This is a genomic window from Mycobacterium sp. NGS66 (genome assembly GCF_059812225.1).
The window spans coordinates 172,252-229,390 of record NZ_JCALCG010000008.1; the positions used below are offsets into that span (position 1 = coordinate 172,252).

The following is a 57,139-nucleotide window of genomic DNA, read 5'->3' on the forward strand; positions in this document are numbered from 1 at the left end:
TCCCCGGCCAATTCCGGCCGCAGTGCGGCGATCTGACGATCCGATAGCCCGCTGTACTTGGCCCGTCGGAGCATGTCCCCATCGAGGACGGGTGCCTCGACCAGCTCGGCACGCAACACCACCAGCTCGCCGATCTGTGCGACGAACCACGGGTCGACACCGGTGACCTCGGCGACCTGCTCGATCGAGGCGCCCAGCCGCAGCGCCAGTTCGATGTCATAGAGCCGGCCTTCGGTCGGGGTCTGCAACCGGGTCAGCACCTCGTCCAGGTCGCCGGCGGGGTCCGGCTTGGTCCAGAATCCGGTACGCGGCGTTTCCAGCGACCGCATCACCTTGCCGAGAGCTTCGATGAAGTTGCGGCCCAACGACATTGCCTCGCCGACGGACTTCATCGTTGTGGTCAGGGTGGGATCGGCGCCGGGGAATTTCTCGAAAGCGAACCGCGGCGCCTTGACCACGACGTAGTCCAGCGTGGGCTCGAAGCAGGCCGGGGTTTCCTTGGTGATGTCGTTGACGATCTCGTCGAGGGTGTAGCCGATGGCCAGTTTGGCCGCGATTTTGGCGATCGGGAAGCCGGTGGCCTTGGACGCCAGCGCGCTGGACCGCGAGACCCGCGGGTTCATCTCGACCACGATCAGCCGCCCGTCGCGGGGGTTGACCGCGAACTGGATGTTGCAGCCGCCGGTATCCACGCCGACCTCACGCAGGATCGCGATACCGAGGTCACGCATCCGCTGGTACTCGCGGTCGGTCAGGGTCATGGCCGGTGCGACGGTGACCGAGTCGCCGGTGTGCACGCCCATCGGGTCGACGTTCTCGATCGAGCACACCACCACCACGTTGTCGTGGCCGTCGCGCATCAACTCGAGTTCGAATTCCTTCCAGCCGTAGATGGATTCCTCGATCAGCACGTTGGCGCTGGGCGAGGCTGCGAGGCCGGCGCCGGCCATCCGGTCGACCTCCTCGAGGGAGCGCGCCATGCCGGAGCCCAGGCCGCCCATGGTGAAGCTGGGCCGCACCACCACCGGCAGGCCCACTTCTTCGACCGTCTCGCGGACTTCGTCCATGGTGAAACACACTCGGCTGCGCGCGGATTCACCGCCGACCTTGGCGACGATGTCCTTGAACCGCTGGCGGTCTTCACCCCGCTGGATGGCGTCGAAGTCGGCTCCGATGAGCTCAACTCCGTAGCGGTCCAGCACCCCGTTCTCGTACAGCGCCACCGCCGTGTTGAGCGCCGTCTGTCCGCCCAGCGTGGCGAGCAGCGCGTCAATCTTGTTGCCGCGCTGGGCCTGTTGGGCGATCACCCGCTCGACGAAGGTCGGGGTGATGGGTTCGACGTAGGTGAAGTCGGCGTACTCGGGGTCGGTCATGATGGTGGCCGGGTTGGAGTTGACCAGGCTGACGGTGAGCCCCTCGGCGCGCAACACCCGGCATGCCTGGGTGCCGGAATAGTCGAACTCACAGGCCTGTCCGATGACGATCGGACCCGACCCGATCACCAGGACGTGGTTGAGGTCGCTCCGCCGCGGCACTAGCGGCCCCCTTTCCCGTCGCGGGCGTGCGCAGATGTGCAGGAAATACGGCGTGTCGGTGTACAACCACGCACGCTCGCGGGCAAGAAAGCGGTCATCGATGGCCTGCCATCAGGTCGACGAATTGGTCGAACAAATACTCCGCGTCGTGCGGGCCGGCCGCGGCCTCGGGATGGTATTGCACCGAAAACGCCCGTCCGTCAAGAAGTTTGACACCTTCCACCACGCCGTCGTTGGCGCAGGTGTGGCTGACCACTGCCGGGCCGAACGGGGTGTCGAAGGACTGGCCCACCTCCCCTTCGAGCGCGAACCCGTGGTTCTGCGCGGTCACCGCGACGCGCCGGGTGGCGTGGTCGATGACCGGGATGTTGATGCCGCGATGGCCGAACACCATCTTGTAGGTGGACAGCCCCAGCGCCCGGCCCAGGATCTGGTTGCCGAAACAGATGCCGAACAACGGGATTCCGGCGCCCAGCACTTCGCGGGTGAGCTCGACGACGTGGTCGGCGGTGGCCGGGTCGCCGGGGCCGTTCGACAGGAAGACGCCGTCGGGCTTGAGTTCGGCGATCTGTTCGAAGCTGGCCGACGCCGGCACCACATGGCTGCGGATGCCTCGCCGGGCGAAGTTGCGCGGTGTGTTGGTCTTGATGCCCAGGTCCAGCGCGGCGACGGTAAACCGTTGCTGTCCTTCGGGTTCGACGACATAGGTCTGCGGAGTGCTGACCTCGCCGGCGAGGTCGGCACCCAGCATGGGTTCTTGGGCGCGCACCCGCTCGATCAGCTCACTGGTGTCGGCGTGCGCGGTGCCGGAGAATATTCCGGCTTTCATCGAGCCGCGGCTGCGCAGATGGCGCACCACAGCGCGGGTGTCGATACCGGCGATACCGACGATGTGCTGACGGACGAGCTCGTCCTCCAGGCTTCCGCTGGCCCGCCAGTTGGAGGGGCGCGGTGACGGGTCGCGCACCGCGTAGCCGGCGACCCAGATCTTGTCGCCGCGGCTCTCGGCGTCCTCACCGTTCCAGCCGGTGTTGCCGATCTGTGGCGCGGTGGCCACGACGATCTGACGGTGATAGCTGGGGTCGGTCAGGGTCTCCTGATAGCCGGACATGCCGGTGCTGAAGACGGCTTCGCCCAGCGCTTGGCCGATGTCGCCGAACGGCCGCCCGGTGAAGACACGGCCGTCCTCGAGTACCAGTACTGCACCACTCACAAGCGCCGCTCCTCTTCATCACTTCGTTCTGCATCGTCGCCGCCGCGACTCACAAGCGCCGCTCCTCCTGTCGGCCGTCGATCCACGCGGCGTACTCGTCGCGGGTTCGCGCGCGAAAGCCAGTGTCCATTTCCACTCCCGACGGCAGCCGCCAGCGAATCGCCAGTATCCCGGCGCGGGTACCGACCTTGCCGGCGATGCCGCGTTCGGTGCGAATCGCCGAAATCGACTCGCGGGGAATCCAAATCGGGCGCGCGCGGATGCGTTCGATCAGGATGCCCTCGGGGTGGCGGCTCATCACCGCCTTGGTCCGATACCCCAGATCGCCGACCGCGACTCGGTCATTCCAGTGGGGCGCCAGCGTGCAGCCGCAGTAGTGGCCGCGCGTGATGATCGTCGCCGAGCTGACGTGGTCGGGCAGCTCTGGCAGTGCTCCGATCAACTCCGCCTGGCGTTGTGCGCGATTGCGCCATCCACGCATCATCAGCTGAATCACGAAGGCGATCGCCACCACCAGCACCGCAGCGAAGATCAGCGACCCGACCAAGGTGCCGGAGTTCATGCGGGGCACTTCCCATCGCGTGCCGTGACCTTCCCTCGCAGCAGGGTCGCGGTGACGGTCGCGGGCAATGTCATCGACTCATACGGCGTGTTGGCCGACCGGCTGGCCAGTTCCGCCCCGGTGATCGTCCAGATGGCATCGGGGTCGACGACGGTGAGGTTGGCCGGCTCCCCCACCTCTAGGGGTCGGCCTTGATCCGGCAACCCGACGATGCGAGCGGGATTCTCACTCATCACCCGCGCGACGTCGCGCCACGTCAGCAGGCCGGGCTGCACCATCGTCTGCACCACCACCGACAGCGCGGTCTGCAACCCCAGCATGCCGGGACGCGCGGCGGAGAACTCGACGCATTTCTCATGCTCGGCGTGCGGGGCGTGGTCGGTGGCCACGCAGTCGATTGTCCCGTCGGCCAGCGCCTGCCGCAGCGCTGCTGCGTCGGCCGCCTCGCGCAGCGGCGGGTTGACGCGATTCACGCCGTCGTAGCTGGCGAGCCTGCCGTCGTCGAGCAGCAGGTGGTGCGGCGTCACCTCGGCGGTGATCGAAATGCCTTGCTGCTTAGCCCATTTCAGGATCTCGACGGTGCCCGCGGTGGAGGCATGGCAGATGTGCACCCGGGCACCGGCGTCGCGAGCCAGCAGCGCGTCGCGCGCGACGATCGCTTCTTCCGCGGCACGCGGCCATCCGGAGAGCCCCAGCCTGGCGGCGGTCGGCCCCTCGTGCGCGACGGCGCCGACCGTCAACCTGGGCTCCTCGGCATGCTGGGCGATCAGCACCCCGAGGCCCGTTGCGTATTCCAGGGCACGACGCATCACCAGCGGGTCGTGCACGCAGTTGCCGTCGTCGGAGAACATCCGCACCTGGGCGGCGCCGGCGGCCATCATCCCCATCTCGGTGAGCACCGTGCCGGCAAGCCCGACGGTGACCGCCCCGACGGGGTGCACGTCGACCAGGCCCACCTGCTGGCCGCGGTGCCAGACATGGTCGGTGACCACCGGGCTGTCTGCGACGGGGTGGGTGTTGGCCATCGCGAACACCGCGGTGTAGCCGCCGAGAGCCGCTGCGGCCGAACCGGTTTCGATGTCTTCGGCGTATTCGCGGCCGGGCTCGCGCAGGTGGGTGTGCAGGTCGACGAATCCGGGCAGGAGTACCTGATCCGTGGCGTCGATGACGTCTAGATCTTCCTCAAGGGATCCGGACTTCGGCAGTCCCGCGCCGATGTCTGCGATCTGGCCTTCGTAGCCGGGAGCGCCGATGAGCACGTCGACCCGCTCGCCTTCGCCGTACAACCGGACACCGCGTAGCAGGACAGTCATGCGGCACCCTCCTTTGCGTCCGGTTCGGTCCCGACCAGCACGTGGAACAGCACCGCCATCCGTATGTGCACGCCGTTGGAAACCTGTTGCAGCACAGCTGATTGCGACGAATCAGCCACCGAGGATGAGATCTCCATGCCGCGCACCATCGGCCCCGGGTGCAGCACCACGGCATGATCGGCCAGCATCGCTTGGCGCTGGGCGGAAAGCCCGTACCGCACCGAATACTCGCGCACCGACGGGAAGAAGCCGCCGTTCATCCGCTCGGCCTGCACCCGCAGCATCAGTACCGCGTCGGCCGCCGGCAGCTCCGCGTCGAAGTCGAAGGAAACGGTCACCGGCCAGCCGTCCACCCCGACCGGCAGCAAGGTCGGCGGAGCCACCAGCACCACCTCCGCGCCCAGTGTGTGCAGCAGCATGACGTTGGAGCGGGCGACCCGGCTGTGCAGAATGTCCCCGACGATCACGACTCGCCGTCCTTCGATGCCGCCGAGCCGCTGCCGGATGGTCAACGCGTCCAGCAGCGCCTGGGTCGGATGCTCGTGGGTGCCGTCACCGGCGTTGATCACCGACGGGCCGGAGCCGTCGGAAGTCGTTGCCGCCGAAGTCCATTCGGCCAGCAGATGCGCCGCACCGGATGCCGGATGCCGGATGATCAACGCGTCCGCTCCGGCCGCGCGCAGGGTCAGCGCGGTATCACGCAGCGACTCGCCCTTGCCCACCGACGACCCGGCCGCGCTGACGTTGATCACGTCGGCGCTCATCCACTTGCCGGCCACCTCGAACGACACCCGGGTGCGCGTCGAGTTCTCGTAGAACATCGTCACCACCGTCCGCCCCCGCAGCGTCGGCAGCTTCTTGATCTCGCGGCCGACCAGCGCCTGCGCGAAACGGTCGGCGTCGTCGAGGATCGCCGTGGCGTCGTCGCGGCTCAGGTCGGAGGCGGCCAGCAGGTGGCGGCTCATCGGGCCCTCATAAGGAGGGGTCCCGGGAGATCACCACGCCGTCCCGGCCATCGTGTTCGCTGAGCAGCACGTGCACGCTCTCGCTGCGCGACGTCGGCACGTTCTTGCCCACATAGTCGGCGCGCACCGGCAATTCGCGATGGCCGCGGTCCACCAGCACGGCCAATTGCACGATTCGCGGGCGCCCGACATCGCGCAACGCGTCCAGGGCCGAACGCACCGAGCGTCCGGAATACAGCACGTCGTCGACGAAGATCACCAGCGCGTCGTCGACACCACCGGCCGGGATCGACGTGGCCTCCAGCGGCCGCGGCGGCTTGGTCATCAGATCGTCGCGGTACAGGGTGATATCCAGCGCGCCATGGCCGACGTCGACGCCGCTGAATTCGCGGATGAGGGTCGCCAGGCGCCTGGCCAGGATGACGCCGCGGGTCGGGATGCCCAGCAGCACCACGCGTGGCGCGTTGGGACCGTCGAGCGCGGTCTTTTCGATGATCTGATGGGCGATACGGGCGATCGTTCGACCGACGTCGGCCGGGGACATCAATTCCCGGTCGGTGGCAGCACCCATACGAGACATGGTTGTTCGGGGGACCTCCTTCTCCGCCTCTCCGGACGGATCGTTAAAGGATGTCGACTGCCGGGCAGCCTAGCATCGCGAGCACCGCCGGCGAAAATGACAGGCGCGAGTTGCGCTTCAAAATCAACTCGTTTGCCGGTTGTCGATTTCGTCGCCCACTGCCGCGGCGAGAGCGCGGCCGAAGGCTAGCCGGTCTCGGGCGCGCTTTTGTGGCCCAACAATAATCCGCGGCGCGTCAACCGCCGGCGAACGTGCGCTCGAGCAGCGCCCCGATTGCCGGTGTCAGTTCACGGCAGTATTCGGACGTCAGGTGACTCGCGTCAAAGTAGACCAGGGTGTTGCCCACGATGACCGGGCAGCGGTCGGCGGTACAGAACAGCTCGGTCAGGTCGGCGTATTGTCCGCCGCCGGCTTTCGTGGCGGCGGACTCGGCTGCGATGCCGCGGTCGTTCACCGCCGCCGATCTGGCCGGCGAGCAGGCTGTCACGTCATCGAGGTGCCCGGACAGACAGATCGGCACCACTGAGCGCGGAGGCGGGGCCGGCCCGAGCACCAGCACCTGCGCACCGGTGCTGCGCAGCTGCTCCACCAGGCGGGTCAGGCTGTCGGTCCACGCCGAGTCATATGGCGTCATACCCGACAGCCAAGTCTGGCCGGACGCATACCCTCGCGACATGGTCACCACGACCAGCCGCGGGTGCTCGGCGCGTAACCGGGCGATGACCCGACCTCTCCACTGCTCGCAGTCGGTGGACAGCAGGCGACGGAATGGATTCGTTGCCGAGAGGTTAAGCAACGGGCAGTCCAATTTGGCCAGGGTTTCCAGTCGCCACCGCTGCTGCTCCGCGACCTGCTGGAACGCCGGACGCCACATCGCGGCATGTGAGTCGCCAACCAGGGCCACCGTCGTCGTCGAGGCGGTATCGCCCGTCGCGCACTCGGGCTGTCCACTTTGGAAATGCTGGCGCAGGCAGCCATTGACGAGGAGGCCGTTCAATTCTGCCGCCGCGTCGGCGAGCGGCGGCTGGAGGTTCGACGGTACGGCTTTCAGGTCGACGGCTGCCGCGACCGCTGCCTGCACCTGATCGAACGCGTGGTGCACCGCCGCGTCGTACGCGTCTATGTCGTGGCCGGTGGGGGTAGGCGCCGGGGTGACGGTCATCGCCGCAGTCGGCGCACCTCGGCCGACCGGGGCGGGGACCGATTGCAGCAGCGCCACGCACACGCAGACCGCTACCGCGGTGGCGACGCCGCCGAGCGCGAGACTGGCGCCGGGAGACCGGCGCACGGGTGCGGCGAATCGCAACGGATTTTCGATGAGATGCAGGGTGAGCACCGCCAACCCGCCGGAAACGAGGACCGCTGCCAGCCTGCCGGCCAGCCCGAGTGGGTGGCCCAGCAAGGGCGGGGCGAGCAGCAGGACCGGCCAGTGCCACAGATACCACGAGTACGACACCCGCCCGATCGCGCGCATCGGCGACAGTGTCAGGACACGGGCGCATCCCTGAGCAGGTGCGGCACAGCCGGCGCCGATCACCAGAGCGGTGCCGACCACGGGCAACAGCGCGGCGGTCCCCGGATAGAGCGTGGCCGTGCTCAACAGGGTGCAGGCCACCAGGATGAGGGCTAGGCCCGTCCATCCCGCGATCGCCGCGGGTAGTGGCGGTAATCGGCGCCATTGGCCGGCGGTGAGGGCCACCAGGCCGCCGGCCGCCAACTGCCACGCCCGCGTGGGCAGGGAAAAGAATGCCACATACGGCACCACCTCGGTGACCGCCACCGACAGCACGAACGACATTGCCGCGACCAGCGCCAAGACCACCAGATACGGGCGTTTCGACGAGAAGGCTTGGGCCTCATCGTCTTTGGGGGCCTTGCTACGCCGGCGCGCACGTCGGATGAGCCAGGCCGTACCGATGATCAAGGCCGGCCACACGAGGTAGAACTGCTCCTCTACGCCCAAAGACCAGTAGTGCTGGTACGGCGATCGCGGCATGAATGCGCCGAAGTAGTCGACGCCTTCGAGAATGAAGAGGTAATTGCCGACATATAACGCGCTGCAGATGCCGTCCACCAAGACGATGGGAACGTGCAACGGGGGTAATAGCAGAGCCGAGCCGATGGCGGTAACGACGCCTACCGCCGCCGACGCCGGCAGCAGCCGGCGCGCCCGCGCCCCATAGAAGCGGCGCAGCCGCACGGTACCGGTGGTGCTCACCTCACGCCAGAGCAGCCCGGTGATGAGGAAGCCCGAGATGACGAAGAACACGTCCACGCCGACATACCCGCCACCCACACCAGGCAGGTCCGCGTGAAACAGGACAACGGCCAACACCGCGACGGCGCGCAGGCCCTCGATATCCGGTCGAAATCCCTTCTTTTCCGCGGGCCCACCCTGCACACCTTCGACGGGGCCGAGCGGTGCGTGCCTAATGCCTGCCATGTCGATAAATCGACTTTCCAACAGGAGGGATTGTCACGCGTGGATTCTTACATATCGCACGACGTGTAATTTTGTGATTCGCCGCGGCAATTTAGGCAATTTACTAGAGAATTTGTCTTTAATTGACACCTGCCCGATAAGCGGCCGAAGTCGAGATGGCCTTCTGGTACGCCGCGGGTTCCCGCCGCTCATCCGGGATCGTGACCACTGCGACCGTCGTGCGCCCAAGCCAATAAGTCCGGGGCCGCAAGTTGGCCGACGCGGTGGTTGTAGCGCCGAAACACGTGTTCGGTGAAAAATTCCCGCCATTCGCCGCGGCCGCCCGCGCGGAAAAACCGCTCATTGCTGTGCCAGACGCCGTCGGCGGCATCTGGGGCCAACTCGGCCGCGCGATCCCGCATCGCTGTCAGCGTCGCATGCGTCGCCAGCTCCTCGGCCCGGTCCCGCCCGAGGTGATATCCCAGCGCCCGGCCCAGGCGGAGGAATTCGCCCACTAGGTCTCGCTGATAGTCGGCGTAGTGGAAGAGCGCCACGTTGGGCAACTGACGCCGGTCCCACAGCGAGCCGAAGTGGTGCAGGATGCTGGCCAGCGAGCCCATCCCCTGCACGGGCGGCTTAGGACCCATTCCCCTCGGCGGCGGCCCAAGTCCATCGGGCGGCGCGAACCCCATGCCCTTGGGGGGCGGGTTTCCGATCGCTTCGGGGGGCATGATCGGACCTTCCATCCAGTCCCGGAAAGCCTGCGCGGGGCCTGGGGCTTCGGCGCCCGGCGGAGGCGGTGGGGCGCCCGGTGAGCCACGTTGGAGCCGACGCAGCCGCTCGACGTTCATGTTGTCCCACTGGCGCAGCTCCGACATCGCGGCGTCGCGCGGATCGCGGCCGACGCCGAGGTAGGTGACGCGGTCGTCGAGCACCAATCCGTCCAGCGGCGTGTGGGTCTTGAGGAACCGTCGGTGCCGCTGGGCGTCCAGCGCGGCGACCACCTCTTCGATCGGCCGGATATTCAGATCGACCCACGGCGACACCGTCGACAGCGGCCCCGGCAAGTCCGGTCCGTCGAAGACGAGCAGCGACACCAGCCGTTGGGTCCAGGTCACGCCGCACTTCGACGGCGCGGAGATGACGATGTCGCCCTCGCGCAACTCCAGCGCGTCCCAACGCAGGTTGTCGCTCAACCACGAGCGGTACAGCACCCGGTCCGGCATCAGCGGCGGACGATGTCGAACAGCATTCCCTCGACGGTGACACCGGGCGCGAACGCCAACGCCACCCCGGTCGAGATCTCCTCGGCCGACTCTGCCTGTCGCACCATCGTTTCCAGCACGAAGATCAGTGACACACTCAGCATGTTGCCGAACCCGGCCAGCACATCCCAGCTGGCCGCCGCCCGCTCCGGCGGGATGGCCAGCGAGCGCACCGACTCCTCGATGATCCTGGGACCACCCGGATGAATCGCCCACAGGTCGATGTCAGACTTCCGTAATCCGTTGTCCGCCAACATTTCTGCCACCACCGGAGCAACACCGGCGTAGATGTAGTCGGGCAGGCTTTCGGACAGCTCGCAAGTGATGCCGTTGTGGTTGACTCCGAGCACGATGCCGTCGGCCGCGCCGTCGAGCAGCCGGCTGAAGCTGGCGCGGATCACCACCTTGCCCGGCTCGAGCTTCTCCTGCACCTGGCCGGCGCCGATCACCACCGCCGCGCACCCGTCGCCGAACAGGCTGTGCGTCACGACGTCGTTGACGTCGTCGCCGAAAACCGCGTTGACCGAAGATAATTCGACGCATACCACCAGGGCCTTCATATCCGGGTGGGCGCGGACGTAACTCGTGGCGATGCGAATCGCGTTCATCGCGGCAGCGCAGCCCATGAAGTTCACCACGACCCGCGAAACCGACCGGGACAGGCCGAGTTCCCGCAGGATCGCGACGTCGACTCCCGGAGCGATGAATCCGGTACTGGTCACCAACACCAGCAGTCCGACCTCGTCGACCGCATACGGCAAGCCCGCCAGCGCCCGCCCAGCCACCTCGGCAGCCAGCGGAACCGCGTGCCGGTAGAACAGGTCCATCCGGTCGCGAATCGTCGCGGGATTCCGGCGGAACGGCTCGAACTCGCCATCGAGCGGATCAACCGCCATCCGGCGGGTGGCGACCTTGGTCTTGGCGTAGACGCGCAGGATTCGCTCACGCTGTGTGCGGTCGGCGAACAGCCCGGCGACCCGCCCAGCCACCTCGGCCTGGTTCACCACCCGCCGCGGTGCGCCGGTCGCGATGCTTTCGATGACCGCGACGGCGGTGGGCGGGGCCGGTGGCAACTGGGCCAGGCTCTGGCTTTGCTGCTCAAAGCTTTCCGGTTGGCGGGCGCCGCCCGCGGAGATGGTCATACCGAACCGATTCCGACAAAGCCCGCAATGACGTAGTCCGCGCTGGCTTTCCAGGCTGCCGGCGAACAGTGCTCGCGCACAACGCCCCAATTGCGCTGCCGGGCCTGCCGTGACGGCGACAGCAGGTACGTCCGGCACAGCTTCGGGAGCCGATCGGTGACAAAGCTTTTCGCGGGAACCCACTCGATGCCGAATTTGGCCGCCTCTTCGGCCAGCACGTCCTCGGTGACAATGTTGGCGAACCCGCTGCGCTGAAACGGCAATACGTGATGCACCCGGTGCGAACTCAAGCCGGCCGACAAGAAGCAGTCGACGTAGCGATTCCCCACCACCTTGAGATCGTCGGCATGCTCGAGTTGATCTTGCCCCCAATCCTGCGCGCGGTTGACGACAGCCTCGTCGAACTCGTGGCTGGCGACCACCAGGAAGGTGCTGACCCACAGCGTCGCCACGAATTGCAAAGCCCAGGCCCAGAAGTCGCCGGCCGCAAGGAACACCACGAATTCGCCGACGAGCAGCAGGCGCACCCCGCAAGAGCCGAGGAAGTGCGGGAGCGCACGGCCCCAGCTTCCGTAGGAGTCCTGTACGCCGACTTGAGCGGTGACGCGCCACACGTCGGCGATCCGGATCGCCATGCCGGTCAGCAGGTGCCCGAACTTGTGGATGGTGTGCACCGGCATCCGATACAGCCGGGGCAGCCGCATCATCATCGTGAACACGTTCTTTTTGATGTCGACCCCGCTCTGGGTGTACGGGTGGTGCAGCAAGGTGTGCCCATCGGCGGTGACCAGCGACAATGCCACGTAGTTCAGGTCGAAGGCGTTCGCCAAGACCCGGTTTGCGCCCCGCTGCGCGCGATGCAGCGCGTAGTGCCCGAACCCGGCCAACGAACTTCGCAGCACCACCATCGCAATCACGAAGAGCGGCAACGGCATCCAGCGCGATTCACCCAGCCGCAGCACCTGAACCGCGCAATAGGCGACGGCCAGCAGTACCGCGACGACGTTGAAATAGGCGTCCATGCGCTTGATGCGGGCGGCCAGGGCGGGCTCGCGCAGTCGGGCCTTGACCCGGTGCAGCAGGTCGTCGTGGTCGTCGAACCGGTAGGCGGGGGTGTCTCGCCAGCTGTTGAAGTCGTCGTCGAAAAGGAAGGCCGGCGCATTGTGCTTCGGGTGGATGTCCTGCGGGGTCGCATCGCGGCCTAATGCGTACCGCCGCTGCAGGATTCGTTCGACCTTTGCCGGATCGCGATGGTAGGACGCGACGACGGCGGTGATGTCGCGGTTCTTGGTTCGCCCGATGAAGAAGGCGCCGCCGGGATGCTTGGTGATCCAGTCGCTCAGGTCGTAGGCACGCCCGTGGTAAACCCACACGTCTGACAGCCTTGGCCCATCGGGAGGAGCAGCGGCGCTTGGTGATTCGCCGCGCTCCCGCACTTCCGGCAGGTCGTTGGTCATTCGCATTCCTCCAGCTCTGGTGTCGGTGGAGGGGTATCGGGGTTAGTTGGGGGGAAACCGGCCCACGAATTCGGGCCGGCTCCCAATCCGGGGTTCACGCGCTGGCGCCGGCTACCCCGTGGGGTTGGGGATGTTGACCGGCTGACCCCACGCCGACAGGGTGATGCTGACGTTGCCTTGGCCCTTGTCGACCACCATCCGAACCAGATTCGCGGCGGTTCCCGGCGTCGCCTTCACGTCGGTGATGTACAGCGTGATCGGCAGGGGGCCGGTCGTGTCCTTGGCGATCTGCGGAATTATCGGGTCGATCACCGCCGGGTCGATGGTGCCCGTCACCTTGACGGTGGCCACGCCGTTGATGTTTTCATTGCCGGCGATCTGCGGGTTCTGGACCTTGCCGATGGCGGCGCCCAGACCTTTGTCCTTGTCCAGGACGATGCCCGGGTCGTAGATCTTCTCCGCCGGTCCTACCGAGGTGTACTTTCCGGTCTCATTCTTGGTGTACATGGTCTTGTTGGTGACCAGAAAGTCCTTGCCGACGGCCGGTGCCTGCGGTTGCAGCCGGATATTCGCGTGGCCGACCGCCCGACCGCTGCCCTGCGGCTGGTTGGTGACGTCGGCGTCGACGCTCTCCATCGGCAGCGTCGTGAGGTTCGTCGTCGCCAGGATGATATGCACCGAACGCAGCGCGGTGGTCGCCTTGGAGGCGTCCTGCACCAGTTGCGCGGCCTGCGGCGACGGCGCTGCAGACGTTCCTGCCGACGGCGAGGCCGCAGCGGATGTTCCACTGGACGTCCCGGAGGAACCGGAGGTTTGGGACGTCTGTGACGACTTATCCCCGCAGCCCGCCAGAACCGTGACAACCAGTGCCACCGCGGCCACTACGGGGAGAGGTCTCCGGCGAGAAGATCGGTGGACGACTCGTTGGGACGAAGTTTGCGCTTGGTCGGTCAAGCCCATCATTTGCCAGCCTTTGCTGAGTTATCTGATCGGTGGGAATGAGCAGCGATTCGCCACGCTCGCATGCGGTTCCGGGTCTTGGTGACTGCATACCCGCACCCTGGCTCACCGGCAGCGCCAACGCCTTGAAAAGACATGCGCCGCCCTCCCATGTTCACCAGATCACATCGGCCGGAGAGCAGCGAGATTAGCATGCGGCCGGGTCCGCGAGGAGCGGTTTTGGCAAGACGCTCTACCCTCGACCGGGTGAATCTCGATGCCAATCAGACCGCCATCCGCGAGGTCTGCGAAGCCGGGCTGCTCGCCGGTGCGGTCACGGTGGTCTGGCATCGCGGAGAAGTGCTGCAGGTCAACGAGATCGGCTACCGCGACGTGGACGCCGGCCTGCCGATGCAGCGGGACACGCTGTTTCGGATCGCGTCGATGACCAAGCCGGTCACGGTGGCAGCGGCAATGAGCCTGGTAGACGAGGGCAAGCTGGCCCTGGACGAGCCGATCGCGCGCTGGACGCCGGAGCTCGCCGACGTTCGCGTGCTGGACGATCCGAGGGGTCCGCTGGACCGGACACATCCCGCGCGACGGCCCATCCTGCTCGCCGATCTGCTCACCCACACCAGCGGCCTGGCCTACAGCTTTTCGGTGTCCGGACCGCTCTCCCAGGCCTATATGCGGTTGCCGTTCGACCAGGGTTCGGATACCTGGCTGGCCGAGCTCGCAGCGCTGCCGCTGGTTCATCAGCCCGGTGAGCGAGTGACCTACAGCCACGCCATCGATGTGCTGGGCGTGATCGTTGCCCGTGTCGAAGACAAGCCGTTCTACCGGGTGCTCGACGAGCGGATCCTGGGTCCGGCCGGCATGACCGACACCGGTTTCTTTGTGTCGACGGCAGCACGACGGCGTGCTGCAACCATGTACCGCCTGGACAACCAGGGCCAGTTGCACCATGACGTGATGGGCCCGCCGCACGTCAAGCCGCCGTCGTTCTGCAACGCCGGCGGCGGGCTGTGGTCGAGCGCCGGCGACTACCTGCGGTTCGTGCGGATGCTGCTCGGCGACGGTTCGGTCGACGGTGTCCAGGTGCTTTCGCCGGAGTCGGTGCGCCTGATGCGCACCGACCGGCTCACCGACGAGCAGAAGCGGCACAACTTCCTGGGCGCGCCGTACTGGGTGGGGCGCGGGTTCGGGCTGAACCTGTCGGTGGTCACCGACCCGGCGAAGGCCGCGCCGCTATTCGGGCCCGGCGGCCTGGGCACGTTCAGCTGGCCGGGCGCGTACGGGACCTGGTGGCAGGCCGATCCCTCTGCGGACCTGATCCTGCTGTACCTAATCCAGAATTGCCCCGACATGTCCGTCGACGCGGCCACCGCCGTGGCCGGCAACACCTCGCTGGCCAGGCTGCGGACGGTGCAACCGAGGTTCGTCCGCGAAACGTATCGCGCGCTGGGTCTGCAGCGGGATCGCGCCGATGGCCGACTACCCGCCTGACCGCATCGCCGGCCCGCGGCTGCTGCTGCGACTGCCGGTGCCCGACGACGCCGGCGCCTTGTTCCAGAGAGTCGCCCGCGATCCCGAGGTGACCAGGTATCTGTTGTGGAGCCCGCACCCCGACGTGGCCGCGACGCGGCGGGTGATCACCGAGAAACTCAATATCGGCGACGACGAGCGGACCTGGGCCATCGCGCTACGGCATAGCGACGACGTGATCGGCCTGATCAGCTGCCGGCGCCCGGTACGACACTCCGTCGAAATCGGTTACTGCCTCGGCCGGCGTTGGTGGGGCAAGGGTGTGATGTCAGAGGCACTCGCAATGCTGATCGCCGCGCTGGAGGCCGACCCGGACGTGTATCGCGTGTGGGCCACCTGCAATGTGGACAACGATCGGTCGTCGCAGTTGCTCGAGCGCGCCGGGTTCGTGCTGGAGGGCCGGCTGGCGCGCCATGCCGTCTACCCGACCATCGGGCCCGAACCCTGCGACAGCCTGCTCTACGCCAAGGCTCTGCGGTGACGCTTCCAGCACCGCCGAGCCTGCGGTGAGGGCGCGCTTCCCGCGAAAAACTCAGCCCTGGGCGCAGTTTCGGCGCCGCTAGCGCAGACTCGACGCCGTCGGGCGCCGGATTAGCCGGCGCCGCGCTCCAATGCCCGACGGGCGTACGCCCGCACATCGGCGTCGCTGTCCTTGAGGGCGATGCGCAGTGCGTCGACGGCCGAGGGTTCGCCGGCCCATCGCGTCAGGCTGAGCACGGCTGCCTTGCGCACGTCGAGATGGGCATCGGCGAGCGCCTGGGCCAGCCGCGGTATCGCCTGGTCGGGCGCAGCACCCGCCATCGCGCGCGCCGCGCCCTCGCGCACCTGCCACGCCGGAGCCTGCAGCGCCCGGTCTACGACAGCGAAATCATCTGGACCGCAGCCTAATTCACCCAGCGCGGCCAGCGCTGCGGCGCGTACCAGCGGGTCGGGGTCGGCGACCAGCGCCCGGACGGTCTCGACGCCGGAGCGCAGCGTGGCAAGACCGCCTGCAGCCGCAATGCGGACCTCCCGGTTCTCGTCGCCGCCGGCGGACTCCACGCCGGCCACGTCGTCGACCGAAACCAGTGCCCGCACCGCCTCGATACGCACCCGATGGTCGGGATCCTGCAGACCCCGGCGGAATTCGTCGGCATCGCCGCAGCGCCGCGCGGCGAGCACATAGACGGCCGCCGCGCGCACGACCATGTCGCCAGAGTGCAGACATTTGCGAGCGGTGGCCGGATCCGGTAGTACCTCGACCAGTTCGCGGATGCCGTCGGCTGCGGTGCGGCGAACCGTGGCGTCGGGGTCGTCCAATGCTGCGAACAGGACGGGTGCATATCCGTCCGGGGTGTGCTCGGTCAGCGTGGCCACCGCGGTCCGGCGCACCACCGCATCGGCGTCGGACAGATATGGGAGCAGATCGGCGACGGTAGGCTCCTCGAGGGCAAGGACCTCCGCGATGCGCGGCGACGGCGGTTGGAATGCCGTTGCGGCCGAGGCGATCCGGGTCCGGGTTGTGGCGGGGGCCTGGCCGCCGATCAGCGGCGGTTGCTCCACCTCGTACACCGTCTGGTCGGCCGGCGGCAGGCCGTCCAACTCCGGCACCGGCACGAAATACGGGGCCACGGGCCGTTTCAGGAAGACCATGTCGCCGTCGGAGCCTTTGCGCAGGTTCAGGTGATAACCCCATTGGCTGTCGTCGCGGCCGGGCAGGTCGGCCCGGTCGTGGTAGAGGCCCCAGCGCGATTCGGTTCGGGTGAGTGATGACCGGGCGGCCATCTCGGCACAGTCCCGGATGAACGACACCTCGACGGCGCGCATCAGCTCATGCGGGGTGCGGGCACCCATACTGCAGATTTCGCCGCGCATCCGGTCGAAGGTCCGCACCGCGATGGACAGCTTGGCCGCGCTCTTCGGCGGTGCCACATAGTCGTTGACAAACCGTCGCAGTTTGTATTCGACCTGCGGTTGCGGCGGCCCGTCGGGATGCCGCAGCGGACGGTAGATCAGCTCGTGCGCCTCATGCAGTTGGTCTTCCGGAAGTCCTTGCGGGGCAGCAACTTCAGCCAGGGTCGAGGCGGCGTGGGTGCCGGCGAGGTCGCCGAAGACGAACGCCCCGATCATGTAGTTGTGCGGCACGCAGGCCAGGTCACCGGCCGCATAGAGTCCGGGCACCGTGGTGCGGGCATGCTCGTCAACCCACACGCCTGAGGCGGAATGTCCACTGCACAAACCGATTTCGGAGATGTGCATCTCGATGTCGTGGGTGCGGTAGTCGTGACCGCGGTTGGCGTGGAAGGTGCCGCGGGTGGGTCGCTCGGTGGTGTGCAGGATGTTCTCCAGCGCGGTCAGCGTCTCGTCGGGCAGGTGCGACACCTTCAGATAAATCGGACCGCGGGCCGAGTCGATTTCGTTCTTGACTTCGGCCATCATCTGCCCCGACCAGTAGTCGGAGTCGACGAATCGCTCGCCGTTCGCGTTGACCTGGTAGCCGCCGAACGGGTTGGCGACGTAGGCGCATGCCGGGCCGTTGTAGTCCTTGATCAGCGGATTGACCTGAAAGCATTCGATGCCGGAGAGCTCCGCGCCGGCGTGGTAGGCCATCGAGTAGCCGTCGCCGGCGTTGGTCGGGTTCTCGTAGGTGCCGTACAAGTACCCCGAGGCCGGCAAGCCGAGACGCCCGCAGGCCCCGGTGGCCAGGATTACCGCCTTGGCGCCGACGGCGACGAATTCCCCGGTGCGCGTGTGCAATGCCGCGGCGCCGACGGCCCGGCCCGCATCGGTCAATACCCGCACCGGCATCAGCCGGTTCTCGATGCGGATCTTCTCCCGCATCGATCGTTGCCGCAGCACCCGGTACAGCGCCTTCTTGACGTCCTTGCCTTCCGGCATGGGCAGCACATACGAGCCCGACCGGTGCACCCTGCGCACCGCGTACTCGCCGTGTTCGTCCTTCTCGAACTTCACCCCGTAGCGCTCCAGCCGCTGCACCATTGCGAATCCGCGGGTGGCGGTCTGATAGACGGTGCGCTGGTTGACGATTCCGTCGTTGGCGCGGGTGATTTCGGCGACGTAGTCTTCCGGTTCGGCCTTGCCGGGGATGACGGCGTTGTTGACCCCGTCCATTCCCATCGCCAGCGCCCCGGAGTGCCGCACATGGGCCTTCTCCAGGAGCAATACCTGCGCGCCGTGCTCGGCGGCGGACAGGGCCGCCAATGTGCCCGCGGTACCGCCGCCGATGACCAGCACGTCGCAGTCCAGGCGGAGCGGCACCCGATCCGGTATCTGCATCACGCTGCCTCCGAATGATCCAGTGCGGCAATGATTTCTGCGCGCAACTCGGGCCGCGGCTGAGCTCGCCGCGGCTCGGGGACGTCGAGCAGCGCGCGCAGCGGCTGACCGGCGCGGCCCAGCACCGCGATGCGGTCACCGAGCAGCAGAGCCTCGTCGACGTCATGGGTGACGAACACGATCGTCGTCGGATGCGCCCGCCAGGTGTCGATCAGCAGCCGCTGCATGGCGGCCCGGGTTTGGGTGTCCAGGGCACCGAACGGCTCGTCCATCATCACCGCGCGCGGCGCCCCGGCCAGTCCCCGGGCCAGCTGGACGCGCTGGCGCATGCCGCCGGACAGGCTCTTGGGCAGGTAGTCGCCGAAGCCGGCCAACCCGACTTCGGCTATCCAGCGCTCGGCCTGCGCGCGCCGGGTGCCGCGCGGTTCACCGCGCAACCGCAGCGCCAGTTCGATGTTGGACCGCACGCTGCGCCACGGCAGCAGCGCGTTGTCCTGAAACACCATCCCCCGGTCCCCCGACGTCGCGGTGACTTCGACGCCGTCGGCCAGCACCCGGCCGCCGTCGGGCGGCAGCAGACCCGCCAGGGCGCGCAGCACCGTCGACTTGCCGCAGCCCGACGGTCCGGTCAGCACCAGAATCTCCTCCGGGCGCACCGTCAGGCTCAGCCCGTCGATCACCGCAATGCCGGTGTAGGACAACCGAACCCGATCCAGCGCCAGGCTCATTCCCTTGCTTGCGGCGGTCATCGCAGGTTCTCCTGCGCGCGCGGCAGCCAGCGGGTGACGCGGCGGCCCACCAGTTCGACCGCCGCCGACGTCGCGAATCCCAGCACGCCGATGGTGAGAATCCCGACGAACACCTGCGGATAGGCCAGCACGGTGTAGTCCTGCCAGGTGCGGTAACCCACACCCAGGCGGCCCGAGATCATTTCCGCGGAGATCACGCAGATCCACGCCACGCCCATGCCGACCGACAGTCCGCCGAACACCCCGGGCAGGATGCCCGGCAGCACCACCTGGCTCAAAACCGCCCACCGGCCGCCGCCCAATGTGCGCACGGAGTCCTCCCACAACGTGGGCAGTGCCCGCACCGCATGCCGGGTGCTGACCATGATCGGGAAATAGGCCGCCAGGAAGGTGATGAACACGATGCCGGCCTCGTCGGTGGGGAACAGCAGGATCGCCACCGGCACCATGGCGATGGCCGGGACAGGCCGGGCCAATTCGGCCAGCGGACCGAACAGGTCGGCGAACAGCCGGGACCGGCCGAGCAGCACGCCCGTCGCGACGCCGATGACGGCGGCCAGTCCGAAGCCGGTGAGGATGCGCAGCAATGACTGCGCCAAATCCAGCCAGTAGTCGAACCTGCCCAGCCGCTGGGTCAGGGCATGCACGATCTCGGTCACCGTCGGCAGCGTGTCGAATCGCAGCCACCACCGCACCTTGCCGGCGGTGAGCAACTGCCACAGCCCGATCGCGGCGGCCACCGATGCCAGCCGCAGCAGCCTGGAGCGCCACGGCGAAGCCGGTCGGCGCGGCGGGTCCAGCGCGGGTGCCGAGACCGCGTCGAGGAGCTGGCCCGCCACTACTTGGGCTGTCATAGCGAACCTCCCAGTGCCTGTTGGTAATCCACGGCGACGTTGCCTGGATGTGCGGTGATGTACCGGCGCGCGCCGGCCGGTGTGCCGAACGGGTGATAGGTCTGGCCGTCACGCACCCACACCGCTTTGTCGGCGAACCACCGGGTGCCCAACTCGGTGTCGGGAACATAGGCCGCGCGAATCCGGGCACCACGGGCGGTGGTGTCCCGGATCGCCTGCAGCAGTGCGGTGGGTGTGGCGAGCGTCTGGGTTACGTCGGATCCGTCCAGCCACAGTTCGCTGGCCTGGGCGGCGTCGCCACGCAGCAGCGACGGGTTGGCGGTGGCGGCTCGGGCCGTGTTGTAGTCGCGGCCGCGGGCACTGAACACGGCGCGCAGCGGTTCGTCCTGGACGAACCGGGCTACGTCCAGGTCGGCGAACTGTCCGATCGACTTCAGGTAGGGCACATCGCTTTTCAGCGCCGCTACCAGTGCCGGCTTGAGCGTGGTGTCGAACGAGGTACCGCCCGGGCCGTTGTAGAGGTACACCACCTCCTGCGGCAACCCGCTTGCTTGCGCGACGATACGGGCTGCCTCGAGTGGTTTGTCGTTCAGGAAGTCGGTGGCGTCGAGTTGGGCCTGCAGGAAGGCCGCCAGCACTTCGGGGTGTTTGGCCGCATATGCGCGCCGTACCACCACGCCGTGCAGGGTGGGCAGGTTCAGCTCGGCCCCGTCGTACAGCAGTTTGGCCTTGCCCTGGAAAACCAACAGGCCGGGCCACGCGACGAACTGCGAAAGTCCTTGCACCTGGCCGGATTCCAGCGCAGAAGCACCGATCTGGGGCTGCTGGTTGAGCACCTCGACACCAGCGGGATCGATGCCCGCCCGATCCAGGGCACGCACCAGCGTGCCGTGGCCCGCGGAGCCGACGCTGGCCGACACCTTCTTGCCGGCCAGGTCGGTCAAGACGGTTGCCGACGAATTCGGCGTGACCACAACCATGTTCAGTGCGCCTTTGGGGTTGTAGCCGGTGACCGACACCATTTCGGTGCGAGCTCGCGGGTTGGCCTGCGTTTTGGAGCCGTTGATCAGCATGGGGTAATCCCCCATCGAGCCGATGTCGATCTTCTCGGCCAGCATCTGCGCGGTGATCGGGGCGCCGGTGTCGTAATCCTGCCAGCGGACCGCGTATTTGGTGCCGGTGCGCGCGGTGATGTCGGCCAGCCGGCGCTCCAGATAACCCTGTGCGCGCAGTAAGGTACCCGCGGTCACCGTGTTGATGGTTTTGGACTGATAGCCGACGACGACATTGACCACACCGGAGGACTGCGCCAGAGATTCCAGCGAGCAGCCGGAAGCGATCACGGCGACCGCGCATCCGACGGACAACAGCCGCGCTATGCGTCGTTTCATGGAATGTCCTGGGCCGGAGGGTAGTTCAGCGTAGGAGGTAGGGCATGTTCACCGTGACGGCGCCGGTCGGGCAGCGGGCCGCGCACGGGCCGCAGTACCAGCATTCGTCGACGTGCATGTACGCCTTGCCGGTTTCCGGGTTGATGGCAAGGGCATCGAGTGGACAAACTTCGACGCACAGGGTGCAGCCGTCGATGCACAACGACTCGTCGATGGTGACCGGCACGTCGGCCCGGTTGTTTACCAGCGTCATGAGTTGCTCCTAATCAAGCTGCCGCGCATGGTGATTCGATCGCCCCGCATCCGGATGTACTCGAGGTCGACGGGTGTGCCGTCGTCGAGGCTGGTGAGCCGTTCCAGCATGAGCAGCGCCGCCCCGTCGGGCACCTGCAGTGTGGCCGCCGAGTGCGCGTCGGCGGGAATGGCTTCCAGGGCCAGCGACGCTGAACCCAACCGGTGTCCGCTGACGCGCTCGATGAGCGCGAACAGGTCGTTACTTTCCAGCGGGAAGTCCAGGATTTGGGTTCCGATGACCGGGGTGAGGTAGGTCAGGTCCAGGCTGAGCGGTAGGTCGCCGAGAAAACGCAGCCTCTCGATGAAGACGGCTGGCTCGCCGCGTTTCAGCTGCAGCCGGGCGGCCACCGCGGGCGGCGCGGTCACCGGCATGGCGGCGCGCACCTCGTTGCGGACCTCGCCCAGATCCTTGAAGGTTTCCTTCAGACCGAGCAGTGCATCGAGGCCGTGCTGGAATTTGCGCTGTGCGACGTGGGTGCCGACTTTGGGTCCGCGCTCGATCAGGCCTTCGTTCTTCAGGAGGGTCAGCGCTTCGCGAATGGTGTTGCGCGAGACGAAGAATTCTGCCGCCAGTTCGCTTTCGGCGGGAAGCCCCTCGGCGAAGGCGCCCGCATGGATTTGCTGGCGCAGCACATCGGCGGTCTGGCGGGCGCGGTCGGCCCGGGGCCGGTTGATCGGCGCTGACGACTCAGCTGTTGCCACGCCGTCACGCTAGTGCAGGTCAGCGGCATGTTTCGGGTGGCCGATGACCGCCCGTCTCGGTCGCTCTACCTATTGCGCCGGTGGCAATTCCGCCGCGACCAGTCAAAACAGCGGGTTAGTGGGCTATTGCGCCACCTGCGACGAGCCGAAGAGGTTTCGATCGCGGTGAGCGCAACCGGCATTCACCGTTTGCCCCAGTGCCATTGCGGTGTCGTCAGCAGACCCTGGCCCTTGACCCGTGTCTCGCCCCAGTCCTTGAACAGCTCTATCTCGACGGCGTCGTTGCCGGTCGCGACGGTGTCCAGGCAGTCCAGCAGCAAGCGCGAGTGAGTGACCACCACGACCTGGGTTCCCGACGCGGCGGTGCGGATCAACGACGCGAGCGGTCCCACCAGGCTCGGATGCAGTGATGTTTCCGGTTCGTTGAGCACCATGAGCGACGGCGCCTGCGGGCTCAACAGCGCGGCGGCCCACAGCAGAAACCGCAAAGTACCGTCCGACAATTCGGCCGCCCGCAACGGACGCAGCATGCCGCGCTGCCGCAGCTGAAGGTCGAACAGCCCGTCGTGGACGGCCACCGAGATGGTGGCGCCGTCGAAGGCATCGGCCACGACGCGGTCCAGGTCGCCGAGGCCCGCTTCGATGATGGTCTGGATGGCGGCCGCAAGATCACTGCCGTCGTCGCAAAGCACCGGGGTACGGGTACCGACCTGCGGATGTCGCGCGGGCGCCCCCGCGTCGACCCGGAATCCGTCGTAGAACCGCCAGCCGCGCAGCCGCTCCCGTACCGCCGCCAGCTCGGGAACCGCATGCGGGTGGGCATACTCGGCCAGCACGCTGCGGTATGTCGGCAATGCGCGGGTCAGCTCTTCGAATCCGTCGGCAGCACTGACCTCGGCGAAATCCCGTACCCGCCGCACCAGCGTCGACGCGGGCCGCAGCACCGGGCCGGCGAACACCATTTCGCGTTTGATCTCCGGGTCGCGGCCAAAGGCCGAGCCAGGCCCCGCGGACTGCGGAATGCCGAGGTCGACGAGATAGCCGAAGTCGTCTGCGGCAAAGCCCAATTCGAGGGAGAGGGGACGAGTGCGTGTGGTGCCTTCGGCTTTTCCGGTTCGTCGTGCTCCGCCGGTTTGCTCCGGGCCAGCCCACAGCACCGACTCCAGTCCGCCCTCGCGGGCCAGCGAACCGATCACCTCGCCGCGTCCGCAGTCGGCCAGTAGCCGCAAGGCGCGGTACAGCGACGACTTGCCCGAGCCGTTGGGACCCGTGACAACGGTCAGCCGGCCCAGCGGCAATATCACCTCGCGCAGCGAGCGGTATCCGCGGATGGCGACCGTCTGCAGCACGGCCCCGACACTACTGTCGTCCGCTGACAGCGCAGCGCCGAGCAGACGCAAACTCCCCCACTTCGTGCCAGATTAGGGGGATTTTGCGTCTGCTCGCGCCACCGCGCCCTCGCCGTTGAGCCCCGAGGCATCAGCCGGGATCTCGAACGCCGACGCCGCGTCGCCCACCGCAGCCATAGCCGCATTCCGTTGCGCCTCAAGGCGTTTCAGCGCGGTCTGGGTGAACACCGACAACCCGAGTTCGTGGTTGTATCCGTGGATCTCCTTGACGTCGAGTTGGGCGAGGAACCAGATGATCTCCTTGGAGACCACCTGCCCCGGAACCAGGACCGGGAAGCCCGGCGGGTAGGGCACCACGAACGTCGTCGACACCAGCGTCTTTCCCTCGGCAAGGCGCCGTCCGGCCGCACCGATCAGCACGTACTCGCGGTCCGACTCTTCGTAACCGGCATAGAAAGCCGAGCGGGTGTCGCCGAACCTGCACGCGTCGTTGGGCCGGAACGCACCGTGGAACTCGCTGAAGTCCGGCAAGTGCGGCAGATCCTGCGTGATCTCCTCGACGCGGCGTTGGTGTAGGGCCCAGTCGGCCGCGCTGGCCGCCTCTTTGGCCCGGTCGAAGTCGGACGCCACCCGGCGCAGCACGTCGAGCAGATGGTGCACGCTCGACCAGGTGACACCGATGGTGAAGATCAACAGCACGCTGTTGATCGACGTCTTGTTGATCTGGATGCCGAACCGTTCCATCAGGATCTTCTCGCGAAAGTCGTAGCCGTTCATCCCGGTATTGCCGAGAAACAGCGTGACCCGCGTCGGGTCCAGCACGAACTGGTCGGAGCGCCACGCCTCGTTCCACTCGTCCAGGGCACCCTGTCGGACTTCGCGGTACGAGCTGACGTGGGAGGCCCGGAACTCCTCCGGCACCAGGTCGGACTCGTCGAGGATGCGGAACCACTTGCTGATCAACCGGTCCTTGCGCACCCGGTGACGGAACACCAACGCCATGTCGTAGGTCTGCCGGACGAGTTGGAATCCCTCGATGTCGACCTGACGGCGCGCCAGGTCGAGCGACGCGAGCAGCTGCTGGTTCGGTGAGGTCGACGTGTGCGTCAAGAACGCCTCACCGAACGCGTCGCGGGCCCGCGCGTTGAAATCCTGGTCGCGCACGTGGATCATCGACGCCTGCCGGAACGCCGACAGCGACTTGTGCGTCGAGTGCGTCGCGTAGACCCGCACCCGCGCGGTTGCCGGGTCGGGCAGCAGCCGGTGCTCCGCCCACTCCGACCGGGGGATGCCCGCCATGGACGCTCGCCATTGCCGGTACTCCTCGGCGTACTCCCGAGACGACAACATCTGTTCGAGACGTTCAGCGGCCACCATCGCGGTGCGCTGCCGGGCCCACGGCACGGCGGTGGCAAACGCATACCACGCTTCGTCCCACAGGAAGCAGATGTCCGGCTTGATCGCCAGCACCTCCTCCATCACCCGACGAGGGTTGTAGACGACGCCGTCGAAGATGCAGTTGGTGAGCAACAGCATGCGCACCTTGTCCAGTTGCCCGGCCGCCTCGAGGTCCAGCAGCTCCTGCTTGATGGTGCGCAGCGGTACCGCACCGTAGATGGCGAACTGCGGCAGCGCATAGGACTCCAGGTAGAGCGGATAGGCGCCGGCCAGCACCAGACCATAGTGATGTGACTTGTGACAGTTGCGGTCGATGAGCACAATGTCGCCCGGCCGGGTCAGCGACTGCACGACGATCTTGTTCGCGGTGGACGTCCCATTGGTGACGAAGTAGGTATGGTTCGCGTTCCAGGTGACCGCGGCCTTGTCCATAGCCTTCTTGATGTTGCCGTGCGGGTCCAGCAGCGAGTCCAGCCCACCGGAGGTGGTCGAGGTCTCGGCCATGAAGATGTTGCGGCCGTAGAACTCCCCCATGTCTTCCAGCGACTTGGAGTTGAAGATGCTGGCGCCGCGCGCGACGGGAAGCGCGTGGAACTGGCCCACCGGAGCCGCCGCGTAGGCCCGCAACGCATCGAAAAACGGTGTGGAGAAACGGTTTCGCAAGCCCGCGATCACGGTGCTGTGCAGGTCGGTGACGTCGTTGAGCCGATAGAAGGTGCGGTCGTAGACGTCCGGGTCGTCGTCGGATCCCGCCGCGATCGACTCGTCGGTGAGCAGATACAGGTCGATGTGGGGCCGCAGCTCTCTGATCCACTCGCCGCACTCGACCCAGTCGTGCGCCCGATCAGACACCGGCACGTCGTCGTTGGCGCCAAGCAAGGTGTTCATCAGCGGCACCCGGTCGCGCGAACGCAGCGGCAGGTCATGGCGGATGATCGCGGCCTGTATTTCGCCGTTCAGCGCCACCGCGGTGATGGCGTCCTCGACACTGGGGGCCACCAGGATCTCGAACTGGATATCGTCGGACGGGTTGCGCAGCATGCGCAGGCACTCAACGAGACTCTCCGGTGCCGTGGGCGGCGCGTCATCGGCCAGCAAGACGGTGTAGAACTGCTGTTGTTTGGCCTTGGCCACCAGCTCTTGCTCGGCCAGCGGCGCGGAGGTGTCGAAAAGCGCTGTGCGATCGCCATATTCGGACAGCAAGCGCACGGCCAGCGATACTTCCTGGGTGAGTCGAACCGTGGAAAGACTCGCCAGGTGCTCCCGGAAGGTCGCCAGGTTCTCCGCACCCGGATACAGCCAGTACCGTTCGTAGGCGCCGATGCGGTCCATCAGGCGCTTCACCTTGGCCACGTCGTGGGTGATGTCCAGTCCGGCGAGGTCGACCTCGGCCAAGTGCCGGCAGGCGTCGTCCAGCTGGTTCCAGGTGTCGATCCGCGTGTACGACGGGTTGGCCACCGCTGCCAGGGCCAACACCCGAAGTCGTCGCTGCGGCGCACTGTCTCGAGTCATATCGTCACCTGTCTTCTGGTGCGGGCTGCCCCCAACGGTCCCAGCCAGTGCAGATCACAATTATGGCGCGCGACACTCAAATAGTGGCCAAAACCGCCATCCCCGGATCCCGTCGTGGAACTTCCGCCGCGTGGGCACCGGTGGCTGCACATGCCCCGAGGTTACGACTTCGCGGTCCTCAGCGACCATCCTTTCCGTACACGACGGCCGCCGCAAGGCCCAGCACAGCCAGCAACAAAAACAGCATCGACACGGGGTCGATCAGGTCGAACATCATGCGGTCGCCTCCGCACGAATTGCCGCGCGCGCCGTAACCGGCTGTGCTGCTGCGTCTTTGGGGTCGATCATGCCGTGACTCGCGATTGGTAGGGCACCGCCTCGAGCAGCGTCACCCGGTGCTCGGGTCCCTGCGGCATCGAATAACTGCGCTGCTCACCTACCGTCGCTCCGGCGATCGCATGGCCCAGCGGCGACAGCGTCGAATACACCTTGACTCCGGCGCCTCGCCCGGCGCGTCGGCCCAGCAGAAAAGTCTCCGTCTCGCCGGTCTCGTAGCGGATGGTGAGCACCATGCCGGCTTTCGCGACCGGCATGCCTTGGCGGTCTACTGTGTTGTGGCCATCGGGTAGGGACTTATTAATGCGTGGTCGCTCAATCACTTTCGGTGTTTCCTTTCGGTGCAGAGGGTTGTCGCCAGGGGCGGGCCTGGGCTGAGCAGCCGCCCCTGACGACTCGGCACCCTCGGGGGGAAGGTTCAGGCGGGTGGAAAATCCGCGGTTGACTCCATCGTGGTGCGGGTAGATGCGGCGACGCTTGCGGCAGCGGGACAACCCGGCGGCGGGCGGTTGTCCGGACCCGACAATGCTGGTGATTACCGGTGCCCGAGCAGAGCGTCGACGTCCCGTTGCCATGCCGCCTGGCGGCCCCGGTCCAGAGCCATCCGCCCGAGCACGTACACCGCAACCGCGGACAAGCTCGCACCAAGCCAGAGCGCCAACGCGGACGCCACCGCCTCGTCAACGGCAGTGGTACTCGGCTTGGCTACCGGCAACCCCTCGTCGTTCAGCCAGACCTCGACCGTGTCGCCCACCTTGGCCGTGCGCGGCGCGACGACGTCGCCGCGGTGTTCCGTCCCTGAGACAACCCATCGGGCGGGCACCGTGATGGTCGGACGCTCGATATTTTGGCGCGGATTCCCTTGGCCGACGACCGTCGCGATGACCGTGCGGTATTTTTCGGCCTGTTCGGCGTAGACCCTGCTGCGCGACTCGTGTACCGCGGTGCCCACAGCGACAGCGACAGGCACGGCGATGAGCGACACCGCAACCGCGAACGCCAAGAGCAGCGCTTGCAACCGGTCGCTGACGCGGGTCAGCGGGTTATCGCTGAAGAGTCCCAGCGACATCGTTCGTGGCAGGCGCACGCGCCCGGCAAGCGGTCGGTGATCGGGCGGTGAGGTGCTCATCGGATATTCCTGTCCGGGGGCTTTCCCACCACCATGACGGCGACGACGCCGGCCGGCGTTGCCCCAGCGATACAAATCCAGAGCTCTGCGTTGTCCCACCCGAACAGCGCGCGGCATCACTCGAGGTCGGTGGCCGCCAGCTCGATCGTCATGGCCAGCCGCTTTTTCGGGTCTTCCAGCGGCAGGTTGGTGATCTCAGCCATCTTGCGCAACCGATACCGCACGGTGTTCTCGTGCACGCCCAATCGCTCGCCGGCCCGCGCCGGGTCGCCCTGCTCCTCCAGCCAGGCCCGCAGCGTGGCGACATACTCTGTCGCGTTGTCGCGGTCGTGACGGCGCAGCTCGGCGACCGGTCCGCGGTCCGGAGTCCGCCCGGATCGCGCCGCCCGGCGCAACCGCTGCAGCAAGATGGCATCCCACGACTCGTCGTAGGCGGGTGTGGTGCTCGGCGATGCATCACCGAGTGCCAAGCACTCGTCGGCTTCCTGCCGCGCCGTCGGGAGGTCGGCCAACTCGGCCGCGGCACTGATCCCCACCACCACCCTGACTTGCGCGGGCAGAGCGGCGCGCAGACCGCTCACCCAGCGTCGTGCCGTGGCCGGTTCCGCGCTGGGCAGCAGGGTGTAGACGGTGTTGCCCGCCAGGGCGCTGCGACCCGCCCGTGACCAGCCGAATCCGGTCGTTGCCCGGTCGAAGACCAACAACAGGGCGGCATCGCGTTCGTCACCGATGGATGCCTGCAGCGCGATCACGCGCAGCGCTGCCCGCGGCAGGCCCAGCCTGCTGGCCACTGTGGCGGCATCGAGGGTGCCCTCGAGCAGCTGAATCACCAGCTCGGATTCCACCTGGCGTTCCAGGTCCGCGCTGGCGCGGGACCGGAGCAGATGGAGTGCCACCGTGTGCGCACCCGCCGTCAGCGCATCGCGCTCGGCGCCATGCAACGGCGCCTCGCAGGCCACCCACACCGAGCCGATCACCTCTCGTCCCGTACGCACCGCGACGACCATGCGACCGGTCAGGCCGTGTCCCTCGTCGGCAGCGACGAACAACGGGTCGTCCGACGCAGCCAAGTGCGCGAAAACCCCGCGCGACTCGAACAGCTCCCGCAGTTCCTCGGGCGTTTGGCGGCCCAGAATGGTCGCCACCCGCGCCGGATCGGCGTGTTGCTGCAGCCGCGAATAGGCCAGCACCCGCGACAGCTGGTCTTCGATCGTCACCGCCCCGCCGGTCGACTCGGCGAGGCTGTCCGCCAGAGCGAACAAATCCGTTGGGCCACGGCCGGATTCGGTTTCGCGTCCCTCCAGCACCAGCCCGTAGATGACCGCGGCGATCTCGCTCCACGACACCGACGCGTCGAGCGTCATCACGGCGCCGTCCGCGCCCTGCTCGAACGGCTCGGCGTCAGCGTCACGCGTCAACACCACTACGGCGCGGGCCGCCGCCGCCCACTGCGCCGCTTCGTGCAGGGATCCGGCACCGACGGCCAGCAACACGTCACCCGTCGCCGCGCGCTGCTGGTCTGGTTCGTGGATCACCACGCTGCGCAACTCGGTCGATCTGGGCACCGACGACCAGCGCAACCGGACGCCGTAACCACCCAGCACGTTGATCAAGCGGTCGAAAGTGATCAAGCACCACTCCTGCGGTCAGCGATCGGGCTCGTCGTCGCTTTCGTCGCTCTCGATGATCCGCTGATTGCGACGACTGCCCCACGGGTTTTCCAACCACCGCAGCATCGGCAGCTCCAGGCCACGGGCCGGCAATTCGGTGACGTCGCTCAGCGACCGCACCACCGCCTGGGACAAGCCCATGATGGCGGCCATCACCGGCAGCAGCGGCTGCAGTGGCTTGGCGGCCTGGCGAACCGTGCTGATCCGGCGCGCCACCAGCAGTCGCTCGATCGAGTGATACAACCAAGCGCCGACCCCGAGCGCGTAAATAGACAGCACCGACGCCACGACGGCCTGCCCGAACGCGGCGCATACCACGGCGCCCAATACCACCGTCGCCGCCAGGAAACCGGCGGCGACGACACGCAGCTCCAGCCGGTTCATGAGCTCGGGTTCTCCGTTCCCAGCGCAGCCGCCCGGACCGCCGCGGCGGCCGCCCGGATCTGCGGCGTCACCAGCATGACCTGGCCCAGGACGCCGTTGACGAAGCCCGGCGAGTCGTCGGTGGACAGCTCCTTGGCCAGCTCGACCGCCTCGTCGACGGCCACCGGCTCGGGCACGTCGTCGGCATGCAGCAGCTCCCACACCGCCACCCGCAGGATGGCGCGATCCACCGCAGGCAGCCGGTCCAGCGTCCAGCCCTGCAGATGCGCGGTGATCAGGTCGTCGATGTGGGCAAGGTGCTCGCCGACGCCGCGGGCCACCGCGACGGTGTACGGGTGCAGCGGCGCCACCTCGGGCTTGGCCTCGGCCAGTGCGGTGCGGACGTCGACCACCTCGGCTGGGCTCAGAGCCCGTGCCTCGGCTTCGAACAGCAGGTCGACCGCCCGCTTGCGGGCCTGGTGACGGCCCTTAACGGGTCTGGCCGGTTTCTCTGGCTTTGGTTTTGCATCCGGCATGGCTCAGGCGTTGACCCGGCCCAGGTAGCTGCCGTCGCGGGAATCCACCTTGAGCTTGTCGCCGGTGTTGATGAACAGCGGCACCTGGATCTGCGCGCCGGTCTCCAAGGTGGCCGGTTTGGTGCCGGCGCTGGACCGATCGCCCTGCAGGCCAGGCTCGGTGTGGGTGACCTCGAGCTCGACGGTCACCGGCAGCTCGATGTAGAGCGGCGACCCGTTGTGGAAGGCCACCTGCACCGGCAAGCCCTCCAGCAGGAACCGCGCGGCGTCGCCGACCAAGGACTCGGGCAGGGCGTGCTGCTCATAGTCCTCGCTGTCCATGAACACGAAGTCGGAGCCGTCGCGGTACAGGTAGGTGGTGTCGCGCCGGTCGACGGTGGCGGTGTCCACTTTCACTCCGGCGTTGTAGGTCTTGTCGACGACCTTGCCCGAGAGCACGTTCTTGAGCTTGGTGCGCACAAAGGCCGGACCCTTGCCGGGCTTGACGTGCTGGAACTCGGTGATGGTCCACAGCTGCCCGTCGATTACCAGGACAAGTCCGTTCTTGAAGTCAGCAGTGGTCGCCACGATCGGTCAATCTCCTACAGGATGGTTAGTGATCTCGGGAACAGGCTAGCGCCCGACGTTGGGTCCAACCTGGTTGATTCTTTGCTATCGCCCGACCTGCCAGACCTGGTGGCCGCGAATAACCCGAGCTGAGTCGACCTGTATCTCCGGCGGTGCCGGGAGGGCGGGCATCCGCTACACCTTACCTGCGCCGAGGTAGGGGACATATGGCCGAAGTCACTGCCATCGGTAAGCCGACGTCGTGCGCCGCGGAGACTCCCGGCTATGCGGACGCACCAGCGGTTTCGGTCTGCAGGAAGCGATGCCGCAGCGCTTCGAGGAGTTGATTGACCTCCTCGATATCTGCTTTCCGCTGCGCAAGTTCTTCGTCCGCAAGCTGCTCGTCACTGCCGCGTTTCGTCTCCCGCGACGGCGCAAGCTGCTCGACCAGATCGTCCTGCAGGCGGTGCAGCTCAGCTTGCAGAATGATCTCGAATAGCCGGGCCTGGGCCACCTCGGCGGGAGCTGCCGGCGTCGCCACGACCTCAGCTTCTGGGCGGACGCGGCAACCGTACGGGGGCTTCGACCGCGAGGGGCTGCTTTGGCTGGCGATCGGCCGCGCCGTCGCGTGGCCGTCGTCAAGCGCGATTCCACGTGGCGACGCTACGAGTCCCCACTGCGGACGATTAGCCATGCGAAACCCCCTCGTTGGCGTCCGCGCCTGGTTCTGCCGTGTTTCGACACCATGGCCGCCCGCCGTGCGCAATACCTGGGGGAGGTATTGCCCGGTTGTTGCTCCGTGATGCCGATCACAGGCTAAAAACAACGAGAAATGACTGTCAAGTGAACAATTCGATTGCTTGGTTCAGGACGCTTTTACCGTCGCCGCGCGCATTTCCGAATACACGATATTGTCATGCAACGTTCATTTGACAGGTCATCTATTTCTATGGTTTAGGAACGTAGGCTACGCGGCATGCGAACTGCTTACCAAGAGCAACTTTCCGAGTTATCCGCGCACTTGGGTGAGATGTGCGGCCTGGCCGGGGTTGCCATGGAACGCGCAACGCAGTCCCTGCTGCAGGCTGATCTGGTTCTGGCCGAGGCAGTGTTCACCGATCACGACCAGATCGCCAGGCTGGGTGTGCTCGTCGAGGAAAGCTCCTTCGGTCTGTTGGCGTTGCAAAAGCCGGTCGGCGGCGACCTGCGCGCCACGGTGAGTGCCATCCAGATGGTGGCGGATATCGACCGGATGGGCAGCCTTGCGATGCATGTTGCCAGGACCGCCCGCCGTCGCCATCCGCAACGCACCCTTCCGGACGAGGTCACTGGATATTTCGCCGAAATGGGCAGAGTCGCAGTTGAATTGGGCAACAGAGCCCAGGAGGTGCTGCTGACCTGCGACCCGAGGAAGGCGGCCCGGATCCGCGAAGAAGACGACGCCATGGATGAGCTGCACCGGCATTTGTTCACCGTGCTGATGGATCACGAATGGACGCATGGCGTGATGGCCGCCGTAGACGTGGCGCTGCTGGGCCGGTTCTATGAGCGCTTTGCCGACCACGCGGTCGAGGTAGCGCGACGGGTCATCTTTCGGGCGACCGGCGAGTTCTCCCAACAACCACGCAGCATGCCGACCCTTCGGCTGGCCAACGGCCGGGTAATCCGGGGCACCTCATAATCCGCTGCTGCGCGGCGCAACGGCTAGTTAATGTTCTGAACGTTTATTACTGCAGAATATGGATTCGTTCTAGCAGGTCAGCCTGGACCGATAGCTAAGTCAGAATGGACAGTTCCTTCGGGAACCGGGTCAACAATTCCGGGGCCCGCCCGTTGTTTTCGGAGTCTTTTGGCGTCCCGCCGGCCACTACCAGGGTGTCCTCGATGCGCACCCCGCCACGGCCGGGTAGGTAGACGCCGGGCTCCACGGTGACGACGGAGCCCGCAAGAAGTGTGCCGGCGGACGTCGCCCCGATTCCCGGCGCTTCGTGAATCTCCAGCCCCACGCCGTGTCCCAGACCATGGCCGAAATGCTCGCCGTACCCGGCGTCGACGATCACCTGGCGCGCCGCCTTGTCGACCTCGCGTAGGTCGGCACCCGGCCGTAGGGCCTCCCGTCCCGCCTTTTGCGCATCGGCGACCAGCTGATAGATCTCGCGCTGCCAGTTCGCGGCCGAACCCAGCACAAACGTGCGCGTCATGTCGGAGTGGTAGCCGGCGACCAGCGCGCCGAAATCGATCTTGACGAAGTCGCCGGTGGACAGCTTTCGGTCGGTGGGCCGGTGGTGCGGGATCGCCGAATTGGGTCCGGTGGCCACGATCGTCTCGAACGACACCGCGTCGGCACCGTGGTCGAGCATCAGCGCTTCCAACTCCCGGCTCACCTCGCGCTCGGTCCGGCCCGGCCGCAGACCGCCGCGCTGCACCAGGTCGGTGAGGGCGGCGTCGGCGGCCTCACAGGCCAGCCGTAGCAGTGCCAGCTCACCGGCGTCTTTGATCTCGCGCAGCGCCTCCACGGTTCCCGCGGCGCGCACCAGCTCGACGCCCGCGCCGTCCAGCTCCTTGGTCAGCGCGTCCAGACCGTCGACGGTCATCACGTGGCTCTCGAAGCCGAGCCTGCGCACTCCCTCGTCGGCGGCGCGACGGGCCAGATGACGTCCGCACGCCCGTTCGATGACGATTTCCACCCCGGACGCCTGCTCGGCGGCCTGCGTGCGGTACCGGCTGTCGGTGGCCAGCACCGGCTGCCGATCGTCGGCGAACACCAGCAACGCGCCGTTGGACCCGGTGAACCCGGATAGGTAGCGGACGTTGACCAAGTCTGTGACCAGCATCGCGTCCAGCTCTTTGGCAACGATTTGGGCTCTGAGGTTGTGTCGACGCTGAGAATGTGTCACGACCCTTGACGGTACTCGCTACGCTGTGTGCCCATGAGGAACTGGATGGTGCGCGGACTGGTGTTCGCCGGGCTGATGGTCGTTCTCCGCTTGATTCAGGCGGCGGTGATCAACGCTTGGCCCACGATGACCGGATTGATCAGTGCGCTGCTGGTCCTGTTGTACATCATCGGCGCGTCCACTTGGGGGGTGCTCGACGGCCGCGCCGACGCCCGGGCCAACCCCGACCCGGACCGCCGGGAAGACCTGGCCATGCTCTGGCTGCTGACCGGACTCGCAGCCGGCATCATCAGCGGCGCGGTGTCCTGGATCATTTCGCTTTTCTACAAAGACCTGCAGACCGGTGGGCCGATCCCCGAGCTGACGACATTCGCCGCTTTCACCGCGTTGATCATTTTCGTGCCCGCGATCATCGGCGTGGCGGTCGGCCGCTGGCTGATCGACCGGAAGGCTCCGCCGGCGCCGCACCATGACGGATCGCGCGGTCGGCCGTCCGATGGCGACGTGTTCTCCGCGGTTCGCGCCGACGAGTCGCCGACGGGCGAGATTCCCGTTCAGCGCAGCGAAGCTCAGACCGAGGCACGGACCGCCGCAGTGGCCACCGCTGAGCGTGACGCACCAACCGAGGCGCTTCCCACGCACGAGGGACGTACTCAGGAGCGTCCGACGTATGAGGGACGTACCGAGGTACTGCCGACGCATGAGGCGCGGACCGAGGCTATCGATACCCGCGGCAGCGAGTCGCCCACCCAAGAAATCCGCGTGGACCCCGACGCCACACAGCAGCGCGACAAGCGGCGCGGGAGCTGACCGTCCGCTGTGCGTTCACGGCTTTCGGTGTGAAGCCAGGGCTTTCGGTGTGAAGCCAGGGCTTTCGGTGTGAAGCCAGGGCGTCGATCCGGCGATTTTTCCGCCCGACACGCACACTCAACGCCCTGAATGCACACTCAATTCCGAATCCCGACTAGCGCGAATCGGCCGCCAGGTAGCGCAAAGCGAGCAGGTAGCCCTGGATTCCCAGCCCGGCGATCACCCCGGTGGCCACCGGACTGATGTAGGAATGCCGCCGAAACTCCTCGCGGGCATACACATTGGAGATATGCACCTCGATCAGCGGTGCCCGCAATTCGGCGCAGGCGTCGCGCAGCGCCACCGACGTGTGGGTCAAACCGCCGGCGTTCAGGATCACCGGTTCACCGGCGTCGGCGGCCCGATGAATCCACTCCAGCAGCTGGGCTTCGCTGTCACTTTGCCGCACAACAGCTTTGAGTCCGAGTGCGGCAGCCTCGGCTTCGATCGCCGCCACCAGCTGGTCGTGTGTGGTGCTGCCGTAGACCGCCGGCTCGCGCTGGCCCAGCCGGCCCAAGTTCGGGCCGTTGACGACGTTCACCGTGCTCGTCATGACGGCTCGAGTCCTGCGTATGCCGCCGCCAGCAGCGACGGGTCGGGTCCGACCAGCCGGCCCGGTTTGGCCAGACCGTCGAGAACCACGAAGCGAAGCACGCCGGCCCGGGTTTTCTTGTCTCCGGCCATGTATTCCAGCAACTCAGGCAGCGCGTCGGCGTCATAGCTGGTAGGCAGGCCGAGCGAAGTGAGGATGCTGCGATGGCGCTCGGCGGTGGCGTCGTCGAGCCGCCCGGCCAGTCGGGCCAACTCCGCGGCGAACACCAGGCCCACCGACACGGCCGCGCCATGGCGCCAGCGGTAATGCTCCCGACGCTCGATCGCGTGGGCCAAAGTGTGGCCATAGTTCAGGATTTCGCGCAGCTCCGACTCCTTCTCGTCGGCGGCGACCACTTCTGCCTTGACGACGATCGCGCGCCGGATCAGTTCCGGCAACACGTCGCCGGTCGGGTCCAACGCGGCCTGCGGGTCGGCTTCGATGAGGTCCAGGATGACCGGGTCGGCGATGAAGCCGGCCTTGACCACCTCGGCCATGCCGGCGACGATCTCGTTGTGCGGCAACGTTTCCAGTGTCGACATGTCGACCAGCACGGCGAGCGGCTGATGAAAAGCGCCGACCAGGTTCTTGCCGGCCTCGGTGTTGATACCCGTCTTGCCGCCGACGGCCGCATCGACCATGCCGAGCAACGTCGTCGGCACATGCACGATCGATACACCCCGCAGCCAAGTGGCCGCCGCGAACCCGGCGACGTCGGTGGCGGCCCCGCCGCCGAGACTGACCAGCGCGTCCTTGCGGCCAATCCCGATGCGGCCCAACACTTCCCAGATGAAGCCCACCACCGGTAGATCCTTGCCCGCCTCGGCGTCCGGAATTTCGATGCGGTGTGCGTCGACACCCTTGTCCGCCAACATGGTTCGGATGGCCTCGGCGGTCTGCGCCAGCACCGGCTGATGCAGGATCGCCACCCGATGCCGGTCCGAAAGCAGCTCTTCCAACTCGGTCATCAGACCGGTACCGATCACCACGGGATACGGCGGGTCGACGGCTACCTCAACGGTGACCGGCGCTGGGATTGCGGTCATTTGGACGCCTGTGCGGGACTCGGAGCTTTGTTGGTGCGGTTGGCGCCTTCTAGCCGCGAGATGATGTAGCGAACCACGGCGCCGGGATTGCGGCGGTTGGTGTCCACCCGGATGGTGGCCACCCGCCGGTACAGCGGAGTTCGTTGGGCCATCAGGGCGCGAAACTTCTCGGCGCGGTCGGGCCCGGCCAGCAGCGGCCGCACGGTGTTGCCGCCGGTCCGCCGAATGCCTTCGGCCGCACCGATTTCCAAGTAGACGACGGTGTGTCCGGCCAGCGCGTCGCGCACCCCGGGGGTGGTGACGGCCCCGCCACCGAGCGAGACGACACCGTCGTGCTCGGCCAGCGCCGCACGCACCACGTCTTCCTCGATGCGACGGAATTCCTGCTCTCCCTCGGTGGCGAAGATGTCGGCGATGCCGCGCCCGGTCCGCTGCTCGATCATCGCGTCGGTGTCCAGCAGGCTCACCCCGAGCGCCTTGGCCAGGCGCCGCCCGATCGTCGACTTGCCCGAGCCGGGCAGGCCGACCAGTACCGCTTTGGGTGCCATGCCGACTAGCCTCCGGACGCCCGGGCGGCCGGTGCTTCGCGGTCGGCGACGGCACGCTGGTAGGCCTGGGCATTACGGCGGGTTTCGGTCAGTGAGTCGCCGCCGAACTTCTCCAGCGCCGCGCGTGCCAAGACCAGCGCCACCATGGTTTCGACGACGACGCCGACGGCCGGCACCGCGCACACGTCGGAGCGCTGGTGGATGGCGACCGCCTCGTCGCCGGTGGCCATGTCGACGGTCGCCAACGCCCGCGGCACCGTGGAGATCGGCTTCATCGCCGCGCGTACCCGCAACGGCTGCCCGTTGGTCATGCCGCCCTCCAGGCCGCCAGCGCGGTTGGTCGAGCGGACGACGCCGTCGGGTCCGGGGTACATCTCGTCGTGGGCGCGGCTGCCGCGGCGGCGCGCGGTCTGGAAGCCGTCGCCGATCTCCACCCCCTTGATCGCCTGAATGCCCATCACGGCGCCCGCCAGCTGGCTGTCCAGGCGGTTGTCGCCGCTGGTGAACGATCCGAGCCCGACGGGCAGGCCCAGCGCCACCACCTCCACCACGCCGCCCAGCGTGTCACCGTCCTTCTTGGCGGCTTCGATTTCGGTGATCATCGACTTTTCAGCCTGTTCGGCAAAAGCCCGCACGGGACTGCCGTCGATGGCCGCGAGATCTTCCGGCCGCGGCGGCGGGCCGTCGTAGGGCTCCGACGCGCCGATGGAGATGACGTGGGACAGCACCTCGACGCCCAGTGCCTGACGCAGAAACGCCCGTGCGACGGTCCCGGCAGCGACGCGCGCGGCGGTCTCGCGGGCGCTGGCGCGCTCCAGCACCGGCCGGGCGTCGTCGAAACCGTATTTGAGCATGCCGGCGTAGTCGGCGTGACCGGGCCGCGGCCGGGTGAGCGGGGCGTTGCGGGCCAGTTCTTCCAGCACCGATGGATCGACGGGGTCGGCGGCCATCACGGTTTCCCACTTCGGCCATTCGGTGTTGCCGATCTCGATCGCGATGGGCCCGCCCAGGGTGACGCCGTGCCGGATGCCGGACAGCAGCGTCACCGCGTCACGCTCGAACGTCATCCGAGCGCCACGGCCATAGCCCAGCCGGCGGCGGGCCAGCTGGTCGGCGATGTCGGTGGAGGTGATCTCCACACCGGCGACCATGCCTTCCACGACGGCCACCAGCGCGCGGCCGTGCGACTCCCCGGCGGTGATCCAGCGCAACACCCGACCATCTTCCCATGATTGGACTCCTGAGCCTGCCATGGCTCACGTGACGGACCGACGGGCACGGACTAGCATTCGCGGATGGCTTTCCCGCGCATCGAGGGTCTGCGCGGCATGGAGCTCGGTATAGCCGGCACCCCACTGCGCACCGAGCTGGTAGACCTGGTGCTGTCCGGCGCCAAGAGGGCGACGGCCGGACTGCTACGCGAGTACGAGGTCGAGGGCGAGCAGCTTGAGCACGTCGGAGAACGGCTCGCGCTGGTCGGTCCGGACGGCTCGAGCGTCGGCGTCATCGTCATCACCCATATCGAGATAACGCCTTTCGAGAACGTCACGTGGGAGTTCGCCCAAGCCGAGGGCGAGGGTTTCACCGATCTGGAGCACTGGCGCACCGGCCACCGGGGCTACTTCAAACGGGAATATGGGCTAGACATCGAGAGCACCGAACCCATGGTCTGCCTTCGGTTCCGCCTGGAAGCCTCGGCTTGAACCCAGGGTCAGCCCAGCAACGCGCACGCCCCCGCGGTGGCGGCGCACATCGACGGCCCATGCGGCACGGCGCGCAACCCGCACAAAACCCCGCACACCGCGGTGATCAGCGGCGCGACAAGCGCCGCTAGAAACCACACCTCGACACCGAAGGACCCGGCCAGCGCGCCCAAGCCGATCGCCAGCTTGACGTCACCGGCGCCCATGCCCGTCGGCGCCAGCAGATGCACAAGCAGATATACCCCGGCCAGTGCCGCAGCCCCGGCCAGCGCGGCCCAGCCTCGACCGCCCGCCGCGCCGACCAGCAGAATCACCCCCGCGCCGGGCAGCGTCAGCCAGTTAGGCAGTCGGCGTTGCCTGAAGTCGTAGCAGCTCAACGCCACCAGCCACGCCACCACGGCCGCGATCAGCATGCCGCTGCACGCTAGAGCAATTCCTCCAACGCGCAAGTCATCGCTTCCCGCGGCGCGGGCAGCCCGGTGAACTGCTCGACTTGCGCGAACGCCTGGTGCAGCAGCATCTGCAGGCCGTTGATCACCCGGCCGCCCGCGGCGGCCACCGCGGCGGCCAGCGGGGTGGGCCACGGGTCGTAGACGGCGTCCAGCAGCACCGGAATTGTGGCAAATTTGACGGCATAGCGCGCGGCCACGTCCGCAGGGATGGTGCTCACCAATACCTCGGCGGCCGCCACCTCGTCGGCCAGCCCACCGCTGTCCAGGCCGCAGAACCGGGTGTCCGCGCCGATCCGCGTGCCCAGGTCGACCAACCGAGCAGCCTTGTCCGCATTCCGGGCCACCACGGTGATGCCGGTGACGCCGAGGTGGGCCAGCCCCACCACCGCGGCCGGTGCGGTGCCGCCCGACCCGCAAACCAGCGCATGCCCGGTCAGCGGGCCGAGCGCACCCATCACACCGTCGACGTCGGTGTTGTCGGCGCGCCAGCCGAGCGGAGTACGGACCAGGGTGTTGGCCGAGCCGACCTGTTCGGCACGTGGGGTGTGCTGGTCGGCAAACTGCAGCGCGGCGAACTTGCCCGGCATGGTCACCGAAACGCCGACCCATTCGGGCCCGAAACCGCCGACGACACTTGGCAGCTGTTCGGCAGTGCACTCGATACGGTCATAGGTCCAGTCATCGAGACCTAACGCGCGATAGGCGGCCAGATGCAGCTGCGGAGAGCGGGAATGCGCGACCGGCGAACCAAGTACCCCGGCTTTCCTAGCGCGTGCTGTCGAGGACACCGTTGCGCTTGGCCAGCTCGATGTTTGCCAGGTGTTGCTGGTAGTCCCTGGTGAACAGGGTCTTCCCCTGGGCGTCGACGGTGACGAAGTACAGCCAGTCGCCCGGCTCGGGATGCTCGGCGGCGCTCAGCGCGTCGGTACCCGGCGAGCAGATCGCGGTAGCCGGCAAGCCCTGGGACACATAGGTGTTCCAGGGCGTTCGCTGCCCGCGGTCGGCATCGGTGGTGGCCACCTCCCGGCGGTCCAGCGGGTAGTTCACGGTCGAGTCGAACTCCAGCGTGCGGTGCTCGTGCAGGCGGTTGTAGATGACCTGCGCCACCTTCGCGAAATCCTGCGGCTTGGATTCCTGCTGCACCAGCGACGCCACCACCAGGATGTCGTAGGGCGACAGGCCGAGGGAGGATGCGGTGTCCAGCAATCCGGATTTCGTGTATTCCCCGGCGCCTCCGGTGATCAGGCTGGCCAGGATCGTCGGTGCCGATGCCGAGGGATCGACGTTGAATGTTCCGGGTGCGATGAGGCCCTCGATCCGGCGATGGTCGTTGCCGAGCTCGGTCACCGGCTGGATCGCCCACACCGGCACCCCCAGCGTCGCCGGCGCGTCGCGGGCCGCTGACTTGCGCAGGTCATCCACCGACACGCAATGCCGGTCGCCGTCGAGGTCGACGCACGTGGCCCGCGAGATAAGGCTCAGGATTCCCGGGGTCACCTGGTTGGTCTTCATGTCGGTGGTGTCGTCGAGCTGGCGTCCTTCCGGGATGACCAGCCTGCCCACCCGGTTGCTCGGGTCGGTCAGCCGCGCGACGGCGCTGGCCGCCGGGATCTCGGTACGCATCCGGTAATACCCCGGCTGGATCGCGGAAATCGCGGGGTTGCCGCGCGCGGCCCGGACGAATGCCTTGACGGTGGCGACCACGCCGTGGTTGAGCAGCGTCTCACCGATCGCCGTGGTGGAATCGCCGGCCTGGATCTGGATCATGATGTCCTGCTTGCCGCTGCCGGTGTAGTCGTCGCCGGCACCGAACATCGAGTGCCACAACTTGACGCCGACCACGCCGGCCGCGACCACCACCACGACCAGCAGTGCCAGTGCGAATTGCCAGGCGAAACGGCGTCGCCGCCGTCCCCGCTCGGCCTTGATCCGCTCTACCCGGCTCATCGTCGCCCGCGGCGGCCCGACGGCTTCGGGCTCGGCGCGTTCCCCCCGCACGCTGTCAGCCATCGGCGGCATCCCGTGTCATGGCTGTGCGGCGCTGGTCGAGCCAGGACTGCAGAATCGCCACCGCGGCGGCCTGGTCGACCACCGCACGCTGGTGTTTGGCCGACACGCCGGCCGCCCGCAACGACCGCTGCGCGCTGACGGTGGTCAGTCGCTCGTCAGTCAGGCGCACCGGCGTTGGAGCAATCCGTCCGGCTAAAGCTTCGGCGAGCTCGATTGCGTCCCGTGCCGACGGCCCGGTGCGGTCGGCCAGCGTGCGCGGCAGGCCGACGATCACCTCGACGGCCTCCAGCTCGGCGGCCAACGCGGCAAGTCGGCGCAGGTGCTTGCCGGAGCGATCGCGGCGCACCGTTTCCACCGGCGTGGCCAGGATCCCGTCGGGGTCGCTGACCGCCACCCCGATACGCACACTGCCCACGTCGATGCCGAGGCGCCGTCCACGACCGGGATCAACTTCGCCAGGCCGATCGGGCAAGCGGTGCTGTGATGAGACCACTCAGCCAACCCGCGCTATTTCGGAGCGCACCGCGTCGAGCGCCGCGTCGATGCCGGTCGGGTCTTTCCCAGACCCCTGCGCCAGGTCGGCCTTGCCGCCGCCGCGACCGTCGACGGCCACGGCGAGCTGCTTGATCAGCTCGTTGGCGCGGATCCCGAGATCCTGTGCAGCCGTATTGGCTGCGACCGCGTACGGCACGTTGTCGTTATCACCCTGGGCGATCAGCGCGACGACAGCCGGATCGCTGCCCAGCCTGCCGCGGATGTCGCCGACCAGAGAACGCAGGTCCGCCGCCGTCATCCCGCCCGACATTCGCTGCGCCACTACCCGCACGTTACCGATGCGCTCCGCGCCGGCGGCGGCATTGGTGGCGGCTGCACGCGCGCTGGCCTGTCGGGCGCGCTCGAGTTCTTTCTCGGCCGCCTTGAGCCGCTCCACCAGGTTGGCCACCCGGGCCGGCACTTCTTCCGACGGCACCTTCAACGACGACGCCAGCCCCGCCATCAGCGCGCGCTCCTTGGCCAGGTGGCGGAACGACTCCAGCCCGACGTAGGCCTCCACCCGACGTACCCCGGAGCCGATGGACGATTCGCCCAGGATGGTCACCGGACCGATCTGCGCCGAGTTGTGCACATGCGTGCCGCCGCACAGCTCCAGCGAGAACGGGCCACCGATCTCAACCACCCGCACCTGGTCGGGATAGCTCTCGCCGAACAGCGCCATCGCCCCCATCGCCTTGGCCTTGTCGAGCTGTTCGGTGAATGTGTGCACCTCGAAGTCGGCTTGCACCGCTTCGTTGGTCACTTCCTCGATCTGGGTGCGCTGCTCGTCGCTCAACGGCCCCTGCCAGTTGAAGTCGAACCGCAGATAACCCGGCCGGTTCAACGAGCCGGCCTGAACGGCGTTGGGCCCCAACACTTGTCGCAACGCGGCGTGCACCATGTGGGTGCCCGAATGCCCCTGCGTCGCGCCCTTGCGCCAACCTGGGTCCACCGCGGCGACGACGGTGTCGCCTTCGACGAATTCCCCGGATTCCACGTTGACCCGGTGCGCGTGCAGGGTTTTGGCGATCTTCTGCACATCGGTGACGGCAGCCCGGGCGCTCTCGCCCGAACCCGTCCCGCTGATGGTGCCGATGTCGGCGAGCTGACCGCCGGATTCCGCGTACAGCGGGGTGCGGTCCAAGATCAGTTCCACCCGATCGGCCTCGACCGAGTCGGCGTGCGTCACCACCGGCACCCGCCTGCCGTCGAGGAAGATCCCCAAAATCATTGCCTCGGAAGTTAATTCGTCGAATCCGGTGAACTCGGTGGGGCCGGCGTCGACCAGCTCCCGATAAGCGGTCAGATCGGCGTGCGCATGCTTTCGCGCGGCGGCGTCGGCCTTGGCCCGCTGCCGTTGTTCGGCCATCAGCTCCCGGAAGCCCGCCTCGTCGACGGTCAGGCCGGCCTCGGCCGCCATCTCCAGGGTGAGCTCGATCGGGAAGCCGTAGGTGTCGTGCAGGGTGAAGGCATCCGAACCCGAAACCACCTTGGCGCCAGCAGATTTGGTACTGCCGGCGACCTCGTCGAACAGCTTGGAACCCGCGGCCAGGGTGCGGTTGAACGCGGTCTCCTCGGCGACGGCAATGCGATTGATCCGGTCGAAGTCGCTGACCAGTTCGGGGTAGGACGGGCCCATCGCGTCGCGCACGGTGGCCATCAGGTCGCCGACGATCGGGGTGTCGATCCCCAGCAGCTTGGCGCTGCGGATCACCCGGCGCAGCAGCCGACGCAGCACGTAGCCGCGACCGTCGTTGCCGGGGCTTACCCCGTCGCCGATCAGGATCGCGGCGGTACGGCTGTGATCGGCGATGATGCGGTAGCGCACGTCGTCGGCGTGGTTTCCGGCGTCATATGGCCGAGGCGCGCGTTCGGCGACCAAGTCGATCACCGGTCGCAGCAGGTCGGTCTCGTAGACGTTGTGCACGTCCTGCAGGATCAGCGCAAGACGTTCGACGCCCATCCCGGTGTCGATGTTCTTGCGCGGCAACGGCCCCAGGATCTTGTAGTCCTCTTTGGTGGTTCCCTCGCCGCGCTCGTTCTGCATGAACACCAGGTTCCACACCTCGAGGTAGCGGTCCTCGTTGACGATGGGGCCGCCCTCGGGACCGAACTCCGGCCCGCGGTCGTAGTAGATCTCCGACGACGGCCCGCACGGCCCGGGAATGCCCATGGACCAGTAGTTGTCGGCCATGCCCCGGCGCTGGATCCGCTCCGCGGGCAGGCCGGCCACCTCCTGCCACAGTGCGGCGGCCTCGTCGTCGTCGAGATAGACGGTGGCCCAGAACCTTTGCGGATCCAGCCCGTATCCCCCGTCGGCAACGGAATTGGTCAGCAGCGCCCAGGCCAATTCGATGGCCCCGCGCTTGAAGTAGTCGCCGAACGAGAAGTTGCCGGCCATCTGGAAGAAGGTGTTGTGCCGCGTGGTGATGCCCACCTCGTCGATGTCGGGCGTGCGGATGCACTTCTGGATGCTGGTGGCTGTCGCGTACGGCGGGGTGCGCTGACCCAGGAAGAACGGGACGAACTGGACCATGCCCGCGTTGACGAACAGCAGGTTGGGGTCGTCGAGGATTACCGAGGCGCTCGGCACCTCCGTGTGGCCCGCTTTCACGAAATGATCAAGGAACCGCTTCCTGATCTCGTGGGTCTGCATGTCCTTCTCTCTTGGTTCCCGGCTTTGCTCGTCACCGGATTCCAGCCTATTCGCCGGGACGTCGGAAGGCCCTCGAACAACGTTTTCGACCGTTCACAGTACCGCTGGGCCGGTGCCTAGCCTTCCACAAAGCTCAGGCGCACGGATCGGCGCGGATTGTCCCGGTTGAGGTCGACGAGAACGACGCTCTGCCAGGTGCCCAGCAGCGGCTCGCCGGCCGCGACCGGCACCGTCACCGACGGCGCGACTATCGCCGGCAGCACGTGGTCGGCACCGTGGCCGGGAGACCCGTGCGCGTGCCGATAGCGGTCGTCGCGCGGCAGCAGCCGTTCCAGGGTGTCGACCAGGTCGTCGTCGGAACCGGCGCCCGTCTCGATGATCGCGACACCGGCCGTCGCATGCGGGACGAACACGTTGCACAAGCCGTCGCTGCGCTCGGCGCAGAACGACCGCACCGCGTCGGTCAGATCGACGATGCGGCGACGTGCGGTGTCCACTTCCAGCACATCGGTATGCACCCGGTCCAGCCTACGGCGTGGCTGCTTGGAGCGGCCAATTGTGGTTAGCGCCACACCATTGCGGGCGCTGACCGGCAGGAGGAAGGTAGTGCGTGAACCGGTGGCGCCACCGGGGCGCTGCCCCGAGGAAAGAGGGGGTGGATCGTGTACGCACGCTCTACCACAATTCAGGCGCAACCCTCGTCGATCGACGCGGGAATTGCACATGTTCGCGATGACGTTATGCCCGCTCTGCAAGGAATGCCGGGCTGCATCGGGGTATCCCTTTTGGTCGACCGTCGCTCTGGCCGGTGCATCGCCACGAGCGCCTGGGAGAGCGACGAGGCCATGCGCGCCAGCGCTGAAACCGTGACGCCGATCCGGGATCGGGCCGCGGAAATGTTCGGGGGCACGGCAAACGTCGAGAACTGGGAGATCGCAGCGCTGCACCGCGACCACCGCGCGCCCGACGCTGCCGGCGTTCGGGCGACCTGGGTCAGGGTGGCGCCGGACACGATGGACCAAGGCATCGAGTACTACAAGTCGTCCGTGCTGCCCCAGCTCGAGGGTCTCGACGGCTTTTGCAGTGCGAGCCTGCTGATCGACCGCGAGTCGGGTCGCGCGGTGTCGTCGGTGAGTTTCGACAGCCTCGACGCGATGGAGCGGAACAGGGACCGGGCAACGGAACTGAAGAACTCGTCGATGCGGGAGGCGGGCGCCGAGGAACTCGACGAAAGCGAGTTCGAGCTGGCGCTGGCCCACCTGAGGGTGCCCGAGCTGGTCTGACGCTTTTGCCGCAGAAAACCGGCCGAACTTTGCGTTCGGCCGGTGCTCGTTTTGCGCATGTTTTCCCTTGCCGCAGAAAAGCCGGCGGGGCGGTTTCGGTCCCCTACTCGTCGGTATGACCTTTTGGCCCATTGCCAGGGCCAATAGGTAGGAGGAAGGTAAAGATTTACCGGTGGCGCACCGGGGCGCCGCCCGAGCGGAGAGGGCCGATCGTGTACGCACGCTCTACCACAATCCAAGCCAAGCCAGGATGCATCGACGCGGGCATAGCGCACGTCCGTGATGTCGTCATGCCGGCACTTAGCGAGATCGACGGGTGCCTTGGCTTGTCGCTGTTGGTCAACCGGGAAACCGGCAGATGCATAGCGACCAGCTCATGGGAGACCCTCGAGGCGATGCGCGACAGCGCCGAGCGCGTGTGGCCGATTCGCCAGGAAGCAGCCGAGCGGTTCGGCGGCTACCCCGCCGTCGACCAATGGCAGATCGCGGTCTTCCACCGCGACCACCGGTCGGGACCCGGGGCGTGCGTCCGCGCCACCTGGGTCAAGGCGCGGCCCGATCGGTTCGAACCGGCCATCGACTACTACCGGATGGCCATCGTGCCGGCGATCGAGGAGCTCGAGGGCTTCTGCAGCACCAGCCTGCTGATCGACACCATCTCCGCGCGCGCGGTGGTGTCGACGACGTTCGACAGCATGGAGGCGATGGACCGCAACCGCGAGCAGTCCCGTGCGTTGCGGACCGCCGAGCTGCGCAACCTGGGCGTGGACCAGTACGACGTCGAGGAGTTCGAGCTGGCGCTGGCGCACTTGCGGGTACCCGAGCTGGTCTGACACCTACGCCGAGCAGACGCAAAATCGCCCTTTTTCGGCATCGAAAAGGCGATTTTGCGTCTGCTCGGCGTGCCTAGCGCAGCGCGTCCCCGGGAAATCCGCGGCAAGGGTGCACTTCGTAGGTGAAGACCCCGGCGGCAACCCCCGGGTCCGCATCCATGATCGCGGCGGTGTCCTCGAGGGTGGCGTCGAACACCCCGACGCCGCACACCTCGGAGTCGTCGGTGATGGGCAACACCACCGCCAGCACGCCGTCGTCCCGCAACCCGAAGTTGCGACGACCGTGTTCCCAGACGATCCCGGGCGTCGAGTCGTCGCCGAAACGCGGCCCCTGCTTGAGGATTACGACGCTGTAGAGCTTGGCGCTGGGCAGCAGTTCGCTCATCTCCTCGTCGGTAAAGGTCCTCATGACCGTCCCTTCTTCTTGCGAATGATCGCCCGCAGCCGGTCCAGCCGCCCGGCGATCTCCCGTTCAGCGCCATGAGCAGACGGCCGATAGTAGTCCACACCGACCAGCTCATCCGGCGGATACTGTTGGGCCACAACGCCATCGGGATCGTCGTGGGAATACTTGTAGCCCTGCGCGTTGCCCAGCGCCGCCGCGCCGGAGTAATGCCCGTCGCGCAGATGGGCGGGCACCAGACCGGCCTTGCCCGCCCTGATGTCGTCCATCGCCGCCCCCAGCGCCGTCGTCACCGCGTTGGACTTCGGCGCGGTGGCCAGGTGCACGGTGGCATGCGCCAGCGTCAGCTGAGCCTCGGGCATGCCGATCAGCGCCACCGTCTGGGCGGCGGCAACCGCCGTCTGTAGCGCAGTCGGATCGGCCATCCCGATGTCCTCGCTGGCCAGGATCATCAGCCGGCGCGCGATGAAGCGTGGATCCTCGCCCGCCACCAACATGCGGGCCAGATAATGCAGCGCCGCGTCGACGTCGGAGCCGCGCACCGACTTGATGAAGGCGCTGATGACGTCGTAGTGCTGGTCGCCGTCGCGGTCGTAGCGGACCGCGGCCTTGTCCAGGGACTGCTCGATGGTTTCGACGCCGACCGAAGCACCCGCCGCCTGAGCTGCCTCGGCCGCCACTTCCAGCGCGGTCAACGCGCGGCGGGCGTCGCCGGCGGCCAACTGCACCAGCAGGTCTACGGCGTCCGGTGACACAGGGACTTCACCGCCCAGGCCGCGGGGGTCGTCGATCGCGCGCTGCACCACGGCACGGATGTCGTCGGTGGACAACGGCCGCAGCTGCAGGATCAGCGATCGGGACAGCAGCGGCGCCACCACAGAAAACGACGGGTTCTCGGTCGTCGCGGCGACCAACAGCACCACCCGGTTTTCCACCGCGGACAGCAGCGCGTCCTGCTGAGTTTTGGAGAAACGGTGCACCTCGTCGATGAACAGCACCGTCTGCTCGCCGCGAAGGAGCGCACGCCGGGCGTTCTCGATGACGGCCCGAACGTCCTTCACCCCCGCCGACAACGCCGACAGCGCCACGAACCGGCGTCCGGTTGCCTGCGAGATCAGCGCCGCCAGCGTCGTCTTCCCGCTGCCTGGTGGGCCATAGAGGATGGCCGATGCCACGCCAGAGCCCTCGACCAGGCGACGCAGCGGTGACCCGGCCGCCAGCAAGTGATCCTGACCGACGACCTCGTCCAGCGATGCCGGGCGCATCCGCACCGCCAGCGGCGCCGACGCGCCCGCGAGCCTCAGCTCCCGGTCGCTAGGTTGCGGCTCGCCGGGCAGGTCGAATAGACCGTCGGACACGGTTTCAGGCATACCACGCGAGGGTGACACCGGCGCAGAGGCGAAACTTCCTTGCGCTCAACCCGCGCGTCTCGGCCTTCAATTTGCTAAGTTCCCGTTTGCCAGGTTTCGGTGCACCGACGACAGCGAATGAGGACGGCAAATGAGCCAGCCCCCAGACCCCTACGGCAGCAACCCAAGTTCTTCGGGCTACCCGCCGCCCAACTACGGCTCCCAACCGCCTCCGCCCGGGTACAACGCACCGCCCCCACCTCCGCCACCGCCCGGCTATGGTCCGCCTGGAGGCCAGCCCGGTGCGGGCTACGGGGCGCCTCCCCCACCACCCGGACCGTCGCAGGGCTATGGCGGGCCCCAACCCGGCTACCCGCAGCCAGGGTACGGCGGGCAAACCGGCGGCCCCGGCGCGCAGTTCGACTTCGGCGACGTGTGGAACTGGGCGTGGAACAAGTTCGCCGAGAACGCTGTGCCGCTCCTCGTTTCGGCCGTGATATACGGCGTGATCGCCGGCGCCATTTATGGCGTGGAGATATTACTGACCCCGAGCCCGACTCCCGGGACTTATAACCCGTCCACCGGCGCATATACTCCCGGGGACACAGGCAACGCAAGCGTCGCGTTGCTCATTACGTTGGTCGGCTCACTGGTGTCGTTGGCGGTGAGCCTCTACCAGCAAGCCTCCTTCACGTCGGGCACCCTCGACATTGCCGACGGCAAGCCGGTGAACATCGGGACGTTTTTCAAGCCGCGCAACTTCGGCGGCGCTGTTGCCACCGCGCTGCTGGTGGGCATTGGCGTCGGCATCGGACTGGTCCTTTGCATCGTCCCGGGCCTGATCTTCGGCGTACTCGCGATGTTCTCGATCCAGTATGCGATCGACCGGTCCCTGTCGCCGATCGATGCCATCAAGGCCAGCATCGCAACGGTCAGGGCCAACGTGGGTCCCGCGCTCTTGTGCGTGCTATGGGTGTTCTTGGCGTTCGTTGCCAGCGCCGTGACGTGCGGCCTCGGCTCGATCGTCGCCGTAGGGTTCAACTCGCTGGTGCTCACCTATGGATACCGCAAGCTGAGCGGCGGTCAGGTCGTCGAGGTGGCGCAGCCCGGGTACCCGCAAGGTCCCCCACCGGGCATACCGCCGGGACCTCCGCCTCAATACAGCTAGCGCCACCAGACGCAAAGCCCCACGCGGACGGCGTCAGGGGCTTTGCGTCTCGTTCCCCCCAACTGCGCTGCGCTGCAACCTGCTGAGCGTTGTGATGAGATCAGCGGTGATGAGCAGCAACGTCGCGTGGAAACGGGATGCTCTTGGCGCGCCTGGCATCTCCCACCTGCCATGCCTGCGTACGGTGCAGCAGTAATGAGATGCGCAGAACCGGCCCGACGATGACACTCGGCGCGACCGAGGGGCGCTACGACGTCGACCGGCTGGTGGCCGGGTACCGTACCGCGCGCGCCCAGGAGGCCCTGTTCGATCTGCGTACGTCCGGCTCGGCAGGCCGAAGCTACGACGAGTTCGTCGACGCCGACGGCAGCGTGCGACCCGCTTGGGCCGAGTTGGCCGACACCGTCGCCGAGCGCGGCCGGGCCGGACTGGACCTGCTGCGCTCGGTGGTGCAGAACCTGATCGACAACGACGGAATCACTTACACCGGAGTCTCGGCAGCCGAAGCCAGCTGGGACCGGGCCGCCGGCGGGCACGGCCCCGAGCCGGGACCCTGGACATTGGACACGCTGCCGCTGGTGATCTCGGCGGCCGATTGGCACCTGCTGGAGTCCGGGCTGGTGCAGCGGTCGCGCCTGCTCGACGGGGTGCTCGCCGACTTGTACGGGCCGCGCAGACTGCTCACCGAGGGCGTTCTCCCCGCACAGTTGGTGTTCGCCCATCCCGGCTACGTGCGAGCGGCGATCGGGATCGAAGTGCCAGGGCGCCATCAGCTGTTCATGCACGGCTGTGATGTGAGCAGACGGCCCGACGGCGGCTTTCAGGTCAATGCCGACTGGACCCAAGCGCCGTCGGGAGCCGGCTATGCGCTGGCCGACCGCCGGGTGATGGCGCACGCGATTCCCGACCTCTACGAAAGGATTGCGCCGCGGCCGACCACCCCGTTCGCCCAAGCGCTGCGGCTGGCGCTGATCGACGCAGCACCCGATGAAGCCCAGGACCCGGTGGTGGTGGTGCTCAGCCCGGGTATCTACTCCGAAACCGCCTTCGATCAGGCGTATCTGGCGACGTTGCTGGGTTTCCCATTGGTAGAGAGCGCAGATCTGGTGGTGCGCGACGGCAAGCTGTGGATGCGCTCGTTGGGCACGCTCAAGCGGGTCGACGTGGTTTTGCGCCGGGTCGACGCCGACTATGTGGACCCGCTGGATCTGCGCCCCGATTCCAGGCTGGGCGTGGTCGGCTTGGTGGAGGCACAACACCGCGGGACGGTCACCGTGGTCAACACGTTGGGCAGCGGCGTGTTGGAAAGCCCAGGGCTGCTGCGGTTTTTGCCCGAGCTCGCCGAGCGCCTGTTGGGCGAAGCCCCGCTACTGCACACCGCGCCGGTGTACTGGGGCGGCATCGCCAGTGAACGCTCTCACCTGTTGGCGAGGCTGCCGTCGCTGTTGATCAAATCCACCGTCGGCGCGGAAACCTTTGTCGGACCGGCACTTTCGTCGGCGCAGCTGGCCGAGCTGGCCGCACGCATCGAGACCATGCCGTGGCAGTGGGTCGGGCAGGAACCGCCGGAGTTCTCGTCGGCACCCACCGACCATGCCGGTGTGCTGTCGTCGGCCGGTGTCGGGATGCGATTGTTCAGCGTTGCTCAGCGCAGCGGCTATGCGCCGATGATCGGCGGGCTGGGCTATGTACTGCGGCCAGGACCGGCCGCATATGCACTGAAAACCGTTGCGGCAAAAGATGTCTGGGTCAGACCGACGGAACGTGCACGTGCCGAGGCGGTGCCTCTCCCGGTTTTGGAGCCCGCTTTGACGGCGCCGGGACGGCATCCTGGGCAGAGCGGGGCCGGCACGCTGGGCGTGAGCTCGCCGCGCGTGCTGTCCGACCTGTTCTGGATGGGACGCTACGGCGAGCGTGCGGAGAACATGGCCCGGTTGCTGATCGTCACCCGCGAGCGCTACCACGTATACCGCAACCAGCAGGTCATCGAGGAAAGCGAGTGCGTGCCCGTGCTGATGGCCGCACTGGGCGGCATCACCGGGACCGATATCGGAACCCTCGATGACCACGCCGAGCTGGTGGCCGTCGCTCCCTCGATGCTGTGGTCGCTGACCATGGACCCAGACCGGCCGGGTTCGCTGGTCCAATCGGTGGACGGGCTGGCCCTGGCCGCCAGGGCGGTACGCGACCAGTTGTCCAACGACACCTGGATGGTGCTGGCCAACGTGGAGCGCGCGGTGGTACAGCGGGACGACCCGCCGCAGTCGCTGGGCGAGGCCGACGCGTTGCTCGCCTCCGCGCAGACGCAGACGTTGGCCGGGATGCTGACGCTGTCGGGAGTGGCCAGCGAGTCGATGGTGCACGACGTCGGCTGGACGATGATGGACATCGGCAAACGTATCGAGCGGGGGCTGTGGCTGACCGCATTGCTGCGCGCGACCCTGACCCGGGTGCGCAGCGCGCCCGCCGAGCAGTCCATCATCGAGTCCACCCTGGTGGCGTGTGAGTCGTCGGTCATCTACCGGCGCCGCAACGTCGGCATGGTCAGCGTCGCCGCCGTCACCGAGTTGATGCTGTTCGACCCGCACAACCCCCGATCGCTCGCCTACCAGCTGGAGCGGTTGCGGGCCGACCTCAGGGAGTTGCCGGGATCGTCGGGCTCGTCGCGACCGGAGCGGATGGCCGACGACATCAACACGCGCCTGCGCCGCTCGGATCCCGCCGAGCTCGAGGAGGTCATCGACGGCCGTCGACCGGAGTTGGCCGAACTGCTCGATGCGATCCATGCCGCCCTGCGCGATCTCGCCGACGTCATCACCGCGACCCAGCTGGCGTTGCCTGGCGGCATGCAGCCCCTCTGGGGGCCGGACGAGCGACGCATCATGCCGGCTTGAGTGCCGAGTTGGGGCATTCCCCTACCTTCGGTGTGGGCCCACCCCGCTTGCGAGGGAACGCAAAATTGCCCAAATCCCTTGTGATCGCAAGGTTATCTGCCAGGCCCTAGCACTCGCCCCTGACCGTTTTCGAAGCGGAGGATCCCCAAGTCGCCACATCGATCTTCCGGCCAGTGGGCGGTATCCCAACGTTTGCGACGTGCCAACCGCCGCTGGCACCATCAAGCTCGTGAAAAGCGATCTAACTCGTCCGCGGTTGGCCGGACTGCATCACTTTGGGATTTCGGTGGCCAACCTTGAGCGCAGCATTCGTTTCTATTGCGACGTGCTCGGCGCTGATCTCTTGGTGGCGGAAACCCCCGAGGGTGAGGACCAGCGTCGTTTCCCCGGGCGCGCAGCGATTCTGAGCCTGGGCGGCCACGTACTTGACATATGCGAGCATTCAAGCAACGCAGGTGAACGGTTCGACCCAGTGCGTACCGGTCTGGATCATTTCGCACTCGAGGCTGAGTCTTTGGATGACCTCCTGGCATGGGCGAGTTGGCTTGATACCTCTGGTGTTGCGCGATCGGAGATCCGGAAAGTAGCCGGGGGCGTAGGAACAATGTTCGACTTCGTCGATCCTGACGGAATCCAGATAGAGTTCGCCCACTTCAATCTCGGCTGAGCCAGCCCGCCTGCTTCATCTGATGGCAACGGCGTAGCTTGTCGGGATCACAAAACTCATTGTGAGACAGGCGTTTCGACGAAACGCGACGCTTGGTTTAATGGCTGGCCCGAGTGCGTGCCGATGAGGATGTGCACGCGAGGACCGCTCGACAAAGAACCACCCCGGCGTGTCCTGTCGCCTGGAAGGAAATCTTCGTCGTGTTCATGGCGGGGCGTTTGCCGCCACAGCGCTACAGGGTGGTGACATTGTGCGACAGTGTAGGCATGTCGGTGAATGTGACGGTTCGACTCGACGATCGTCTTGCTGAGCGGCTTCGTCTTCGGGCGCGCGCCGCGGGGGAGACGCTTGTCTGACCGGTTGCGCCGCTATGCCGAGGAGGGTGCCCGCCGTGACGAGCATCCGCTGATCACGTTTCGTGATGGGCCGACCGGTCGGCGGGTCGGAGTGATCGGGGGGCCGGACGTGTGGGAGATCGCCATGTGGATCGACGATCTGGGGCCGGTCGATGACCCGGCTGCAGATCTCATTTCCGACCGGGCGATCACGCGCGGCCAGGTCGATGCGGCACTGGCTTACCGCGCCGCCTACCCGGAGGAGATTCAGCCGCGAATCGATCTGCATCGTGACGAGACGACCGCCGCAAGTTCGCGGTGAAGCTGCTGTTGGACGAAATGTACCCGGCCAGGCTGGCGGCTGCGTTGTCTGCAGCGGGCATCGAAGCGGCGACGGTGGCCGAGCTCGGTTTGGCCGGCAGCGCAGACCCCGATGTGTTCGCTGCGGCGGTTGCCAGCGGGTACACGGTGCTGACCGAGAACGTCGGCGATTTCACCCGGCCGGCAGCCGAATACAGCACCGCCGGCGGTCACCATCACGGACTGCTGATCGCGCTCTCGTCGCGGTTTTCCCGCCAGCCCGCGGGCGCCGCAGTGCCGGTCGCCGCCGTGAAAGAAGCCGCCCAGTCGCTTGACGACCGCATCATCTACTTGAAGCAACCAACCTCGTGAGGAACGCGTCCGACGTCACTGCTCCTGACTCCTAAGCGCAGGCCGCGGTGGCAAGATCGCCGGTTGCCCGCGTCGATGCCTTTCCGCGATGTCTTCGAGCCGCTTACGACGACAGCTAGGCTAGACGGTTGAGGTCTTAAGCGACCGCCATATTCGATGCCACTATATTCGATACGAAATCCTGGACACTTTTTGACGTCGGGTCGGCTGAACTGAATTCGTCTGTTGCCGCGGTGTCTTGCGCGAGGCGCAGCATCTGCGGTCCCTCGTCGATGAGCAATCGGTTAAGTCTAAGCGCGGCACAGGTTCTCAGCGCTGGCGCTAGGACACGCTGCGCTTCGTCGGTGTCGCCGACTAGCGCGAGGCAGAGCGCCAACTGAAGCGTGGCGTCAAGGTGTGCACGCGGGCGCTTGTCCTGGTCGACATGACCAAGTCGGGCGCGGGCCCGCTCGCAAGCTGCAGTGAGCGCTGAGGGGCTGCCGTCGTTGAGGAGAAGTCGGATTTGCGTGTCTTCCCTGAGTTCTGCTGTGTCGCGGTCGATTCCGTTGAGTAGCTGTGTACCTTGACCCATGACTCCCTGGGCGAGTCGCTCGTCGATTCCTTGGTTCGACATCGTCGCTAATCGGACCTGTTCATACACCAGGCGAGCTTCGAGTCGCGGTAGTTGCGCTTGTGTAGCGATTTTTAGGCCTTCGGCAATACGGTGGTCGGCGGCGGCCTTGTCGCCGCGGGCAAGCTTTAGCCGCGCCCCGGTCCCGAATGTCGCAAACATGATGTCAACGAGTCCGCCCTCGGCGCCGAGTTCGTAGGCGTCGTCGAGCAATGGTTCGGCTTCGTCGAGTTCGCCGCGTTCGTAAAGAAGCTGCCCCAGCAAGGAGCCGGCGATCTTGGCGATGTAGGTAGGGCGCCCGGATGGCAGCAGCGCGATTTGGATGCCGTGTCGCAGGTGCGCTTCGGCGCCGGCGATGTCGAGCTGCTCGTTCGCGGCGATTGCGGCAAGGCAGTATCCGTACGAAGTGCTGAGTGGCCCGGAGATCCGCTGATGAAACGGACGTGCCCAGTCCTGCCAGCGACGCGCTTCATCGAAGTCCCACGCCCTGAGCGCACAAAATGAGGCGAAATCGGCTGCGCGGCAGAGAATCAAGGGGCGAAGCGTATCAGCCCGGTCCACACATGCCTGAACCGTGGCATCGGCGGAAGGGTCGACGCGGTCCTGGAAAGCAGCGAGTATTGCGACGATGAGGTTTAGCTCGGCGCGCAGGTCGCCGGCTTGATCGCTCGGAACCGAGGCGATGGCGTCCTCGGCCAAGCGAAGCGCTTCCAGGACCGCCGTCGAGCGGCTAAGTGCGACGTTCGCCCATGCAAGGTCGGTCTGCAGCCTGGGGCGCGCATCCGCATATTGCGCCGGCAGCTTGGCCGCAAGCCCGATCAACAAATGCATTTGGTTGTGTTCATTTAGTTCCCCGGCCGCCTGCTCGACAGCGTCGACCGCTTGCCGTGCGTCGCCGGCGAGGATCAAATGATCGACGGCCTGGCTGAGCATCTGGTGTTCGGTAAACCACTGCGCGGCTCGGCGGTGTAGTGCCGGTATGCGGTCTCCTGCGTCGCGCTCGAGGCGCCGCAGCAGGTACTCAGCGAACTGGTCGTGATATTCGAACCATGATCCCTTTGCATCAGTCCTGCGCAGAAAAAGATTACGCTTTTCGATCTCTTCCAGAAGACTCTGGCTGTCCTTGTTATTGGTGAGCGCGGTCGCCAATCCGTTACAGATTTGTTTGGTGATGCAAGTCGACAATAGGAAATCGCGGAGATTCGGCTCAAGGCGGTTGAAGACGTTGGACGCCAGATAGTCATCTATTGCGTCATGTGCTCTATGTCGCCCGGATAGATTCTCGATGAGTGTCGCCGGGTCGGCTTTGTCGCTAAGCGATAAGGACGCCAATTGCAGGGCGGCGGGCCGCCCGCCCGTGGAACTCTCGAGTTCGGCGATGTTGGCGGGCGTGAGCTTGTGGCCGCGCCGCTTGACCAGCAGCGCCCGGGATTCGTCCACATCGAACTTGAGAAGTGACTCATCGATTTCTGTGAGCTCCCCCTGGTCCGCCAACGCGGAGATCGGAAGGCCAGACCGTGTGCGGCTTGTGACAATCAGATGTAAGTGATGGCAGCCATTCTCAATCAGGTAGGCCAATGCATTGATAGTGTCGCTATCGTCCACCCGGTGCCAGTCATCGATGACCAGCGCGAGGGTTTGTTTAGCGGAATGGAGGCCGTTGATCAAGGCGTTAAGGACATATTGTTGCATATTTTCCAAATGTCCTTCGAATTCTTGCTGTAGCGTATCAGCGAGGTCTGGCAAGGTACGCCGGACCGACTCAATCAGGCGAGTGAGAAACCAGATCGCGTTGTTGTCGTCGCTATCTACCGAAAGCCATGCGGTCTTCACCTTCTGCTTGGTGAGGGTTTCGACCCACTGCTTGGCGACGACGCTCTTTCCGTAGCCGCCGGGCGCATGGATCAGGACCAGCTTTGGTCTTGGCCCGGCCCGGAGCTGATCGAGGATTCGTTCCCTCGGCAAGTCTGCGCGCCGCCAATTGTTGTAAGTGTGGACCCAGTGGACGGTTAACGGGATGAGCACCGGGCTCAGAACCGCCAAGCAGAAAGCGATGATGCCGAAGTAGGTGCCGAGAAGTTCGGACATGGTTGCGATCTCTTTCTCTGCAGTGCGGATCGGTGAGCTTCGTTGTTTGCCGGGAATTCGTCGGCGAGCTCGCCGCATCGGGTTGGTCGGCGCCCCGACCGCCGCATCAAGCGACGTTCTCTTGCCGACATGAAATCCCCCAGTCGTCGGGCAAATACGGATGAGATCAAGTATTTGCTACGACTGAGCTGACTTCTACGGTGCTGCTACTGAGACTGCCGGGCCCAACTTGGTGATTCTCACAACCGCATCGTCGAGAACTCGAGCGCCAACCACCCCCGTCACGGCACAGAACGGAGAACACCTCATGCCCGAGGCCGTCTTTTCACCCCGGCCGACGTCATCACCGCCGCCCCGCATTGCTCGGATTCGCCCCCACCAACAGCGTGGTCGTCTTCCTGCTGCGCCGCGACATCACCCACGGACTGCTGGTGCGCTGCGCCATCCGTTGCGCGTCTCAGTTCTCGCGCTACCTGCGCTACAACTCGGCGATGACCGTGTGGATGA

53 protein-coding genes (2 of these 53 running past the window's edge) are annotated in these 57,139 nt (G+C 66.8%); 12 read left to right on the forward strand and 41 right to left on the reverse strand.

Annotated elements, in window-relative coordinates; translation table 11 throughout:
- From carB to AC5Y2L_RS16635, 11 genes are all read right to left on the reverse strand, one after another.
- A protein-coding gene (carB, locus tag AC5Y2L_RS16585; protein WP_499936668.1) for a carbamoyl-phosphate synthase large subunit crosses the window boundary here: on the reverse strand, positions 1–1,535 show its start. Its footprint begins 1,819 nt before the window's first position; only the first 1,535 of its 3,354 coding nucleotides appear in the window; it begins with the start codon at positions 1,533–1,535; the stop codon falls past the left edge of the window.
- 94 nt (positions 1,536–1,629) lie between these two features.
- Positions 1,630–2,748: a glutamine-hydrolyzing carbamoyl-phosphate synthase small subunit gene (gene carA, locus AC5Y2L_RS16590; protein WP_499936667.1), complete on the reverse strand. Its 1,119-nt coding sequence runs from the start codon at positions 2,746–2,748 to the stop codon at positions 1,630–1,632.
- A gap of 49 nt (positions 2,749–2,797) precedes the next feature.
- Positions 2,798–3,310, reverse strand: a complete 513-nt coding sequence (locus tag AC5Y2L_RS16595; protein WP_499936665.1) for a PH-like domain-containing protein — start codon at positions 3,308–3,310, stop codon at positions 2,798–2,800.
- On the reverse strand, positions 3,307–4,623 hold the full coding sequence (locus AC5Y2L_RS16600) for a dihydroorotase (protein ID WP_499936664.1): 1,317 nt from the start codon (positions 4,621–4,623) through the stop codon (positions 3,307–3,309). The genes AC5Y2L_RS16595 and AC5Y2L_RS16600 overlap by 4 nt, the downstream gene beginning before the upstream one ends.
- Positions 4,620–5,588, reverse strand: a complete 969-nt coding sequence (locus tag AC5Y2L_RS16605; RefSeq protein WP_499936663.1) for an aspartate carbamoyltransferase catalytic subunit — start codon at positions 5,586–5,588, stop codon at positions 4,620–4,622. Before AC5Y2L_RS16605 ends, AC5Y2L_RS16600 begins: the two co-directional genes overlap by 4 nt.
- Before the next feature lie 7 nt (positions 5,589–5,595).
- Positions 5,596–6,159 (reverse strand): bifunctional pyr operon transcriptional regulator/uracil phosphoribosyltransferase PyrR, encoded by a 564-nt coding sequence (gene pyrR / locus AC5Y2L_RS16610; RefSeq protein WP_499936662.1) that lies wholly within the window; start codon positions 6,157–6,159, stop codon positions 5,596–5,598.
- Positions 6,160–6,403: 244 nt separating this feature from the next.
- The gene (locus tag AC5Y2L_RS16615) at positions 6,404–8,611 is read right to left on the reverse strand and encodes an acyltransferase family protein (protein ID WP_499936660.1); all 2,208 of its coding nucleotides are present in this window, start codon (positions 8,609–8,611) and stop codon (positions 6,404–6,406) included.
- Between the two features lie 188 nt (positions 8,612–8,799).
- On the reverse strand, positions 8,800–9,816 hold the full coding sequence (locus AC5Y2L_RS16620; protein WP_499936658.1) for a sulfotransferase domain-containing protein: 1,017 nt from the start codon (positions 9,814–9,816) through the stop codon (positions 8,800–8,802).
- Positions 9,816–10,997 carry a type III polyketide synthase gene (locus AC5Y2L_RS16625; protein WP_499936657.1) on the reverse strand — a complete coding sequence of 394 codons (1,182 nt, stop codon included), beginning with the start codon at positions 10,995–10,997 and terminating at the stop codon, positions 9,816–9,818. Before AC5Y2L_RS16625 ends, AC5Y2L_RS16620 begins: the two co-directional genes overlap by 1 nt.
- Positions 10,994–12,454, reverse strand: coding sequence for a cytochrome b5 domain-containing protein (locus AC5Y2L_RS16630; RefSeq protein ID WP_499936656.1), 1,461 nt, complete (start codon positions 12,452–12,454; stop codon positions 10,994–10,996). The genes AC5Y2L_RS16625 and AC5Y2L_RS16630 overlap by 4 nt, the downstream gene beginning before the upstream one ends.
- Positions 12,455–12,565: 111 nt before the next feature.
- Entirely contained in the window at positions 12,566–13,417 is an 852-nt protein-coding gene (locus AC5Y2L_RS16635; protein ID WP_499936655.1) for an LppX_LprAFG lipoprotein, read from the reverse strand.
- Positions 13,418–13,660: 243 nt separating this feature from the next.
- Between AC5Y2L_RS16635 and AC5Y2L_RS16640 the strand changes: the two genes are divergently transcribed.
- Complete coding sequence (locus AC5Y2L_RS16640; RefSeq protein WP_499936844.1) at positions 13,661–14,899, forward strand: serine hydrolase domain-containing protein; 1,239 nt, start codon at positions 13,661–13,663, stop codon at positions 14,897–14,899.
- Positions 14,880–15,419, forward strand: a complete 540-nt coding sequence (locus tag AC5Y2L_RS16645; RefSeq protein WP_499936654.1) for a GNAT family N-acetyltransferase — start codon at positions 14,880–14,882, stop codon at positions 15,417–15,419. The genes AC5Y2L_RS16640 and AC5Y2L_RS16645 overlap by 20 nt, the downstream gene beginning before the upstream one ends.
- A gap of 110 nt (positions 15,420–15,529) precedes the next feature.
- On the opposite strand, the gene AC5Y2L_RS16650 is transcribed toward AC5Y2L_RS16645, so the two are convergent.
- The 15 genes from AC5Y2L_RS16650 to AC5Y2L_RS16720 all read right to left on the reverse strand — a co-directional run bounded on the left by AC5Y2L_RS16650 (position 15,530) and on the right by AC5Y2L_RS16720 (position 31,584).
- Entirely contained in the window at positions 15,530–18,214 is a 2,685-nt protein-coding gene (locus AC5Y2L_RS16650) for a fumarate reductase/succinate dehydrogenase flavoprotein subunit (protein WP_499936652.1), read from the reverse strand.
- A complete protein-coding gene (locus AC5Y2L_RS16655) occupies positions 18,214–18,963 on the reverse strand; it encodes an ABC transporter ATP-binding protein (protein ID WP_499936651.1) in 750 nt (249 codons plus the stop codon). Before AC5Y2L_RS16655 ends, AC5Y2L_RS16650 begins: the two co-directional genes overlap by 1 nt.
- Positions 18,960–19,817, reverse strand: coding sequence for an ABC transporter permease (locus tag AC5Y2L_RS16660; protein WP_499936650.1), 858 nt, complete (start codon positions 19,815–19,817; stop codon positions 18,960–18,962). Before AC5Y2L_RS16660 ends, AC5Y2L_RS16655 begins: the two co-directional genes overlap by 4 nt.
- Positions 19,814–21,208, reverse strand: a complete 1,395-nt coding sequence (locus tag AC5Y2L_RS16665) for an ABC transporter substrate-binding protein (RefSeq protein ID WP_499936649.1) — start codon at positions 21,206–21,208, stop codon at positions 19,814–19,816. The genes AC5Y2L_RS16660 and AC5Y2L_RS16665 overlap by 4 nt, the downstream gene beginning before the upstream one ends.
- 25 nt (positions 21,209–21,233) lie before the next feature.
- Positions 21,234–21,461 (reverse strand): 4Fe-4S dicluster domain-containing protein, encoded by a 228-nt coding sequence (locus tag AC5Y2L_RS16670; RefSeq protein WP_499936647.1) that lies wholly within the window; start codon positions 21,459–21,461, stop codon positions 21,234–21,236.
- On the reverse strand, positions 21,458–22,204 hold the full coding sequence (locus AC5Y2L_RS16675) for a GntR family transcriptional regulator (protein WP_499936646.1): 747 nt from the start codon (positions 22,202–22,204) through the stop codon (positions 21,458–21,460). The genes AC5Y2L_RS16670 and AC5Y2L_RS16675 overlap by 4 nt, the downstream gene beginning before the upstream one ends.
- A gap of 182 nt (positions 22,205–22,386) precedes the next feature.
- Positions 22,387–23,553 (reverse strand): AAA family ATPase, encoded by a 1,167-nt coding sequence (locus tag AC5Y2L_RS16680; protein WP_499936644.1) that lies wholly within the window; start codon positions 23,551–23,553, stop codon positions 22,387–22,389.
- Positions 23,554–23,625: 72 nt separating this feature from the next.
- Positions 23,626–26,463: an aminotransferase class I/II-fold pyridoxal phosphate-dependent enzyme gene (locus AC5Y2L_RS16685; protein WP_499936642.1), complete on the reverse strand. Its 2,838-nt coding sequence runs from the start codon at positions 26,461–26,463 to the stop codon at positions 23,626–23,628.
- A gap of 344 nt (positions 26,464–26,807) precedes the next feature.
- Entirely contained in the window at positions 26,808–27,056 is a 249-nt protein-coding gene (locus tag AC5Y2L_RS16690; protein ID WP_499936640.1) for a GreA/GreB family elongation factor, read from the reverse strand.
- 278 nt (positions 27,057–27,334) lie between these two features.
- Complete coding sequence (locus AC5Y2L_RS16695) at positions 27,335–27,928, reverse strand: Rv1733c family protein (RefSeq protein WP_499936639.1); 594 nt, start codon at positions 27,926–27,928, stop codon at positions 27,335–27,337.
- Between the two features lie 116 nt (positions 27,929–28,044).
- A complete protein-coding gene (locus AC5Y2L_RS16700; RefSeq protein ID WP_499936638.1) occupies positions 28,045–29,559 on the reverse strand; it encodes a PucR family transcriptional regulator in 1,515 nt (504 codons plus the stop codon).
- Positions 29,560–29,574: 15 nt separating this feature from the next.
- Complete coding sequence (locus AC5Y2L_RS16705) at positions 29,575–29,982, reverse strand: antitermination protein NusB (RefSeq protein ID WP_499936636.1); 408 nt, start codon at positions 29,980–29,982, stop codon at positions 29,575–29,577.
- Positions 29,979–30,497, reverse strand: a complete 519-nt coding sequence (gene nusB / locus AC5Y2L_RS16710; RefSeq protein ID WP_499936635.1) for a transcription antitermination factor NusB — start codon at positions 30,495–30,497, stop codon at positions 29,979–29,981. Before nusB ends, AC5Y2L_RS16705 begins: the two co-directional genes overlap by 4 nt.
- A gap of 3 nt (positions 30,498–30,500) precedes the next feature.
- Positions 30,501–31,064, reverse strand: coding sequence for an elongation factor P (gene efp / locus AC5Y2L_RS16715; protein ID WP_499936633.1), 564 nt, complete (start codon positions 31,062–31,064; stop codon positions 30,501–30,503).
- A 262-nt stretch (positions 31,065–31,326) separates the two neighbouring features.
- Entirely contained in the window at positions 31,327–31,584 is a 258-nt protein-coding gene (locus AC5Y2L_RS16720; protein ID WP_499936631.1) for a hypothetical protein, read from the reverse strand.
- A gap of 435 nt (positions 31,585–32,019) precedes the next feature.
- On the opposite strand from AC5Y2L_RS16720, the gene phoU reads away from it, so the two are divergent.
- Positions 32,020–32,724 carry a phosphate signaling complex protein PhoU gene (phoU, locus tag AC5Y2L_RS16725; RefSeq protein ID WP_499936629.1) on the forward strand — a complete coding sequence of 235 codons (705 nt, stop codon included), beginning with the start codon at positions 32,020–32,022 and terminating at the stop codon, positions 32,722–32,724.
- Between the two features lie 94 nt (positions 32,725–32,818).
- On the opposite strand, the gene AC5Y2L_RS16730 is transcribed toward phoU, so the two are convergent.
- Positions 32,819–33,940: a M24 family metallopeptidase gene (locus tag AC5Y2L_RS16730; RefSeq protein ID WP_499936627.1), complete on the reverse strand. Its 1,122-nt coding sequence runs from the start codon at positions 33,938–33,940 to the stop codon at positions 32,819–32,821.
- 33 nt (positions 33,941–33,973) lie between these two features.
- Here AC5Y2L_RS16730 and AC5Y2L_RS16735 point away from each other — a divergent pair, with 33 nt between their 5' ends.
- Positions 33,974–34,750 carry a B-4DMT family transporter gene (locus AC5Y2L_RS16735; protein ID WP_499936625.1) on the forward strand — a complete coding sequence of 259 codons (777 nt, stop codon included), beginning with the start codon at positions 33,974–33,976 and terminating at the stop codon, positions 34,748–34,750.
- A gap of 154 nt (positions 34,751–34,904) precedes the next feature.
- Here AC5Y2L_RS16735 and aroQ read toward each other — a convergent pair whose 3' ends face one another.
- The 4 genes from aroQ to aroC are packed head-to-tail and all read right to left on the reverse strand — an operon-like array spanning position 34,905 to position 38,189.
- Entirely contained in the window at positions 34,905–35,342 is a 438-nt protein-coding gene (gene aroQ, locus AC5Y2L_RS16740; protein WP_499936623.1) for a type II 3-dehydroquinate dehydratase, read from the reverse strand.
- Positions 35,339–36,427: a 3-dehydroquinate synthase gene (aroB, locus tag AC5Y2L_RS16745; protein ID WP_499936622.1), complete on the reverse strand. Its 1,089-nt coding sequence runs from the start codon at positions 36,425–36,427 to the stop codon at positions 35,339–35,341. Before aroB ends, aroQ begins: the two co-directional genes overlap by 4 nt.
- A complete protein-coding gene (locus tag AC5Y2L_RS16750; protein WP_499936621.1) occupies positions 36,424–36,975 on the reverse strand; it encodes a shikimate kinase in 552 nt (183 codons plus the stop codon). Before AC5Y2L_RS16750 ends, aroB begins: the two co-directional genes overlap by 4 nt.
- Positions 36,976–36,980: 5 nt before the next feature.
- Positions 36,981–38,189 (reverse strand): chorismate synthase, encoded by a 1,209-nt coding sequence (gene aroC, locus AC5Y2L_RS16755; RefSeq protein ID WP_499936619.1) that lies wholly within the window; start codon positions 38,187–38,189, stop codon positions 36,981–36,983.
- 81 nt (positions 38,190–38,270) lie between these two features.
- Here aroC and AC5Y2L_RS16760 point away from each other — a divergent pair, with 81 nt between their 5' ends.
- A complete protein-coding gene (locus tag AC5Y2L_RS16760) occupies positions 38,271–38,678 on the forward strand; it encodes an ASCH domain-containing protein (RefSeq protein ID WP_499936617.1) in 408 nt (135 codons plus the stop codon).
- Between the two features lie 8 nt (positions 38,679–38,686).
- Here AC5Y2L_RS16760 and AC5Y2L_RS16765 read toward each other — a convergent pair whose 3' ends face one another.
- The 6 genes from AC5Y2L_RS16765 to AC5Y2L_RS16790 all read right to left on the reverse strand — a co-directional run bounded on the left by AC5Y2L_RS16765 (position 38,687) and on the right by AC5Y2L_RS16790 (position 44,836).
- Positions 38,687–39,091, reverse strand: coding sequence for a prepilin peptidase (locus tag AC5Y2L_RS16765; protein ID WP_499936616.1), 405 nt, complete (start codon positions 39,089–39,091; stop codon positions 38,687–38,689).
- Positions 39,092–39,102: 11 nt separating this feature from the next.
- Positions 39,103–39,918, reverse strand: coding sequence for a shikimate dehydrogenase (locus AC5Y2L_RS16770; protein ID WP_499936615.1), 816 nt, complete (start codon positions 39,916–39,918; stop codon positions 39,103–39,105).
- The gene (locus AC5Y2L_RS16775; protein WP_499936613.1) at positions 39,896–41,140 is read right to left on the reverse strand and encodes an endolytic transglycosylase MltG; all 1,245 of its coding nucleotides are present in this window, start codon (positions 41,138–41,140) and stop codon (positions 39,896–39,898) included. Before AC5Y2L_RS16775 ends, AC5Y2L_RS16770 begins: the two co-directional genes overlap by 23 nt.
- Positions 41,133–41,633, reverse strand: coding sequence for a Holliday junction resolvase RuvX (gene ruvX, locus AC5Y2L_RS16780; protein WP_499936612.1), 501 nt, complete (start codon positions 41,631–41,633; stop codon positions 41,133–41,135). Before ruvX ends, AC5Y2L_RS16775 begins: the two co-directional genes overlap by 8 nt.
- The gene (gene alaS / locus AC5Y2L_RS16785; RefSeq protein ID WP_499936611.1) at positions 41,634–44,330 is read right to left on the reverse strand and encodes an alanine--tRNA ligase; all 2,697 of its coding nucleotides are present in this window, start codon (positions 44,328–44,330) and stop codon (positions 41,634–41,636) included.
- A gap of 116 nt (positions 44,331–44,446) precedes the next feature.
- Complete coding sequence (locus AC5Y2L_RS16790) at positions 44,447–44,836, reverse strand: secondary thiamine-phosphate synthase enzyme YjbQ (RefSeq protein ID WP_499936842.1); 390 nt, start codon at positions 44,834–44,836, stop codon at positions 44,447–44,449.
- 156 nt (positions 44,837–44,992) lie between these two features.
- On the opposite strand from AC5Y2L_RS16790, the gene AC5Y2L_RS16795 reads away from it, so the two are divergent.
- Both AC5Y2L_RS16795 and AC5Y2L_RS16800 read left to right on the forward strand, forming a co-directional pair.
- The gene (locus tag AC5Y2L_RS16795) at positions 44,993–45,613 is read left to right on the forward strand and encodes an antibiotic biosynthesis monooxygenase (RefSeq protein ID WP_499936610.1); all 621 of its coding nucleotides are present in this window, start codon (positions 44,993–44,995) and stop codon (positions 45,611–45,613) included.
- Between the two features lie 212 nt (positions 45,614–45,825).
- Positions 45,826–46,446: an antibiotic biosynthesis monooxygenase gene (locus AC5Y2L_RS16800; protein WP_499936608.1), complete on the forward strand. Its 621-nt coding sequence runs from the start codon at positions 45,826–45,828 to the stop codon at positions 46,444–46,446.
- A gap of 73 nt (positions 46,447–46,519) precedes the next feature.
- Here the strand turns inward: AC5Y2L_RS16800 and AC5Y2L_RS16805 are convergent, their stop codons facing one another.
- The gene (locus tag AC5Y2L_RS16805; protein ID WP_499936607.1) at positions 46,520–46,855 is read right to left on the reverse strand and encodes a YciI family protein; all 336 of its coding nucleotides are present in this window, start codon (positions 46,853–46,855) and stop codon (positions 46,520–46,522) included.
- The gene (locus tag AC5Y2L_RS16810) at positions 46,852–48,219 is read right to left on the reverse strand and encodes a replication-associated recombination protein A (protein WP_499936605.1); all 1,368 of its coding nucleotides are present in this window, start codon (positions 48,217–48,219) and stop codon (positions 46,852–46,854) included. Before AC5Y2L_RS16810 ends, AC5Y2L_RS16805 begins: the two co-directional genes overlap by 4 nt.
- Positions 48,220–48,349: 130 nt before the next feature.
- On the opposite strand from AC5Y2L_RS16810, the gene AC5Y2L_RS16815 reads away from it, so the two are divergent.
- The 5 genes from AC5Y2L_RS16815 (at position 48,350) to AC5Y2L_RS16835 (ending at position 53,934) form a co-directional block, all read left to right on the forward strand.
- Positions 48,350–49,366 carry a DUF2189 domain-containing protein gene (locus AC5Y2L_RS16815; protein WP_499936604.1) on the forward strand — a complete coding sequence of 339 codons (1,017 nt, stop codon included), beginning with the start codon at positions 48,350–48,352 and terminating at the stop codon, positions 49,364–49,366.
- A gap of 221 nt (positions 49,367–49,587) precedes the next feature.
- Positions 49,588–52,260 (forward strand): circularly permuted type 2 ATP-grasp protein, encoded by a 2,673-nt coding sequence (locus AC5Y2L_RS16820; protein WP_499936840.1) that lies wholly within the window; start codon positions 49,588–49,590, stop codon positions 52,258–52,260.
- A gap of 199 nt (positions 52,261–52,459) precedes the next feature.
- Positions 52,460–52,927: a VOC family protein gene (locus AC5Y2L_RS16825; protein ID WP_499936602.1), complete on the forward strand. Its 468-nt coding sequence runs from the start codon at positions 52,460–52,462 to the stop codon at positions 52,925–52,927.
- 348 nt (positions 52,928–53,275) lie between these two features.
- Entirely contained in the window at positions 53,276–53,584 is a 309-nt protein-coding gene (locus AC5Y2L_RS16830; RefSeq protein WP_499936601.1) for a hypothetical protein, read from the forward strand.
- Complete coding sequence (locus tag AC5Y2L_RS16835) at positions 53,581–53,934, forward strand: DUF5615 family PIN-like protein (protein WP_499936599.1); 354 nt, start codon at positions 53,581–53,583, stop codon at positions 53,932–53,934. The genes AC5Y2L_RS16830 and AC5Y2L_RS16835 overlap by 4 nt, the downstream gene beginning before the upstream one ends.
- 136 nt (positions 53,935–54,070) lie before the next feature.
- Here AC5Y2L_RS16835 and AC5Y2L_RS16840 read toward each other — a convergent pair whose 3' ends face one another.
- Complete coding sequence (locus AC5Y2L_RS16840) at positions 54,071–56,632, reverse strand: winged helix-turn-helix domain-containing protein (RefSeq protein ID WP_499936598.1); 2,562 nt, start codon at positions 56,630–56,632, stop codon at positions 54,071–54,073.
- Between the two features lie 478 nt (positions 56,633–57,110).
- On the reverse strand, positions 57,111–57,139 hold the end of the coding sequence (locus AC5Y2L_RS16845) for a zinc-binding metallopeptidase family protein (protein ID WP_499936597.1). 991 nt of this gene lie beyond the right edge of the window; only the last 29 of its 1,020 coding nucleotides appear in the window; its start codon lies beyond the right edge, outside the window; its stop codon occupies positions 57,111–57,113.

Excerpts from the sequence above, each read along its gene's own strand:
- phoU (WP_499936629.1), top strand. The coding sequence starts at position 32,020 with ATGCGAACTGCTTACCAAGAGCAACTTTCCGAGTTATCCGCGCACTTG.
- AC5Y2L_RS16690 (WP_499936640.1), bottom strand. The coding sequence starts at position 27,056 with ATGCCGGTCGCGAAAGCCGGCATGGTGCTCACCATCCGCTACGAGACC.
- aroB (WP_499936622.1), bottom strand. The coding sequence starts at position 36,427 with ATGACCGCAATCCCAGCGCCGGTCACCGTTGAGGTAGCCGTCGACCCG.
- alaS (WP_499936611.1), bottom strand. The coding sequence starts at position 44,330 with ATGCAGACCCACGAGATCAGGAAGCGGTTCCTTGATCATTTCGTGAAA.
- AC5Y2L_RS16635 (WP_499936655.1), bottom strand. The coding sequence starts at position 13,417 with ATGATGGGCTTGACCGACCAAGCGCAAACTTCGTCCCAACGAGTCGTC.
- AC5Y2L_RS16615 (WP_499936660.1), bottom strand. The coding sequence starts at position 8,611 with ATGGCAGGCATTAGGCACGCACCGCTCGGCCCCGTCGAAGGTGTGCAG.
- AC5Y2L_RS16815 (WP_499936604.1), top strand. The coding sequence starts at position 48,350 with ATGAGCCAGCCCCCAGACCCCTACGGCAGCAACCCAAGTTCTTCGGGC.
- AC5Y2L_RS16760 (WP_499936617.1), top strand. The coding sequence starts at position 38,271 with ATGGCTTTCCCGCGCATCGAGGGTCTGCGCGGCATGGAGCTCGGTATA.
- AC5Y2L_RS16605 (WP_499936663.1), bottom strand. The coding sequence starts at position 5,588 with ATGAGCCGCCACCTGCTGGCCGCCTCCGACCTGAGCCGCGACGACGCC.
- aroQ (WP_499936623.1), bottom strand. The coding sequence starts at position 35,342 with ATGACGAGCACGGTGAACGTCGTCAACGGCCCGAACTTGGGCCGGCTG.
- AC5Y2L_RS16765 (WP_499936616.1), bottom strand. The coding sequence starts at position 39,091 with ATGCTGATCGCGGCCGTGGTGGCGTGGCTGGTGGCGTTGAGCTGCTAC.
- AC5Y2L_RS16600 (WP_499936664.1), bottom strand. The coding sequence starts at position 4,623 with ATGACTGTCCTGCTACGCGGTGTCCGGTTGTACGGCGAAGGCGAGCGG.
- AC5Y2L_RS16810 (WP_499936605.1), bottom strand. The coding sequence starts at position 48,219 with ATGCCTGAAACCGTGTCCGACGGTCTATTCGACCTGCCCGGCGAGCCG.
- AC5Y2L_RS16775 (WP_499936613.1), bottom strand. The coding sequence starts at position 41,140 with ATGGCTGACAGCGTGCGGGGGGAACGCGCCGAGCCCGAAGCCGTCGGG.
- AC5Y2L_RS16620 (WP_499936658.1), bottom strand. The coding sequence starts at position 9,816 with ATGCCGGACCGGGTGCTGTACCGCTCGTGGTTGAGCGACAACCTGCGT.
- AC5Y2L_RS16625 (WP_499936657.1), bottom strand. The coding sequence starts at position 10,997 with ATGACCATCTCCGCGGGCGGCGCCCGCCAACCGGAAAGCTTTGAGCAG.
- AC5Y2L_RS16655 (WP_499936651.1), bottom strand. The coding sequence starts at position 18,963 with ATGACCGCCGCAAGCAAGGGAATGAGCCTGGCGCTGGATCGGGTTCGG.
- AC5Y2L_RS16805 (WP_499936607.1), bottom strand. The coding sequence starts at position 46,855 with ATGAGGACCTTTACCGACGAGGAGATGAGCGAACTGCTGCCCAGCGCC.
- pyrR (WP_499936662.1), bottom strand. The coding sequence starts at position 6,159 with ATGGGTGCTGCCACCGACCGGGAATTGATGTCCCCGGCCGACGTCGGT.
- AC5Y2L_RS16705 (WP_499936636.1), bottom strand. The coding sequence starts at position 29,982 with ATGAACCGGCTGGAGCTGCGTGTCGTCGCCGCCGGTTTCCTGGCGGCG.
- AC5Y2L_RS16645 (WP_499936654.1), top strand. The coding sequence starts at position 14,880 with ATGGCCGACTACCCGCCTGACCGCATCGCCGGCCCGCGGCTGCTGCTG.
- AC5Y2L_RS16820 (WP_499936840.1), top strand. The coding sequence starts at position 49,588 with ATGACACTCGGCGCGACCGAGGGGCGCTACGACGTCGACCGGCTGGTG.
- AC5Y2L_RS16650 (WP_499936652.1), bottom strand. The coding sequence starts at position 18,214 with ATGCAGATACCGGATCGGGTGCCGCTCCGCCTGGACTGCGACGTGCTG.
- AC5Y2L_RS16630 (WP_499936656.1), bottom strand. The coding sequence starts at position 12,454 with ATGACCAACGACCTGCCGGAAGTGCGGGAGCGCGGCGAATCACCAAGC.
- AC5Y2L_RS16750 (WP_499936621.1), bottom strand. The coding sequence starts at position 36,975 with ATGGCACCCAAAGCGGTACTGGTCGGCCTGCCCGGCTCGGGCAAGTCG.
- AC5Y2L_RS16685 (WP_499936642.1), bottom strand. The coding sequence starts at position 26,463 with ATGACTCGAGACAGTGCGCCGCAGCGACGACTTCGGGTGTTGGCCCTG.
- AC5Y2L_RS16840 (WP_499936598.1), bottom strand. The coding sequence starts at position 56,632 with ATGTCCGAACTTCTCGGCACCTACTTCGGCATCATCGCTTTCTGCTTG.
- AC5Y2L_RS16670 (WP_499936647.1), bottom strand. The coding sequence starts at position 21,461 with ATGACGCTGGTAAACAACCGGGCCGACGTGCCGGTCACCATCGACGAG.
- AC5Y2L_RS16660 (WP_499936650.1), bottom strand. The coding sequence starts at position 19,817 with ATGACAGCCCAAGTAGTGGCGGGCCAGCTCCTCGACGCGGTCTCGGCA.
- AC5Y2L_RS16735 (WP_499936625.1), top strand. The coding sequence starts at position 33,974 with ATGAGGAACTGGATGGTGCGCGGACTGGTGTTCGCCGGGCTGATGGTC.
- nusB (WP_499936635.1), bottom strand. The coding sequence starts at position 30,497 with ATGCCGGATGCAAAACCAAAGCCAGAGAAACCGGCCAGACCCGTTAAG.
- AC5Y2L_RS16695 (WP_499936639.1), bottom strand. The coding sequence starts at position 27,928 with ATGAGCACCTCACCGCCCGATCACCGACCGCTTGCCGGGCGCGTGCGC.
- AC5Y2L_RS16665 (WP_499936649.1), bottom strand. The coding sequence starts at position 21,208 with ATGAAACGACGCATAGCGCGGCTGTTGTCCGTCGGATGCGCGGTCGCC.
- AC5Y2L_RS16595 (WP_499936665.1), bottom strand. The coding sequence starts at position 3,310 with ATGAACTCCGGCACCTTGGTCGGGTCGCTGATCTTCGCTGCGGTGCTG.